This window comes from Kitasatospora sp. NPDC058492, assembly GCF_042720685.1.
Lineage (GTDB): Bacteria > Actinomycetota > Actinomycetes > Streptomycetales > Streptomycetaceae > Kitasatospora.
Genome location: NZ_JBHXMU010000002.1, coordinates 56,014 through 109,809, shown reverse-complemented (window position 1 = coordinate 109,809; position 53,796 = coordinate 56,014). Strand labels below are relative to the sequence as shown.

Sequence of the window (53,796 nt, the reverse complement as noted above, 5' to 3'; positions counted from 1 at the left end):
GCACGAGGAGCCCGACCTCTCCCACCTGCCGCCCGGACTGCACGAACTGGTCCGGCACTGCCTGGCCAAGCGCCCCGAGGACCGGCCGGGCACCGCCCAGCTGATCGAGGCCGCCCGCCGGCACCCCGCCACCGGCGGCGAACTCCGCTTCTCCGACGACTGGCTGCCCCAGCAGGTCAGCAGCGCGATCCGCCGCCACAGCGACCTGCCGACCACGCCCGCCACACCCGCCCCGCCCGCCCCGCCCGCCACCGTCCTCTCCCCGGCCCGGGCCTCGGCCGACGCCCCGACCAGGCTCGGCCTCCCCGCCCCGTCGCCCACCCGGCTGCAACCGGCCCCCGACAGACCCGAGCCCGCCGCCCCCGCCCGCCGGCACACCCGCACCCGCACTGTGCTCCTGACCACCGCCGCCCTCCTCGTCGGCGCCGCGGCCGCGTTCGTCCTGCTCGATCCCGAGTACCTCGACGACCTCGACGACCAGAACGTCGCCGCCGGCCTCGCCCCGTCCGCCGGCGCCGCCACCGCCCCGTCCGCCACCGCCCCGGCCACCACCGCCGCCACGACGGCCCCCGGGTACACCGCCGTCCACACCAACCTCGAACTCACCTCCCCCGACCCCAGCTACGAGTTCGACCTCAAGGCCGGGAAGGTCACCGCCCAGGACGCCTCCACCTGGTACCTGGGCCGCCACGCCGGCGAGTTCTACATCCCCGAGGACAGCGACGCCTACGTCGCGCCGACCGGCCGGCTCACCCTCCCCGACTGCGTCAAGGGCGTCGAGACCCAGCCGGTCTCCACCCTGCCCTTCAACGCCCTGCGCACCGACCGCAGCTTCTGCGTCCGCGCCCAGGGCGGCCAGGACATCGCCATCGTCCGCATCCTCGCCACGGCCGCCGACGACGGCCCGGTCCGGATCTCGCTCACCTCCTACCACCGCTCCGCCTGACGCGGCGCCACCCCGGCCGGACGGCCCCGTTCCGCGCGCAGGCGTGACCGGACGGGGCCCGGCCACCGGCCCGGCGGCACTGTCGGTGACGGCTGGTACGGTCCGCCCATGATGAAGCGCGTACCGTTCACCGGTGCTGAGAAGGACAGTCTGCACGTCGCCCTCGACCGGCACCGCGACGCGGTGCTGTGGAAGCTCGACGGCCTGGACGACGAGCAGCTGCGGCGGCCGATGACCCCGTCGGGGACGAACCTGCTGGGCCTGGTCAAGCACCTGGGGGGTGCCGAGCTGGGCTGGTTCTGCGAGGCGTTCGGCCGCGAGACGGGGCCCCTGCCCTTCGACCTGGAGGCCGACGAGACCTCCGACATGAGGGTGGAGCCGCACGAGTCCACCGAGGACGTCCTGGCGTTCTACGCCCGCGCCCGCGCCGCCGCCGACCAGGTGATCGGCGAACTCGACCTCGACGACCTGGGCAAGGCCTGGTTCGGCGACGCCGTCTCGCTGCGCTGGGTGCTCATCCACATGGTGACGGAGACCACGCGGCACGCGGGCCACGTGGACATCCTGCGCGAACTCCTCGACGGCGCGGCCGGCGACCACAACCGGGGCTGAGCCGGGCAGGGGCCGCACCTGCGCCATCCCTCGTCGTCCCGCGCCATCTCCGGTGAACGCCTGACGTGCCCGCCCGGCGCCTTCACACTGGTGGTGAAAGACGCAGGCCGACCTGCGACCGCGAAACCCCGAAGGTGCACATGAGTGAGCGATTCGCCGCATTGGACGACCTGGCCGAGCGGTGGGGCCTGAGCGGCCTGGAACTCGTCGGCAAGGGCCTGGAGTTCTCCGTGTTCCGGGCGCAGGCGCGGGACGGCCAGCCCGTCGCGGTGCGGCTCGCACGCCAGCGGTTCGAGTCGAACGCCAACGACCCCCACGTGGACACCCGGACCCTGCTCCGGCAGGAGTACGTCATCGCGAAGCACCTGGCCGCCCACGGCCTGCCGGTCGCGCAGCCGAGGGAGCTCGTCCTGGCGGACGACCCGGCCGCCCCCGACGTGCTGCTGTCCGCCTACGTCCCCGACGACGGCTCGGACCTCGACTCCTTCGAGCTGGGTCACCTCCTCGCGCGGCTCCACCGGGTGCCGCCGCCGCAGCTGAGGCCCGTCGCGGCGGAGGGAACCAGCACGGCGGCGGCGATCGCCGCACGCATCGGGCGCCGCTGGGCCGAGATCGGCCGCCGCGTCGACGACTGGCCCGAGCCGCCGGCCGCTTCCCTGGTCGCCGGCCACCTCACCGGCTTCACCGAGGACAGCCTGCTGCACCTCGACGTGCGCAGCGCCAACATCCGCCGCCACCAGGGGCGGGCGGTCGCCCTGCTGGACTGGTCGAACGCCCTGCTCGGGCCCCCGGCCCTGGAGTTCGGCCGGCTCGTCGAGTACGCCCGGTACCCGGAGAACGACCTCGACCCGGCGGCGGTGCGCAGCGGGTACGCGAGGACGGCGACCGCCCCGGCCGACGACGATCCGTGCCTGGTCGTGGGCCGGCTGGACGCCGCGCTGATGCTGGCGCTCGTCTTCCTCTCCGAGGCGCCCGACGCCGGCCGGGGCCCGGCGGCGGCCGACCACGCCCGCGAGCTCGCGCTCAGGATGGGCGCCGGCCACGCGTGAGGAAGCCCGGGAGCAGGGCTCTCAGGGCCGGCCGAGGACGCGGTCGACGGCGATCTCGATGACCACCCGGTCCGGGTTCGCCCGGGGTTCGCGGTAGCGCTCGGTGTAGCGCCGTTCGGCGTCGGCGACCTGCTCCGGCTCGTCCCGGACGACGGCCACGCCCTCCAGGGTCGACCAGCGGGCCCGGTCCACCTGGCAGACCGCGACCCGCAGGCCCTGCGGGCCGGCCGCCGCCACGTTGCGCGCCTTGCGGCTGGTGCGGCTGGTGATCACCCGGGCCGTCCCGGTCTCCGGCTGGTACGTCACGCCGACCGGCACCACGTGCGGCGAGCCGTCCGGGCGAGCGGTGGTCAGGGTGGCGATGTGACGCTCGCGCCAGAAGGCGAGGAAGGCGTCGTCGAGGTCGCGGGGATCATGGGCCATGATCGCGATGCTACGGCCCCCGGAGCACGCGGCGTGCTCCGGGGGCCGTTCGCGGTCAGTGCCCGCGGGCGATCCAGTCCGGCAGGGCCGGGGCCTCGGCGCCGATGGTGGTCGGGTCGCCGTGGCCGGTGCGGACCACTGTCTCGGCCGGGAGCGACAGCAGCCGCTCGCGGATCGAGTCGATGATCGTCGGGAAGTGCGAGAACGACCGGCCGGTCGCGCCCGGGCCCCCGTGGAACAGGGTGTCGCCGGTGAAGACGGTGCCGAGCTCCGGCGCGTACAGGCAGACCGCGCCCGGGGCGTGGCCCGGGGTGTGCAGGACGGTCAGCTCGGTGCCGGCGACCTCGATCCGCTGCCCGTCGGCGAGTTCGCCGTCCGGGAGGCGCTCGGGGTGGGTGAGCTTCCACAGCGGCAGGTCGTCCGGGTGCAGCAGGATCGGCGCGCCGGTGCGGCCCGCGAGGGCCGGGGCGGCGTCGATGTGGTCGTTGTGCGCGTGGGTGGAGACGATCGCCAGCAGCCGGCGCCCGCCGAGCGCGGCCTCGATCGCGTCGGCGTCGTGCGCGGCGTCGATCACCACCGCCTGCTCGTCGTCGCCGACGATCCAGACGTTGTTCTCCACCTCCCAGCTGCCGCCGTCGAGTTCGAAGGTCCCGGCCGTCACCAGCCGGTCGATCCGCGCGGTCACAGGACCACGACCGAACGGAGCACGTCGCCCTGGTGCATGCGCTCGAACGCCTGCTCCACCGCGTCGAGTTCGATGGTCTCGGTGACGAACGCGCCGAGGTCCAGGCGGCCCTGGAGGTGGAGGTCGATCAGCATCGGGAAGTCCCGCGAGGGCAGGCAGTCGCCGTACCAGGAGGACTTCAGCGCGCCGCCGCGGCCGAACACGTCGAGCAGCGGGAGCTCCAGCGTCATCTCCGGCGTGGGCACGCCGACCAGGACGACGGTGCCGGCCAGGTCGCGGGCGTAGAAGGCCTGCTTGTACGTCTCCGGGCGGCCGACCGCCTCGACCACCACGTCCGCGCCGTTGCCGCCGGTCAGCTCCCGGATCGCCTCGACCGGGTCGGTGCTGCGGGAGTTGACGGTGTGGGTGGCGCCGAGCCTGCGGGCCGTCTCCAGCTTGCGGTCGTCGATGTCGACGGCGATGATCTTCGACGCGCCCGCCAGCCGCGAGCCCATCACGGCCGCGCCGCCGACGCCGCCGCAGCCGATCACCGCGACCGAGTCGCCGCGGCCGACGCCCCCGGTGTTGATGGCGGCGCCGATGCCCGCCATCACACCGCAGCCCAGCAGGCCGGCGACGGCCGGCGAGACCGCCGGGTCGACCTTGGTGCACTGGCCGGCCGCGACGAGGGTCTTCTCGGCGAACGCGCCGATCCCCAGCGCCGGGGACAGCTCGGTGCCGTCCAGCAGCGTCATCTTCTGCTCGGCGTTGTGGGTGTTGAAGCAGTACTGCGCGCGGCCGCGCCGGCAGGCGCGACACTGGCCGCACACCGCACGCCAGTTGAGGACGACGAAGTCGCCCGGCTCGACCTCGGTGACGCCCTCGCCGACCGACTCGACGACGCCCGCCGCCTCGTGCCCGAGCAGGAACGGGAACTCGTCGTTGATGCCGCCCTCGCGGTAGTGGAGGTCGGTGTGGCAGACCCCGCAGGCCTGGATTTTGACCACCGCCTCGCCCGGCCCCGGGTCCGGCACCACGATCGTGGTCACCTCCACGGGCGCGCCCTTGGCGCGCGCGATGACTGCCTTGACCTGCTGGGCCATCCGATTCCACCTCCGTCGGCCGATGCGGCTCTGCACCGGCGTGACCTGCGACAAACGACTGCCCACGAAGCGTAGCGCCCGTAGCGACGGGCGCCGACGGGGCGGGCCCGGTGATCCGGCTCACCGCACCGGCCGCAAAGGCGTCATATGCCGTCGAGATATCCGCCGGACCCCCCGGCGCGGCCCGCAGGGCAGGGCGCGCGGGCGGCGCCGAGCGCCCGTCAGCGTGCCTCGAAGTGCCCGGAAAGGAGCGCCGTTGGCTGGAAGTGCCGCTGACGCGCGCACCACCGCCCACGTACGGTCGTAGCAGAAGCGGTCCACGCGACCACGCTCAGCACATCCGCCCCACCCGACGGTGCGCCACCGCGCGCCGTCCGCGCCGAGGCGTACCGACCGTACGCCGTCGCACGATTCGCGCCATCCCCCGTTCCGGTCCGCGTTCGCCTTCGCTTCCGCCTTCGATCCGCCGTTCGTCCCACCTGATCCGCCGTTCGTCCCGATCTGCCGTCCCACCCGATCCGCCGTTCGTCCCGGTCCGCCGAACCCGGCCCGGGCCGAGCCGCCCGCCGGCCCGCCCCACCCGTCCCCGCACCATCCCGGTTCCACCCCCCGTCGGGCCGTCACGTACGGCCCCCCGCCCTGGAGTCTGGAGTACGGATGTCCGCCGAGAACAGTGCGACCGGTGCCGGAACCGGCACCGTCCCGCTCATCCCGATGCACTGCCTGCGCCGCCTGGAGCCCGGCCCGCCCCGGCTCGCCGCGCTGCCCACCGGCACGCCCGTCTGGCTGGTCAGCCGCCACGCGGACGTGCGGCAGGTGCTGACCGACCCGCGCCTGGGCCGCGCCCCGCTGTACGCGCCGGACGCGCCGCCGATCGCCGTCATCCCGAACATCCTCGACAGCCCGCAGGGCCTGCTGAACATCGACGGCACCGAGCACCAGCGGCTGCGCCGCACCGTGCAGCGGGCCTTCACGCCGCGCGCCATCGCCCGCTGGCGGCCCTGGGTCGCCTCGGTGGTCGAGGCCCTGATCGACGAGATGATCGACCACGGCTCCCCCGCCGACATCGTGGCCGGCTACAGCCGCAAGCTGCCGGTCCAGGTGATCACCCGGCTGATGGGGCTCGACAACCTGGATGGCAAGAAGCTCTCGCACTGGAGCGACCACGCGCTCTCGGCCACCGCCTACACGGCCGAGGAGATCGCCACCGCCATGGCCGAGTTCGCCGGCTTCGGCGCCGCGGTGATCGCCGAACGCCGCGCCGACCCCGGCGAGGACCTGGTCAGCAGCCTGCTGGCGGCCGCGGCCGAGGACGGTTCGATCGCCGAGGAGCAGTTGGTCACGCTGGTCATCGGCCTCGTCGTGGCCGGCCACGAGACCACCATGACCAGCCTCGGCAACGCGCTGGTCTACCTGCTCACCGAGGACCGCGAGGCCTGGCAGCGGCTCGCCTCCGACGAGGCCAGCGCGACCGCCGCGACCGAGCAGATCCTGCGCGCCGTCCCGCTCGGCGACGGCCAGCACCTGCCCGGCCTGCTGCGCCGCACCATCGAGGACGTCGAGATCGGCGGGGTGGTCATCCCGGCGGGCAGCGTCGTCGCCGCCGACACCGTCGCCGCCAACCAGGACCCGACGGTCTTCACCGGGGACCTGCTCACCGAGCTGTTCTCCCCGCTGGCCGCGCCGATGCTGACCTTCGGCGCCGGGCCGCACCACTGCCTGGGCGCCTGGCTGGCCCGGATGGAGCTCGAACTCGCCCTGCACCGCCTGGCCCGCCGGCTGCCCTCGCTGCGCCTGACCGGGCCGGTCGAGGAGATCGACTGGCGGCGGGGCCTGCTCACCCGCAGTCCCGAGACCCTCCAGGTCGCCTGGTGACGGCCACGCCGGGGACGGGTGCCGACGCGGTGGTGGTCCGGGTCGACCGGGACCGCTGCATCGGCTCCGGGATGTGCGCCCTGAGCGCCCCCGGCTCGCTGGCGCTCGGCGCCGACGGGCTGGCCGAGCCGGTGGCCGACTACGCGGCCGACGGCGCCGAGCTGACGGAGGCACTGGCCGACGCGGTCGACTTCTGCCCGGTCGAGGCGCTGACCCTCTACTCGGCCGCGGGCGGCTACCGGATCGCCCCGGCGGAGTGACCGCGCCCCGGCGCCGCCTGCCGCACCACGGCGGGCGGCGCCGGGGGCGTTCCCGGATCGATGAGCCGGGCTAATCGACGGATGAGCTCATCGATCTTGTTCCGTCCTCGGCGCGGCTGATGGGCTGGCCCCATGACCGACGCCGACACCCTCGCGCCCCCGGCCGCCCCCGGCAGCCCGCCCCGCTGGGCACCGATCACCGCCGTGGCCCTCGCCACCTTCACCGTGGTCTCCGCCGAGATGATGCCCGTGGGGCTGCTGACCCCCGTCTCGAAGACCCTCGGCGTCTCCGACGGCGTCACCGGGCTCTCCCTGACCATCACCGGGCTCCTCGCCGCCGTCCTGTCCCCGTTCGTTCCCACGCTCATCGGGCTCCGGGACCGCAAGCACGTGCTGGTCGCCTTCATGCTGCTGCTGTCGCTGGCCAACGCGCTCACCGCACTCGCCCCCAGCTACCCCGTGCTGGCCGCCGCCCGCGTCCTGCTCGGCCTCGCGATGGGCGTCGTGTGGGGCATCACCGCGGGGCTCGGCCCACGCCTCGCCGACGGGCCGCGGATCGCCCTCGCCACCACGCTGATCTTCTCCGGCGTCTCCATCGCCTCGGTGCTCGGCGTCCCCCTCGGCACCTACCTCGCGGCGCTGCTCGGCTGGCGCTCCGCGTTCTGGGCCCTCGCCCTGCTCGGCGCGGTGTCCGCCGCCGTCCTCGCCCGCACGCTCCCCGCCCTCCCCGTCCACGAGCGCGGCCGGCTCGACCGGATCACGGACGCGCTGCGCAGCCGGGGCGTCGCCGCCGGACTCGCCGTCACGGCGCTGGTCGTGCTCGGCCACTTCACCGGCTACACGTACGTACGGCCGGTGCTCGAAATCGACGCAGGCCTGAGCAGCGGCGTCGTCGCCGCCTGCCTGCTGGTCTACGGACTGGCCGGCGTCGCCGGGAACTTCACCCTCGGCCCGGCGGCCGGCCGGCACCCCAAGGCGACCGTGGCCACCGCCCTCGCGGGCGTCGCGCTCGCCACCGCCCTCCTGCCGTTCCTCACCGGGAGCGTGGTGGCGGTGCTGATCGCGCTCGTCGTCTGGGGCGCCTCGTACGGCGGGGTCTCGATCTCCACCCAGACCTGGGTCCGGATCGCCGACCCCGCCCGGATCGAGGCCTCGGCGGCGCTGTGGGCGGGCGTGTTCAACGCGAGCATCGCGCTGGGCTCGCTCGCCGGCGGGCTGGTCATCGACCGGGCCGGCACCCACGCCGTGCTCCTCACAGCGGCGCTGATCACGGCGGCCGGACTGCTGCTCGTCGCCGTCACGCGCCCACGGCGGTGAGCGCCCGCACGAAGGCCCCGGCCAGCGGGTGCGGCCGCCGCTCGCCCTGCACCACCAGCAGCGTGGACGGTTCCAGGCCCGGCACCGGCAGATAGCGGATGTCCGGCCGCTGGACGTACGCCGTGCTCGCCTCGCACAGGAGCAGCCCCAGGCGGGTGCTGGCCACCGTCGACAGCCCCTCCTGGAGCGTGACCGCGCCCGCCGGGTAGGCCAGCTCCCGCCCGTCCGGCGCCTGCCGCGGGGCGTTCGCCCGGCGCCAGTAGTCCGGGGCGGGCCCCCGCGGTTCGATCAGCGCCAGCCCGGCCAGCTCGTCCGCGGACACGCTCGCCGCCCCGGCCAGGCGGTGCCCGGCGGAGAGGGCGACGTACATCGGCTGCCGCGAGAACTCCAGCAGCACCCGCAGGCCGTCCTCCCGGCACGGGGACAACACGATGGCCAGGTCGATCTCGCCCCGGCCCAGGTGGGAGAACGGATCCCCCCAGGACAGTTCGACGAGCTGGGCCGCGCCCTCCGGAAGGCCCGCGATCGCCCTGGCCACCGGCTCGTACACGGCGCACTGGAACCCCAGGCGCAGCGGCCGGTCCGTCGAGGCGGCCCGGGCGCGGGCCGCCTCGAAGCCCTCCCGGAGCCGGTCGACGGCGGGCACCACCTGCTCGGCCAGCTCGCGCCCCAGCTCGGTCAACTCGACCCGTCGGCTGGTCCGTTCGAACACCGGGGCGCCGACCCGGCCCTCCAGCCGCTTGATCAGCTGGGAGACCCGGCCCTGCGAGACGCCCAGGAGCTGCGCCGTCCGCCCGAAGTGCAACTGGCGCACCAGGACGGAGAAGCACTCCAGTTCCTGGAGCGGCAGCTCCGGGAGCACGGGGCCTGGCGTCGTCCGATCCACCCCGGCAGTCTAGGGCGCGCCCTCGAACCCCCGCCTGCGCGCCCTAGGTGTTCTGACCCGTGAGGTCGGGAACGCCGCAGGCCAGCGCCGCGCGCAGCTCGGCGGCCGGGTCGCCCGCGTGGTACGGGCGTTCGCTCTCCTCGATGTGGTCCAGGAACTCCTGGTAGCGCAGCGCGTAGGACAGGTGGTAGAGCGGCTCCACCAGCTCCAGCGCGCGCCACGGCCGGGATCCGGGCGCGTGCTCGCTCCAGGCCTTCAGCCAGACCTCGACGAGGTGCTGCCAGCGCTCCGGCGCGAGGTAGGCGCGCGGGCGCAGCCCGTCCAGGGCGGGGTGGCCGAGGCAGGAGTCGGCGTAGTCGACGACCACCGGACGCTTGCCGTCGGAGCGCCAGTTGCCGGGGTGGAAGTCGCCGTGCACCAGGGTCTCGGGGAGGCCGCAGGCCGCCAACTCCTCCAGCAGCGCTGGCAGTTCGGCGACCAGTCGGCGGACGTCGGCCAGTTCCCCGGGCGTCAGGTCGGTCTCGCCGGGGAGCCGGTCCAGCAGCGCCTGCGCCTGGGCGAGCAGGGTGCGGGGCGTCCGGTCGCGCAGCCCGGCCGTCGCCGCGCGCCCGTCGGCGGCCAGCGCCGCCTGGGCGGCGACCAGCCGGGGCACCACCTCCTCGACGGTGTCGAGCGACGGCACCCAGCAGTCCTCGCCGGGCACGTGGTCCAGCAGCAGCCGCCCGCCCGCCGGGTCGGCGGCCAGCACCGGCGGCACGAGCCCCGGGTCGACGCTGCCGAGCAGCGCGATCACCTCGCCCTCCCGGGCGTTGAAGGCGGGCGTCGTGGTCTTCAGCCAGGCGTCGCGGCCGGTGGCCGTCGGGAGGCGGACGAGGCCCGACAGGTTCCACGTCCGGATCTGCCGCACCGGGCCGGCGACCGGCCGGCCGGCCCCGGCCAGCTCCGCCTCCGCCCAGGCCAGCGCCTCCCCCAGCCCGGCCGGCGTGGCCCAGGCCGCGCGGCGCTCGGCGGGGCCGAGCAGCGCGGCCGTCCCGGCGTCCAGCAGCCGGGCCTCGACGGCCGTCGGCCGCTCCAGCGCCTCGGCGTGGTAGCACACCTGCCCGCCGTGCCCGCCGCGCCCGCCCTGCTCGCTCCGCCCCTCCACCAGCCGCAGCACCAGCACCGGCACCCCGGCGAGTTCGGCCGCCCGCGCTCCCACCCCGTCCACCGACGACCACCACCCGCCCGCCGCCTCGAACGGGCCAACGGGGCCGAAGTACTCGCCCCCGTGGGTGAGATGGACCGTGACGGTGCGTTCGCTCGCTCGCTGCATCCGGGCAGCTTCGCCCACCCGGGCCCCGTATGCGAGCGAATTTCCGGACGCCTCGGGCCGGGACCGGGCCGGGACCGGGCCGATCGCGTTCGCGTTCGCGCTACGGGATCGCCACCGCCGCGCCGGACACCCGGATCCGGCTGTCCGCCGTCCGCAGTTCGACGTGGAGCACGCCCGGGCGGCCCAGGTCCTCACCCTGGTGGAGGGTCAGCACCGTCGGGGCCGCCGCCGCGCCCTGCTCCCGCAGGTAGGCGCCGAAGGCGGCCGCGGCGGCGCCGGTGGCCGGGTCCTCGACGACGCCGCCGACCGGGAAGGGGTTGCGGACGTGGAAGACGTCCCGGGCCTCGCGCCAGACGAGTTGGAGGGTCACCAGGTCGCGGGCCCGGGTGTAGGCGGCGAGGCCGTCGAAGTCGTAGTCGAGGCGGGCCAGGCGGTCGCGGGTGGCGGCGGCGAGGACGAGGTGGCGGGCGCCGGCGTAGGCGATCCGGGGCGGCAGGGCCGGGTCGAGGTCGGTGCGGGCCCAGCCGAGCAGGGCGAGGACCTCGTCGACGTCGGCGTCGGTCACGTCCTCCACCTGCGGCTCGACACTGGTCAGGGTGGCGCGCAGGACGCCCTCCGCGTCCTGGTCGACCTGGACGGGGACTTCGCCCGCGGCCGTCGTGAAGACGTAGTGCCCGGGGCCGGTGCGGGCGGCGAGCGCGACGGCGGAGGCGACCGTGGCGTGGCCGCAGAACGGCACCTCGGTGAGCGGGCTGAAGTACCGGACTCCGTAGGCGCCTTCGGTCGCTCCCGCGGTCAGGAAGGCCGTCTCGGAGTAGCCGAGCTCGGCGGCGATGGCGAGCATCCGCTCGTCGGTCAGGCCTGCGGCGTCGAGAACGACGCCCGCCGGGTTGCCGCCCTCGGGGCGGGTGGTGAAGGCGGCATAACGCAGGATGCGGGGTGAGGCGTCGTCGGTCATGCCCGGACGAACGCGTTCCGCTCCCCCACTGTTCCCGCTCACCTGTTGCCGGTTCGCCGACCCGCCGGTCACCACGACACCGGTCACCGCAGCAACGCCTCCAGGAAGTCCGAACCGAGCCGGGCGCTCCCGGACAGGTCGAGCTGGTAGAGCATGTACCGCCCGCGCCGCTGGGTGATGAGCAGCCCCGCCTTGCGCAGGACGGCCAGGTGCCGGGACACCTCGGGCGCGCTGAGCTGCCAGGTGGTGGCGAGTTCGCCGGTGGTGTGCGCGCCGCGGGCCATGGTGCGGGCCAGGCGCAGCCGGACGGGGTGGGCGAGGGCTTCCAGCCGCTGCTGGACGAGGGCCAGCGAGACGGGTTCGGGGATGCCCGCCTCGGCGACGGGGTACTGGAGGACCGGACGCCAGCCGGGGGTGTACACCACCACGAGGTGGGGCCGGCCGAAGGCGGTGGGGATGAGGGTGACGCCGCCGCCGTCGGTGCCGCTGGTGGCGTTGTCCTGGAGCTTGTCGACGACGATCCGCCGCCGCCCGTCGGCGCTCTGGTCGAGGGTGACGGACGGTGAGACCGCGGCCAGTGCCTCGGCGGGGCCGCGCCGGGCCAGCAGGTCGGCCTTGCGCCGGGCGTCGGCGGCCAGGGCGGGCAGGACGCGCTGCCAGGCGTCGGCGAAGAACGCCGACTCGCAGTCCTCCAGCATCCGCCGGACGAGGGCCCGGACGGCGGGCGGGTCGGCGAGCAGCCGGTCCGCGAAGGCGGCCTGTCGGGGGCCCCGGGCGAGCGCGAGTTCGCGGGCCCGCTCGTTGGCCACCGGGTCGGTGAGCGGGGAGAGCATCCGGCGGGCCGGCCGGGAGGAGCCGCAGGTGGTGACGAGGGCGGCGGCGACGTACAGCTCGTCGTCCATCCGGTCGACGGCGTCGAGTTCGGCGGCCAGGGTGGCGCCGGGCAGGCCGGGGACGAGGAAGTCGGCGCGGGAGGAGCGCCAGAGGAAGTCGGCCTCCAGCAGCCGCTCGGACAGCTCCGGCGGGATCGTCGCGGCGGTGCTGGACGCCCAGCCGTGCAGCGCGGGGTGGTGCGCGGGCTCGGCGAGGACGTCCAGCATCGCGGTCAGCTCGCCCAGCGGGGACGGCGTGAAGAGCAGGCGCTCGTCGGGCAGGCCGGTGATGTCGATGGTCACGCTCATGCGCCCGCCGTGCTCCTCCCGGCAGGGGCGTCCGCCCACCCGCGCCCCTTGATGATCGGTTCACTCACGACGGCGATCCTGCCACCCGCCCGGATCCGCTCCCGCGCCGATTGACGGTTAGCATCAATCGACGTGCCCGTCGGGCCGGGCAGGGCGGACGGTACCGGCCATGAGCCTGATCCAGGAGAAGTCCGTCCATGACCACGCCGCCGCCCGTGATCACACCACCGTCCATGACCACGCCGCCGCCCGCGATCACACCACCGTCCATGACCACGCCGCCGCCCGCGACGGCCGGCCGCAGGCCCCGCCGATCGGTGCGAGCCGCCGGGGCCCGTTCACGCTGCTGCGGCTGCTGACCGCCGCGGGCGGGCCCCGGTACGCGGCCGCGCTGGTGGTGGACGCGGTGGGCTCCGGCCTGCTGCGGCCGTTCCTGCTGCTGTACGGGATCGGGGTGCTGCACCTGGGCGCGGCGGCGGCGGGGCTGGCGATGTCGGCGGGGATGGTGGCGGGCCTGCTGGTGATGCCGCTGACCGGCCGGTGGATCGACCGCGGCGCCCGGACCCTCCCGGCGGCGGCCACCTTGGCGGTGCGGGCGGCGGGCGCGCTGGCGCTGCTGGTCGCGGACGGCCTGCCGGGGTTCGTGGCGGCGTCGGTGCTGATCGGGGTGGGCAGCCAGTCCTGGCCGACCACGCACGCGGCGGTGGTCAGCACGCTGACCGAGGGCCGGCTGCGGGACGCCGCGCTGGCGGCCGGGCGGTCGCTGCGCAACGCGGGGCTGGGCGCGGGGGCGCTGCTGGCCACGCTGGTGGTGACCGGCGGGGCGGGCGCGATCCGGGTGCTGGCCGGGGCGACGGGTGCGGCCTGCCTGGCCGCCGCCGCGCTGGTGCTGTCGCTGCGGGTGCGCGCGCCACACCGGGCCGCCGACCGGGCGGTGGACGTGCGGGAGCAGGGCGAGTCGCTGCGGCGGATCAGCATGCTGAGCCTCGCCAACCTGCCGTACGCGTTCTGCTTCGACGTGCTGGAGGTGGCGCTGCCGGCGCTGCTGGTGCTGCACCTGCACGCCTCCCCGGCGTGGTCGTCGGGAGTGTTCGTGGGCAACACCGTGCTGGTGGTCGCGCTGCAGCTGGTGCTGGTGCTGCGGCTCGCGGACCGTTCGCGGCGGGCCGTGCTGGCCGCCTCGGGGGTGACGCTGGCCCTGGCCTACCTGGGGTACTGGGCGGTCGGGTCGCTGGGCGGCACGGCGGGCGCGGCGGGCGCCGCGGCGGTCTCGGTGGTGTTCACGCTGGGCGAGATCCTCTACACCGGTGCGGGGACGGCCCTGGTGACGGCCGCCACCCCGCCGCACCTGCTGGGGCGGGCGCTGGCACGCTGGGAGCTGTCCTCGGGCGTGGGCCGGGCGGCGGCGCCGGCGACGCTGATGGCGCTGCTGGCGGCCGGTCCGGGGGTGCTGTGGCCGGTGCTGGCCGGGGCGACGCTGCTGGGGGCGCTGGCGGTGCTGCGACTGGCCCCGAGGGCGTGACGCCCACGGCGCGGGTCGGATCGGGCCCGGTCCCACCCCCGCCCCTCCTCCGGATGCGGAGCGCACCCGCAAGGCCGATGCTGGCGGCGAGGCGTGCCCGGCAGGAGGAAGGACAACAGACCCATGAGTGCTCTCGACTTCGAGATCATCGACAGCCCCGACAGCTCGCTCAACAAGACCTCCGTCCTGGTCACCGGCCCGCAGGACGCCCTGCTGGTGGACGCCGGGTTCACCCGCTCCGACGGCCGCCGGCTGGTGGAGCGGATCCGCGCCGCCGGCAAGCGGCTGGCCGCGGTCTTCGTCAGCCACGGGGACCCGGACTTCTACTTCGGCGCCCAGGAGGTCCAGGACGCCTTCCCGGAGGCACGGTTCCTGGCCACCGCCTCCACCGTCGAGCACATCCAGGAGACGTTCGAGGGCAAGCTCAAGGCCTGGGCCCACCTCGGCCCCGAGCTGCCCACCCGGCTGGTCCGCCCCGAGGTGCTGCACGGGGACGAACTCGTCTTCGAGGGGCACCGGTTCGAGCTGCGCGGCGCCGACTTCCACCTGCCCGACCGGCACTACCTCTGGCAGCACCACCACCACGCCGTACTCGGCGGCGTGCTGCTCTTCGAGGGCCTGCACGTGTGGACGGCCGACACCCCCGAACAGGCCCAACGCGCCGCCTGGATCGACCTGTTGGACGGGATCGAGGCGCTCGAACCGCAGTTCGTCGCGGCCGGCCACCGCACCGCCGGCGCGGCCACCGACCTCACCTCCGTCCGCCACACCCGGGACTACCTGCGCGCCTTCGAGACCGAGATCGGCCGGGCCCCGGACGCGACCGCCGCGAAGGAGGCGCTGGAACGGCGCTTCCCCGACCTGGGGCTGAAGATCGCCGTCGACCTCGGCACCAAGGTCGCCATGGGCGAGATGGCCTGGGGCTGAGCGACGATGATCGAGATCCCGAGGGACACCGCCTCGTTCGCCGAGTCCTCCGCCCCGGCCGACGTGGTCCGCCGCCAGTACCTGGCCTCCGCCCACGGCGACCTGGCCGCCCTGCGCGCCACGCTCGCCGACGACGTGGAGTGGACCGAGATGGCCGGCTTCCCACTGGCCGGCACCTACCGCACCCCGAAGGGCGTCACCGCCAACGTCATGGAGCGCCTGTCCGCCGCCTGGGAGAACTGGACGGCACACGACGACACCTACGTGGTCGACGGCGAGAACGTGGTGGTGCTGGCCCGCTACACGGCCGTCCACAAGATCACCGGAAAGCCGCTCGCGGTGCGGGTCGCCCACCACTTCACGGTGCGCGGCGGCCGGATCGTCCGCTTCGAGCAGTTCGCCGACACCGCGCTGGTCCGGGAGGCGATGACCCCGTAGCGAGCCCCGTAGCGGATTCCTTGACCGCCCCCGTAGCGGTTCGCGCGCCGGTTCGCGCACCGGTTCGCGTTCACCCGTACGGGGGAGCGCGGCGCGGCGCGCCCGGCACGGCCTCGACACGCCACCCGGACGGCGGCAGGCTGGCCCCTGATTCCGGCCGGAGAGCGAGGAGTTCAGCATGGGCACGGGCACGGCGGGAACAGCGGGAACGGCGGAGGGCGGCGGGCGCGAGCGGCCGATCGTGATCGTCGGGGCGTCCCTGGGCGGCGCGAAGGCCGCCCAGGCACTGCGCGAGGCCGGGTACCGGGGCGGCATCGTCCTGATCGGCGACGAACACGAACGCCCGTACGAGCGGCCGCCGCTGTCGAAGGGGTACCTGCTCGGCAAGACGCCCCGGGAGAAGATCTACGTCCACCCGCCGCAGTGGTACGGGGAGCAGGACGTCACGCTGCGACTGGGCACGGCGGTGGCCGCGATCGACCCGGCCGGACACACCGTGACACTCACCGACGACGGCCAGATCGAGTACGCCAAACTGCTGCTCACCACCGGCTCGACCCCACGCCGGCTGCCGGTGCCGGGCGCCGACCAGGACGGCGTGCTCTACCTGCGCCGGGTCGAGGACAGCGACCGGATCAAGGCCGTGCTGCGCCCGGGCGCCCGGGTCGCGGTGATCGGCGCGGGCTGGATCGGCTTGGAGGTGGCGGCCGCGGCCCGGGAGGCCGGCGCCGAGGTGACGGTGCTGGAGGCCGCCGAACTGCCGCTGCTGCGGGTGCTGGGCCGGGAGGTGGCGCAGGTCTTCGCCGATCTGCACCGCGACCACGGCGTCCAGCTGCGGTTCGGCGTCGAGGTCACCGAACTGACCGGCTCCGGCGGCACGGTGAGCGGGGTGCGGCTGGGCGACGGCACCACGGTGCCGGCCGACGCGGTGGTGGTCGGCATCGGCATCACCCCCACGACCGGCCTGGCCGAGGCCGCCGGACTGGAGATCGACAACGGCATCAAGACCGACCAGCAGCTGCGCACTTCGGACCCGGACGTCTACGCGGCCGGCGACGTCGCCAACGCCTACCACCCGCTGTTCGACATGCACCTGCGGGTCGAACACTGGGCCAACGCCGTCAACCAGCCGCAGACCGCCGCCCGCGCGATGCTCGGGCACCCGGACGCGGTGTACGACCGAATCCCGTACTTCTTCAGCGACCAGTACGACGTTGGTATGGAATACGTCGGCTACGTCGAACCGGACGGCTACGACCAGGTGGTGTTCCGCGGCGACCCGGCCACCCGGGAGTTCATCGCCTTCTGGCTGGCCGCCGGCCGGGTCCTGGCGGGCATGAACGTCAACGTCTGGGACGTCACCGACCCGATCCGCGAACTCGTGCGCTCCGGCCGGACGGTGGACCCGAAGGCCCTGGCCGACCCGGACACCCCGCTCGGCAAGATCTGACACAGGGACGAACACCCGTCGTCCGCACGACCACGCGGATCGTCCGCCTCTGACCCCCCCCCAACGCAACGATGCCCCTCCCCGTTTCGGGGAGGGGCATCTGAAGTCAGTCCCTCAGCACTGGGGGAGGCCGTTGCTGCCTCGCGCGTGCCACAGATCATAGTTGTCGACATATGCGCCATACACATAGTCGTTGAAGTATTGCCGACCGATAGACCCGTAGTAGTACTCGGTGTTGATGTAATACCAAACGTCGCCTTGCTGGGCGATGTCCTCACCAACCGTCCAGCAGCGGACATTCACAAAATCCCCGGGGGCAAGGTCCCGGTGGATGTCCTTGTTGGCCGTCCAGGGTGACCAGTACAGCCCCACATGGTGGGTCGTCTTCAGGGTGACCGGGTAGTCCCCGGTGCCCGCGTGGGCGGGTCCGGTCGTCAGCGCGAGCCCGCCGACGGCCAGGGCGCCGGCCACAACAGTCCGCACCACACGTTGCCTCAGGTTCCGTTTCATTCTGGTCCCCCCGTGAAGATCGGTGCCGACGCCGCTGATGCCACCAGCCTCGACGCTGAGCTTGGCAGCTTGCCCGCCATCCGACAACGGCCAGTTCCCGCCAGCCCAGACCCATTACGGCAAACGCACCTTGCTCACGTCACTCCAGGCCAGGTAAACCACCTGACCCTGAACGCAAAGAAGCCCCTCCCCCAGATCGGGGAGGGCGCCTTTCGTGTTTCAGGCCGGCTACCAGCCCACCACGGAGAATGGTTCGCCTTTCAGATACCGGCTGATCCCGGCCTCGTTGTAGGGCTGGGTGTTCTCCGGAAGATCGTTGAGTGGGTACCACCCGACACCGGCGCACTTGTGGGGTTCGGCGTTGTACGGTTCGCCGTTCCACTCGGAGGCGGCGAGGAACCAGCCGACGCGCGCCTCTCCCTCTGGGTTGCGGTAGTGCATGACATGGACAACCCGAACGGCCTCTCGGTGAACTTCCACGCCCACCTCCTCTCGGGCTTCGCGGATCGCTGCCGAGATCACGTCCTCGTCCACGTCGACCTTCCCGCTGGGGAGATTGAGCAGGCCGTCGCTGTAGCCGGTGTTGGCTCGTTCGGCCAGCAGGACGAGGCCGTTCCGTTCGAGGATGATCATGGCGTCGTTGATCGGACGTTGGGGCTGCACCAGGTCCTCCGAAGGTGTGTCGTAGGAGGACGATAGGCCACCTCAGTGGACGTTGATGCCCAGGAGGTGGAGGTGCTTGGCGATCCACTCGACGCGGGCCTGGGTGGTGAGGCCCTGCGGGAGGTCGAAGATCGGCACGTTGGTGGCCCGGATCGCCTCGTAGACGGCCGTCTCGGTGGCACTCTGAAGATCAAGCACCTTGCCACGGAACTGGTCGCCGCCGACCTCCTGGTCGTAGTGGTCGCGGCAATGGACCACGGCGGAGTACGTGATGGGCATCCAGGCCTTACAGAGAGACTCCATCGAGCGAAGGACTGCACGCACCTGCGGGTCATCCTGGTCAAGGACGATCCGGGCGTAGGCCAGGACATTGGCCGGGGTCTTGTCGGTGATCAGGAGACTGTGGTTTCGCGCCGTACGCATGGTGGTGGTGAGCTGGGCAGCGAAGGTGTCGAGTTCGACAGTGAGGTCGAATTCGCCTTTTCCGTGAAGAACGATCTCCTCCATGAAGGGGCTCACTCGCGCGGGTTCCCCCGTGGCTGCGACGTTGACGCCCTGCTCGCGGTAGTACGCCGCGAGGGCGTGGACCAGAGTGGTTTTTCCAGCCGCAGCGGTTCCCTCGACGGCTACGACCTTGCACTCGCGGATTGGCATGGTTCCCCCAACAGGTCTTGGAAGGTTCGGGATTGGAGCCAGCCCCAACCGTCGGCGTGGGCGGCGATCATGCGGTTCACGTTGAGCCCGACCTCGCCCCAACCGCCGAGGCCAGCCGCAGACACGGCAACGAGGGCGGTGGAGAGGGAGTGCCTGAGGTTAAGGACGCTGACCCGCTCACGAGCCTCGATGTCGTTCTTCTCCAGCCACCGACGGTGCAAGCTGGTCATCGAGGTACTGCGTAGTTCCGGCTGAGTGACGTCAAGGCCAAGTTCGGTGCAGACGTCGACCAGCCGCCGGGAGGTCCCGTCGAGCAGATGGCCGGCGTCGTACCGGGTGTCGATGATCCGAGGGCCTTCATCCTTGGGGGTGCGACGGGTTGACCAAGCGGCTCGGGCACTGTCGAGAGCCGGTTCAGCGTTTTCTCGGTTGGCGACCAACACGGCTAGGTCGGAACATAGTTGGTGCCCAGTGATGAGGTCGGCGTCCGCGAATGTTCGGGCGATGGTGTCGGCCGCGGAGACTACGAGTTCCCCAGTCTCACCAGCGTCCTCGACGTACATGCTGACGTACCCGAAGGAGAGTTGAGCAAGGTCAGCCACAGGGTCCGTGGTCGGGACATCAAGCACGGCAAGCGAGAAACAGAACGCCCTATTCCCGTTCTTGATCCGGTAGTTCTTGGTCCACTCGACGTCGAGCGAGGCCACCCGACACGTTCGAGAGTTCTTGCGCGGCAAGTGTCGCGGATCGAAGAGGTTGTTGACCGTGATCACGTTGCTCCTAGCGGTGCGGGCCCGGCCCTTCGCGGGCCGAGCCCACGGTATGCCCTGGATCAGTCCTGTCGTTCATCCGGAGCGAGTACCAGGGGGAACGCGTCCCAGGCAACCAGGCCAAGCGGTTTGGTCGCGTCGAACACCCCGGTCCACTCCAGCCGTTGGGCTTGGTGGCCGGCCAGGAGTGCAACGGCGAGGGCAGACATGACCCCTGCCGCACCGATGTGTTGGGTGTGCCAGTCCCGGCCCGTCGCCCGCCCGGCCGAGGACCAGAGCTCTTCGTATGCCTGCTGGAGGGCCACCGGTGACCGGTACCGCCAGAGTTCCCGGCCGAAGTCGAGGCGGTTAGCCGTGAGCGCGTTGTCGAGTTGCATGCCGGAGTCGGCAGTGTCGACCAACAAAGCCGTACCGCGTTCGCGGCGGGGCCGGTCAGCCCACGCTTCACCCACAGCGTCGATACCGGCGCGCGGAGCCGTCAGCGGGGGACGAAGGGCGTGGAGGTCATCCGGAAAGGAGTGCCACCCGATGATCTCGGCCTCGCGGCGCGCCTGGACGAGCACGCTGTCCACGAAGGCCGGTATGTCGGACCGGTCACCGTTCGGTTCCACGGCGACACTGCGATACCCGAAGTGCAGGGTATCGGAGGCGATCTCGCGGCTTGCGGTCCGGTGTACGGGGATGAACACGGCAGCGGCACCGATCGGAACGACCTCACTGCCGTCGTCGGCCCACTGAATGCTCATCCCGGTGAGGAGCCGCACCTTTCGGGCGACGGGACGCATGTCGGCCGCGTAGGGCGTCTTGGGCCATGCCAGGTTGGAGAACTCACGCAGCACTTCCGCCTCCCCCGTGGCCGATCGCGCGGATCGAGGCCCCGAGGTACTTCCGGTAGTGGTTCTCCTTGAAGCGGTATCGCTTCCAGATCTCCTGAATCGGCTCCTCCAGTACGTTGCCGATGGGCTCGAACAGGTCTTTCGAGTCGTACACCGGCCAGGCGTTGGCCTTGCCGGTGGGCTCCACCACGATCATGTGGCCTTCGTTCTCCGGCGTCCACGTGGTGAGCCGAAGCGCGGGACTCCACTGGTAGGTGGAGCGAAGTTCGCCGAGCCGGCCAAACGCCTCGCTGGCCTCGCCATCGGTGATGAACTCATTCGCGTCCAGGTTGAGGGCATTGCCCTTCCTGAGCGGCATGATCAGCTTGACCTTGCCCGCGTTGAGAACGTCGGCGATCTGCACCGTGAACGGCAGCGCCGCCAGGGTCGAGCGGTAGACGACTGCGGACAGGGAGATCGGAATACCCTCGTCCTGGAGTGCGCGAACGCCGGGCATGACCTTGTCGTAGTCCCCGCGTACCCGGTTGGTGATCCCTCGCGGACCTTCCAGGCCGATGTTCGCGAACGCGACCTTCCCCGCAATCCGCTTCGCGTGCTGGAGGCCGTGGGTGGCGTTCGTCGGTACGGCCAGGACGAAGTTATCGTCCGCAAACATGTCCACGATCTCACCGAAGTCGCGGCGCATGAGCGGTTCACCGCCGGACAGAAAGATCCGCTTGGTCCCCTTGAGGTGGTCCCTCATGGTCTCCAGCTGCGTCAGCTTCGGGTCCGGCAGCTGGAGGACTTCCGAGCAGAACGAGCAGTCGAAGTCACAGCGCTTCGTGACCTGGAGGATTGCGGACAGGGGTTCGGTGGACCGTTGGGCGAGTTCCTGGATGTCGGTTCCCGGTGCGGCCGTGAAGTGGTGGCCGCGGGCGGCGAAGGCGAGTCCGTCGCCCATCGACAGGTCGCTGCGGGGCGGTACGGCCGGCAGGCCGAGGTCAGTCATGGTCTTCCTCCCTGAACTGATCTATGAATTAAGCCGATTTGTTTCATTCACGATGGATGTCACACGTCGCCGACCGGACGAAGGCACCCGTGAGCCAGCGACGTGCTGCCCGGCCCCCACAGAGCCGGCTCCCGCCCCCGGGGTCACCGGGGGCGGGAGTTTCAGGCCCGCCCTGGTTGTCCGTCCGTGACGTGTAACGGCTCCAGGGCGGGGGTTCCGGCCGGAGGATCAGGACTCCACCGGCCGGTGATCAAGGGGGACGGCCGCTCCCCGCCAGAAGGGGGGTGACTGGCGGGGAGCGGTGTGGCTCGACGAGGGCCCGGCACCAACACGCCCTCGGAGCCGACCGGCAGGGAAGTAGGCCCGCCGGTACTCACCCGTCCGCGGCCGTCTTTCGCGGACGGGCGTTGAACCCCGTCGTCGCAGAGGATGAGCGCTCACGCTGCGACGACGGGAGCCTGTCAGTCCGGCGGGTCCGGTTCCCACCCGCACCACACGCCGGCCGGGGTGACCACCATCCACTCGCGCCCGCCGCCCGGCTCGCGCTGCGGCCGGGCGACCAGTTCGGCCTTGAGCCCCATACGAACTCGGATCGCGGCCAGCCCCTCAGGGGTACATCGAAGAGGGCGTTGCGCGGCGGCGATGCCCGCCAAGACGCCCGTTGCGGCGACCAGTTCGACGGTCACGAGAGCGGCCGGCGGTGAGGGTTGCACCCGGATCCGGGCGCGATCTCCCGGGGGTCGCACCGTCGCAGCTGGTCGGGCTTGGTCGTCCACTCCTGTCCCCCGCCGATCGGCCTCAGGAAGGCCGCCCCGCAGAGGATCTCCATGAAGACCCCCTCCTTCGGCTTGCCGTCGGCGTCACGGTGCTTCAGGTCCTGCACCACCTCGTTGCGAACGAAGTCGGGCAGCGCGGATTTCGGATCTTCGGACATGAGGGTCTCCGTAGCGCTTCGCACTTGGCGTCTCACTTGCTGTAGCCATGGTGGCGCGCCTGCACCTACGATCGGAAGCGGATCTGAAACTTGAAGCGACCACTCGGCAGGTTGGTGAAGCATGGTGAACCGCAAGGAGCTTGATCCAACGTCAGGCCCGTGGGCACCTTTCGGAGTACAACTCCGCAGGTCGCGCGAGGCAGCTGGGATGACCCAGGCCAAACTGGCAAAGCTTGTTGGGGTTGACCCCTCCTACGTCTCCTACGCTGAACTTGCCCCGCCGGATCGGACACCGCCAAGTGAAGCTTTTGCCCGCGACGTTGATCGGGTGCTTGATACGGGTGGCACCCTGCTCCTCATGTGGCTTCAAGCCAAGCACTCGGCACTGTTGGATGGCTTCCCCGAGTTCGCGACCCAGGAGCAGAACGCCGCTGAGATAAGGATCTACGAAGCGGGTATCGTGCCGGGCCTGTTCCAAATCGAGGCGTACGCGAGGGCGTTGGCGGTCGGTGATGTTCGAAGAGGCGCGATCACGCAGGAACAGGCGGACGAGCGGGTCACGTTCCTGCTCGCGAGGCAGGAGCTGGTGAGGCGAAAGCGACCCCCACTCGTACACGCAGTACTCGACGAGAGCTGCCTGCGGCGCATCATCGGAGGGCGAGATGTGATGCAGGCGCAACTTACCCACCTGGAGACGCTGTACGCCGTGAACAACGTCATCCTTCAAGTTGCGCCGTTTGCGCTGGGGGAAGACCGGCCGTTCGCCTTACCGATGGTGCTCCTTACCCTCCCGGATCAGTCCTTCCTGGGCTATTCGGAGTCTGAGGGTCGCAGCCACCTGGAACGAGATACTGAGAGGCTGTCCACCTGGAGGAAACAGTACGATCGCCTTCAGGTGGGAGCGCTGGCCGAGACAGCGACTCTCGAATGGATGCGCGCTGCTCGGAAGGGGATCGAATGTCCGACATCAACTTGCTCGCTGCCCAGTGGGTGAAGTCGAGTTTCAGCCAGCAAGGCGGCAACTGCATCGAGGTGGCTCCCGGCTTCCCCGGTGTGATGCCCGTCCGCGACTCCAAGGACCCTGAGGGACCTACCCTCATGTTCCCGGCCGATGCCTGGTCGCCCTTCGTCGCCGCCGTCCGTACCGGCGAGTTCGGAAACGTCTGACGTCGGTGTGTTGCCCTGAGACCCCGCCACCCCTTGCCGGAGTGGCGGGGTCTCTTGGCTGACCGCTACCTGACGAAGATGTTGAAAGCGCGCCCGGCTTGGGCAGCCAGAGCAAGATCTTCAACAGGCTTCCAGGGATCCGGCCAATGACTTCAGGTCAGGTCCGCTTGCGGCTCGCGATCTCGTCAGCGAGCTGCTGCACGTGGTCGGGGTCCGCGTCCCGGGCGAGGGCGACGTAGTGGTCCATGACGGCCGGCCGGTAGCGCACGGGGAACGTCTCTCCCGGAGCGAGTCGGGTGAGCTCGGTGATCGTGAGGTCTTCGTCCGCGATACCGCGGAACGAGATGCCGCCGGCGGTCTCCACGTCGAGCATCAGGACCACGCGTGGATTGCTGTTGACCTCCCGCCAGTCGACGAGAACGCCGAGCGCAAGCGCCCCCGTACGCAGTTCCGCATTGCGCTTCCGTGCCTCACTGCTCAGGAACGGGTTCGGGGCGACGCCCGGGAAGTCGGGCCCGACACCGAGCGATTCCCGACTCAGGTCGGGCCTGAGCTGCGCCATCAGATCGTTGAGCTTCTTCCGCGAACCGAACATCCTGGCCCCTCCCTCACACCGGTGCCGGACTCTCGGCCTGGCGCTTCGCCTTCACCGCGATCGTACGTCGCGGCCATTCCCGACCTCCGGCGCATCGCGCCGTCCCGATGGGATCGCCGTCTGCGGTCGCGGACGGACTCGGTCGGTGCACCTGTCGGTCGGACGAGCCACGTCCGCACGCCGACAGGAGGACCAAGCCGTGATCGATACTGACCCCAACAGTGCGTCCCGGGCAAGACCGTACGGTGCCGCGATCCTGTGCGGAGAGAGGAGGCCCCGTCACGCCTTTTCCGGAGTGGCGGGGCTCCGCCGTGAACTGGGCGGGTTCCGGGCGTCAGGAGTGCCTGCTGTCGGCAATACTGGGGTGTCCGGGGGCGATTCGGACAGGGAGGCGCGGTGGGCGGGACGGCCGGATTCGCCGTGGTGGTGTTCGGCGGGCTGGGCGGCGTGGTCGCCTACCTCGCCGGGGTGGTCGGGCTGCGCGACCTGCGGCGGCTGCGCCGGGTCGGCGTCCCGGCCCAGGCCCTGGTGCGCGCCCGCGTCCCCGCCCCGGAGGACCGCGCGCTGCCACCGCGCCCGCTGCTGCAGTTCGAGACCGAGGACGGCCGGGTGGTGGAGGTCTTCTCGCCCGTCCCGTCCACCCCACGCCACCCGCTGCCGGACGGCGGCCACGTGCAGGTCCGCTACGACCCGGCCGACCCCCGGCAGGTCCTGGTGGACGGCCGCGAACGCAGGCCCTTGGAGTACGGCTTCGTGGCGCTCGGGCTGCTGATGGTGCTGGCCGCGATCACGCTGGCGGTCGCCGTTCTGTGAGGCTGCCCGACGGTTGCGACGTTCATCAGAACCGAGTCGTGGGGCGGGCCCGGCGCCGTTGCCGGCTCAGGTGATGACGGTGGTGGCGGCCGTGGTGGCGATGGTGACGGCCGCGATGGCGGCCACGGCGGCCTGCATGTTCCGGATCGCCTGGCCGACGGACTCGCCCGCCCAGTCGCCCTCGGCGATCTCCGCGAAGCGCGGCTCGACCTGCTTGCGGGGCTGCTCCGGGAAGGCCACCTTGTACAGGCGGGCGGTATGCAGGAGGGCGATCAACGTGGCGGTGCGGACGTCCGGTTCGGCGCCGTCCAGGACCACGGCGGCCAGGCGTGCGCGCAGGGCGCGCTCGACGGAGCCGTCCGCCTCCGGGTAGCGGCGGACCGGGAAGAGGCCGAGGGCGCGGTGGCGCTCCTCGACGACCAGGCCGCGCTCGCACAGCCGCTGGACGGTGTCCCGGATCGCCGTCGGCTGGTCCTTGGCCAGCCACTCGGCCGGCTTGGCCTTTCCGGCGCCCTTGCGCTCCGCCCACTCGGCGAGCCGGTCGAGACGCCCGTCGAGCAGGGGCTCGCCGGTCGGCGTGCGGTCGGTGACGGTCAGCCGGCCGTCGTCCACCACGACCCGCCCGGCCAGCGCGAGGTCCGCGAGGAACCCGCCCGCCACCGCCCAGCCGGCGGTCGTACCCGCCTTCGCAGCACCGGACTTGTCGTCCAGCGACAACAGCATCAGCTCCTCGGCGAGGGTGACGTGCATGCTCCATTCCTTTCGCGGATCAGAGGCGATCACCGGCAACCGGCAACTACCAGCAGCAACCGGCGGCGACCGGCGGCGACCGGCGGCGACCGGGAAATGATCAAGAAGCGATCAGTCTACTGAGGTTTTCGTGGCGGCCCGATGGCGAACACCGCCTTCACCGACGCCGACCACCTCACCCGCACCCTCCGCCGGGGCCTGCGACACATCCAGCTCCAGCCACCCCTCATCGAGGGATGTCCGGCCGGCACCGGCCCGTCACTCGCTCCACCGACTCGGCCCTGAGAACCTCAGTAACTGAACGGCGTTGGCGCTGGACGTCGGCGGTACCCATCGGGCTCCCCCGCTTCCCCTGCCGTCCGGCGCGGCGGCTCGGCGGCGCGCCTTCGTGCCGCGCGCGGCGTGGTCGAGCCGATTCCGCGGCACCGCCGAAACACCGGCGCTCCGGCGGTTCGACCACGGTATTCCGGCGCTCCGTCGCCGGCCGGAACAGCCGGGGCGAATATGACGCCCAGTCATCGGAAAGTCACGCATTTCCATGGTCGGCGTACACCCGCGATATTCGCGGCCCGATTCCCACGGACGGATCCCCGTAGTCGGTTCGTCACGCCCCGCATTCGCTCCGCCCGGAATTCCACGCGCGAAACGCGGCCCGCGCGGGCCTTCGGGCAGTCCTTCAGGCAGGGCTTCCGGACGGGCCTTCCGGGCGGGGCGCGGACACCCGGGCCGCCGGCCCGGCCTCGGCTAGACGTCGAGAGCGGCCTCGATGCGCTTGAGACCGTGCCGGGCGAGCGCAAGGTTGCCGCGCGAGCGGTCCAGCGCCAGGTAGAGGAAGAGCGAGCCGTGACTGCGGGTCAGCGGGCGGATCAGGTGGTACTGGGTGCCGAGGGTGATCAGGATGTCCTCGATGACATCGTCGATCGACAGCGCGGCCAGGGCGCGTATCTTCGCACGAACGACCTCGGTGTTGGCGGCGGCCGCAATCTCCAGGTCGAGCTGCTGCCCCCCGCCGAGGGACCCGAGCGACATACCGCTCTCGTAGTCGGCCACGGCCACTCCGATGGCCCCCTCGATGGCCATCGCGTCCTTGAGTGCGTCGTCAATGTTCATACGCTGTTCGTCCTTTGCGTGACTTCCGGGCAGAACTCCCGTGTGCAGGAACAAAATAGCAAGAAGTCACCGGTTGTGGTCGCCTCGTGAAAATGATGGAATAAAGTACGCTACCGGGGTTCAGAACGTGAAGGGGTACTGGTGCGCGCACTCGAAGCTTCTCTCTCCGATGTGCTCGGCTCCCCCGGAGTGGTCGGTGCCGCGCTCGTCGACGCCGTCACAGGTCTCAGCTACCAGTCCGCCGGGGACCACCGGCTGCTCGGGACCGGGGCCGAACTCGCCGAGCTGACCAACCTGATCGGCGAGCGGCTGTACGAGGCAGGGGCGGAGAGCGAGTTGGAGAGCCTGGTGGTCACCAGCACCCGCCATCACCAGGTCGTCCAGGTGGTGTCCCGGAAGGGCGACCCCCTGCTGCTGGCCACCGTGCTGGACCGGGAACGGACCAACCTGGCGCTGGCCGTCCGCCAGACCGCCGACCGCGCGCAGGACTTGCTGGCATGACCGACCCGTCCCACGACACGGCTCCGCCCGCCATGCCCGCAGCTCCCACGGCGCCGGCTCCGCCCACCGCGCGCAACGTGCCCGCGCTGCTGCTCGCGCTGCGCCGGACGGAGTTCACCGGCTCGGTCACCGTCTCCAGCGCACCGGGCGGCACGATCCACCTGGAGCAGGGTCTGGTCGCGGCGATCGAGACCCCCGGGGCCCCGACCGCCGCGACCCTGCTGCTGAAGTCCCGGCGCGTCGGCGAGGAGGAGTGGGCGTCCGCCGAGACGGCCGCGTCCGTCGGCCGGCCGGCCGACACTCCCCCGACCTGGGGCGGCGACCTCGGCGCGGCCCTGGTGGCTCAGGGGTCGATCGGCGCCGCCGAGCTCGAAGCCGTCTGCACCGCCGCCGCCTTCGACGGGGCCTTCGCCCTGGTGCTGAGCCCGCCCGGCAGTTGGGAGACGGCCGAGGCGGCGCCGCCTGCCAGGATCGCGCTGCGCCCGGGCATCGAGCCGGAGCAGCTCTTCGAGGAGACCGCCCGGCGGACGGCCCTGCTGACCCGCCTCTGGGGACCGCCCGGCGAACTGGCCCGCATCCGGATCCGTCCTGCCGCCCGGGCCGAATCCGGCGCGCTGCGGATCCCGGTCCGCTACCGGGAGATCCTGGCCGCCGCCACCGGCCGCCGCACCGCGCGCGACCTCGGCTTCGCCCTGGGACGCGGTGTGTTCGCGGTGCTCCTCGACGTCGTACGGATGGACGCCCGGCACCTGCTCCACCGGGAACCGGCGCACCCCACTCCCCTGGCACCGAGCGTGGCCCCGCGCATACCGACGGGCGAACCGCCGCCGGCCGACACCGGGCCGCTGCCGCGCCGCGTCCGCAGCGGACGCGGCGCGGGTGGTCCGGGCGGCCCCGGCGGCCTGCCCGCCCGATCCGAGGGAGCGGCGGCCGCTTCCGAGGGTCCACCGAACGCACACCGCGCCGAACACACCGCGCGTACCGAGACGACCGAGCAGAGTGAGAAGAGCGCACCATGAGCAGCCAGACACCGACCGCCGTGCTGGTCGACGAGTTGAAGTCCCTCCGCGACCGGGTCATGGGCATCTCGGAGAGTGTCATCTCCACCACTGACGGCCTGTTGGTGGCCGCCGACACGGCCGCCGTCCACCCCGAGTCGGCCGCCGCCCTGTCGGCCGCCATGCTCGGCCTCGGCCGGCGCACCGCGGCCGAGGTCGGCGTGGGCGGCCTGCGCGACGTGGTCACCCGCTGCAACAGCGGCTACGTCGTGGTGCTGGCGATCGGGGAGCAGGCACTGCTGATGATCCTGGGAGACGAGGGCCTCGACGTCGCCGGCCTGCACCGCGAGTCGCCCGCCACGGTCCGCCGCCTGAGCGAGCTGCTCGGGATGGTCCCCGCGGTCTAGGGGCTCTCTTTCGGATCACGCCGGGCGCGCGACGCCGGAGCACGCACCTCGCCGCGTTGTCGTCGGTCGCCGATACTCCGCATGGACTCCCTCCTCCGCCTTGCGATGCACGCACTCCGACGCCGCGCGCTGATCCGACGTGATCCGAAAGAGAGCCCCTAGTCCCAACGCCGTTCAGTAGTAATCAGGGGCGATCGAGCCGATCTCCGCACAGGGCCTCGACCAGCCGCCGGGCCCGGGTCTCCTCCGAGAGGAGCGTCTCCACCAACGGCCCGGTTCCCTGCCTGTCCGTGGCGCCGGACAGGTAGGCCTCGACCGCTCGCGGGTCGGCCGCGAGCGGCACCCGCCCGGCGGTGAGCGCCGCGTGGGCCCGGGCGTAGTCCAGGCCGAGCCGGGCCAGCCGCACCCCGCCCGCGTGCCGCTCGGCCGGGTCCGCGCCGCCCTCGCCGGCCAACTGCGGGTGCCGGCAAGCCACTTCGTGCACGGCGAGAACGGCCAGCAGCACGTGCTCGGTGCCGGGCGCACGGCGGCCGAGGCGCTGCGCCTGCCCGTCGACCTCCAGCCGGACCCAGGCCATCGGCGCGACCGCGATGTTCATCTTGGCGAAGCCGGGCACCAGCAGCCGCTTCCAGCGCGGCAGCCGGTACGGCGTGCGGCCGAGCAGCGCGTCCCGGGTGGGGCGCAGCAGCGGGTCGAGGTCGTCCAGGTCGTCGGGGGCGCCCGGGGCACCGGGACCGTCCGGCACGTCGGGGCCGGCGGGCACCGCCAGCCGCTCCAGCACCGCTCCCGGCGCGACGCCCGCCGCGTGCAGCAGTTCGGCGGCCCGGGCGTGCGGATCGGCGAGCAGGGCGCGCAACAGGTGTTCTGCGCTGAACTTCCGCTCGCCGTCCTGCCGGGCCCGCTCCATGGCGCCGGCCAGGGCGCGGGCGGCGGCGCCGCTGAGCAGCAGGCCGCGCTCCCCGGTCGGGCCGAGCACGTCGCGGGCCGGCACGCTCGCACCGGCCCCGTCGTCCGAGCCCCAGCGTGCCGTGTCGACCCCGCCCTGGCGGTCTCGCAGGACGGCGAGCAGGGCGGTCGCGGTCGCCCCGGCGGCCGACAGGGCCTCACCGGCCGGGCCCTTCGCCCCGGCGACGGCGGCCAGCAGGTGTTCCGTCCCGAGGCGGCCGTCACCCCCGCCGCGCGCGCCCCGGGCCGCGCCCAGGACGCCGAGCGTGCGCCAGTCCGGTTCCAGCGTCGTCTCCATCCGAGCCCTCCCACCATGATGTTTTGCCCGAACTATATGCCTGCTTTGCTCGCCCTTTACACGTGACTGCGCGTCAAGGAAACGTCAGAACCGGCCGGTTCTGGACTCAGGGCGCGGAGGCCGGGTCGGCGGCGCTCACCGGGACGTCCGGGTGGCGGAACCAGGACCCCTGCACCAGCCGCTGCACCAGCATCAGCACCGCGCCGAGCAGCAGCGCGCCCAGCCCGATCACCGTCACCCCGCCGACCCGGCCGATGCCCGGCAGGTCGATCGAGGTGGCACCGTAGTCCGGGTCGGCGTAGACGTCGAAGGCGCCGTAGGCGAAGAAGTACAGCAGCATCAGGCCGCCGGCCAGCGGCAGCACGCCCTTGAAGACGAAGTCCCGGACGCTGCGGGTGAGGACCCGGCGGTAGTACCAGACGCAGGCGAAGCCGGTCAGGCCGTAGTAGAAGGCGATGCCGAGGCCGACCGAGGCGATCGAGTCGGCCAGCACGTTGCCGCTGATCGCGGTGAGCAGGACGTAGAAGGCGATCGACGCCAGGCCCATGGCGACCGTCGACCAGGTCGGGGTCCGGTGGCGCGGGTGCACCCGGGCGAAGCCGGTCGGGATGGCCCGGTGGGTGGCCATCGAGAAGGTGGTGCGGGCGGTGGGCAGGATCGTCGTCTGGGTGGAGGCGGCGGCCGAGGTCAGCACCATCAGGATCAGCAGCCGGCTGAGCACCGCGCCGATCCCGGTGGTGCCGAACACCGCGTCACCGAGGCCGGACAGCACGTCCCCCGAGTGGGCCGGGTTGCCGAGCCCGATGCCGTCCGCGCCGACCCCGGCGAAGGACTGCGCCGAGGTCGCGACCAGGACGTAGATGAGGAGCAGCAGCACGGTGGAGATGACGGCCGCGCGGCCGGGGGTACGGGCGGAGTCGGCGGTCTCCTCGTTGACGGACACGGCGGTGTCCCAGCCCCAGTAGATGAAGACCGCGGCCAGCATGCCGGCGGTGAACGCCGAGGTCGAGGGCACGTTGAACGGGTTGAACCAGGACGCGTCGACGGGGATGGCCGTCGGGGGCGCGGCGGAGCCGTACGCCTTGACGAGCGCGGTGGCCGAGAAGGCGACCAGCATCACCACCTCGACGGCCAGCAGCCGGCGCTGGAGGGTGGCGGACAGCTCGATGCCGACGTAGCAGATCGCCGTCATCAGGACGATCCACACCACCCCGGCGCTGGTCGTCCACACCCGGCTGTCCGCGAGCGAGTCCAGGCCGACCAGCCGGAAGCCGTACACCCCGGCGATCTGCGCCAGGTTGGCCATCACGATGACGTCGGCGACGACGATGCCCCAACCGCCCATCCAGCCGGTGCGCGGGCCGAACGCCCGGGCGGCCCAGGTGAAGGTGGTGCCGCAGTCCGGGTCGGCGGCGTTGAGCTCCTTGTAGGCGTAGGCGATCAGCAGCATCGGGATGAACGCCAGGACGGTGACGACGGGCGCCTGGAGGCCGACCCCGACCACGACGATGCCGAGGGTCGCGGCCAGGCTGTAGGCGGGGGCGGTGGAGGCGAGACCGATGCACACCGAGGACAGCAGGCCCAGGGCGCCGCTCTTCAGGCCCTTCTCGCCCGCACCGGAACCCGTCGGACGGTCGCTCGGACCGCCGGTCGGGGGGCTGGTCGGGGACGCCGGCACTGGCCCCACCCCCTTGAGTGCGCAGCGGGGGCCGCGAGGACCGATCTGGTCGTCTCAGCGTAACGCCGCCCTCGGCGGGCGGCCCGGGGACGGCGAGCAGGCGGCCTGGGCGCAGGGCTTCCGGGCTTCCGGGCTTCCGGGCTTCCGGACTGGACGGACGACGCGCGGCGCGGGCCGTGGTGCGGTCGCGGCGGTGCCCGCCTGGCTCGGCGGGCCCGCTGTCCGAACGGCGACCGCTCCGCCGCCACGGCGCCGCGCGCCTCCTACCTGTTTTCCACCGGTTGCCGAGGGCTCCGGAGTACCGGCCGGAGCCCTGGTCTCGGCGTGGTCCGCCCGCCGGCCCGAAGGCCGGTGAGGGACCGTCTGTGGGGTTTCACCCGAGTTGGTCGAGGCGCAGCCGCGCCACCCGGACCGTCCGGCGCGGCAGGGTGGTGGGCAGGGCCACCAGCAGGGCGGTGGCGGTGAACATCGCGAAGTGCGAGCCCTCCGGCCAAGGCCCGGCCCAGCCCAGTTCGCCGTGCCGGTGCTCGGCGAAGGCGTTGCAGCACAGCCAGGCCGCCAGTCCGATCAGCGGCGCCGCCCGGGGCCGGGAGAAGCCGCCGAGGATCGCGCACAGGCCGAGGTAGGCGACGTAGGCGAGCCCACCGGAGTGCAGTTCGCCGAGCCCGCCGAGGCCCATCGCCAGGACGCCGCCGGCGAGCAGGGCCACCGTGCCCGAGGTCGGGGCGGAGAGCCGCTCCAGGACCGGGTGGTAGCGCCGCCCGCCCGGCCGGGCCGCGTACATCCGCACGGCCTACCTCTTCGCGGCGACGAGTTCGGGCGCCGGGCCGACCGGCAGGTGCCACCGGGTGCGCCGGTGCAGCGCCTCCAGCTCGTGCAGCAGCTCGGGCACCGGGACGGTCAGCACCGGGCAGCCCGCCTCGCGCGCGCAGTGCGCCGTGACCGAGCGCCGCAACCGACGCCGCAGCAGACCGCCGCTCTGGCCGAGGACCAGCAGGTCGTCCGGCCGGTCGGCGGCCTGGACGAGGGCGGGCCCGGTCTCGCCCCTGATCACCAGCGGGCGCAGCGGCACGCCGGGGTCGGCGCCGCCGAACGCCGCGTCGAGGGCGTCCCGCAGCCGCTGTTCGGCCGCCTCCCGCACCGCCGCGAGCAGCGGCGGGCACGGCGAGCGGCGGTAGCCGAGTTCGCCGCCGGGCGGCTCCCAGGCGAGTACCGGGACGAGTTCGGCGCCACGGCTGCGGGCTTCCGCCACGCCGCGGTGCAGGGCGGCGAGGCTGCCGAGCGATCCGCTGACCCCGACCACCACCCTGCCGGTGCCGCTGCCCTGGTGCCGCCCGTTGCCGTGCATGGTCCGTCCTCGCGTCGTCGTTCCGGTACCCGGCGTGTCGCCCGGTGTGTCACCTGGCGCGTCACCTGGTGTGTCGTCCTCCACCCAACCGCCGCGCCGGCCGCCCGCCGCCCGTCCTTGACGCCTTCCTGACGCCCCGGGCCGCCTTCCCAACGCGCTCCATACGCCGACCGCCCGCCTGCCTCCCGCCGGCACCTGGTTTCACCCGTTCGGCGGAGCCAGGAAGCCGGGAGCCGGAACGCGGCGGAAGCCGGGAGCCGCGCGGCGGCACAGTGCCCCGGATGCCGGATCGCGGGCGATCAGCCGTGGCGTCAGGCCGGGGCACGGGCGAGGTCGAGGATGTAGGCGGTGCCGCCGGCGGGGGACGGTTCGACGGTGAGCTCGCCGTTCATCGCCTCGACGAAGCCCCGCGCCACGGTGAGGCCGGCACCGTCGACGGCCGGGCCGGGGGCCCTCACCCGGAGGTGGATCCGCCCGGCCACCGCGCCCGCGTCCACCAGGGCGGGCCTGGCGGCCCCCGCCAGGACGTCGGCGAGGGCGCGTTCCAGCAGCCCGGCGTCGGCGAGCACGGGCGGCAGGCCGTCCGGGAGGGCGAGGCGCACGTCGCGCTGCTCGCCGCCCTGCTCGGCGGGCAGGGTGGCCAGCGCGGCGGCGAGCACCGGGGCCAGGGCAGTCGGGCGCAGCAGCACCGGTTGCTCGCCGGCCCGCAGCCGGTCGAGGTCCAGCAGGTCGGCGACCAGGCGTTCCATCCGCCGTACCTCGGCGGCGATCCGCCGCCCCGGCGGCCCCGGCAGGTCGGCGGCCTCGCGGCGCAGCGCGGCGAGCGGGGCGCGCAGGTCCTGTCCGACGGCCTCCAGCAGTGCGGTGTGCAGGGCGTCGGTGTGGGCGAGGGTCTCGGCGGCGGCGGCCTGGGCGGCCAGCCGTTCGCGTTCCCGGGCCAGTCGCAGCTGGGTGACGTAGGGGCCGAGCAGTCGGGTGTCCTGCTCGGTGAGCGCCGGTCCGCGCAGGGCCAGGACGGCGTCCGGGCCGAGGTCGACGGCGAGCGAGGCCTCTTCGGGGCGCTGCGGGAGGGCGGTGCCGGAGGCGGCGGTGGGGCGCCAGAGCCGGCCGGTGCGGACCAGGACGACGGCGCCCTCCAGGCCGAGCACCTGGCGCAGGTCGGCGACCAGGTCGGGCACTGCGCGGGCGCCGGATTCGACCGCCGCGCCGGCCAGCCGGGCCAGCACCGCCGCTTCGGCGCGGGCCCGGTCGGCCTGCTGGGAGCGGCGGGTGAGGCCGTCGATGAGGTGGGCGATGATCCCGGCGACGGCGAGGAAGAGCAGCAGCGCGGCGAGGTCGGCGCCGCGGGTGACGGCGAGGCTGTGCCAGGGCGCGGTGAAGAAGTAGTCGGCGGCGAGCGCCCCGGCGGCGGTGCTGGCGGCGGCGGGCAGCAGGCCGCCGAGCCGGGCGGTGGCGGCGACGACCAGCAGCAGGCAGAGCAGGGCGCCGGGGAGGGCCAGCGAGTCGCGCAGCGGGGAGAGCGCCCAGGCCAGGGCGGCCGTTGCGGCCGGGCCGGCCAGCCAGGCCAGGCGCCGGCGGCGCGGCGGGACGGCGGCCGGGCGGCGGCGCCGGGGTGCGGGCGGGACGGCCAGCAGGCCGGGTTGGGGCGGGGGGACGACCCGGACGTCGATCGGGCCGGCCAGCCGGATGACGCGGTTGATCACCGAGCCGGAGACCAGTTCGCGCAGGCGGCTGCGGCTGGTCGGGCCGAGCAGGATCTGGGTGGCGCTCTCGGCGTGGGCGAAGTCCACCAGGGCGCGGGCGGCGTCGTTGCCGTCGACCTCGATGTAGCCGCCGTGGAGTTCGTGCAGCAGTGCGCGCTGGCCGGCGAGGGCGGGCGGCTCGTGGACGGTGGCGCCGTCGTCGGGCCGGACGTGCACGCCGATCAGGTCGCCGTGCACCCGGGTGGCGGTGCGGGCGCCGCGGCGGATCAGGTGCTCGCCCTGCGGGGCCCCGTTGAGGGCGACGACGATGCGTTCCTTGGTCTCCCAGGGCGCCCGGATGCCGTGCCGGGCGCGGTAGTCGGCGAGTTCCTCCTCGACCCGGTCGGCCAGCCAGAGCAGGGCGAGTTCGCGCAGGGCGCCGAGGTTGCCGGCCCGGAAGTAGTGGTCGAGGGCGACGTCGATCCGGTCGGGCGGGTAGATCGCGCCCTGGGCCATCCGGGTGCGCAGGGCCTGCGGGCTGAGGTCGACGAGTTCGATCCGGTCGGCGGCGCGGACCACCTCGTCGGGGATCCGTTCGCGCTGGGCGACGCCGGTGATCTGTTCGACGACGTCGTTGAGGCTCTCCAGGTGCTGGATGTTGACGGTGGTGGCCACGTCGACGCCGGCGTCGAGGAGTTCCCGGACGTCCTGCCAGCGTTTGGGGTGGCGGCCGCCGGGGGCGTTGGTGTGGGCGAGTTCGTCGACGAGCGCGAGCTGCGGGCGGCGGGCGAGCAGGGCGTCGACGTCGAGTTCGGTGAGGGTGGTGCCGCGGTGGCCGACGGTGCGGCGGGGCAGTACGGGCAGGTCCCCGAGCTGGTGCTCGGTGCCCCGGCGGCCGTAGGTCTCGACGAGTCCGACGACGACGTCGAGGTCTTCGTCGTCGCGCAGCCGGCGGCCCTCGGCGAGCATGGCGTACGTCTTGCCGACCCCCGGCGCAGCCCCCAGGAACACCCGCAGTCGTCCGCTCACCGCCGTGCCGCCACCTCCTCGGTGTCCATGCTCCGCCGGGGCGCCGGGGTGCGCGAGGGGGCGGGCGCTCCACCGGAGTGGCGGGGCGCGCAAGGCGGCCGACGAGAGATCTGGATGGTGCTATCGCCATTAGCACCATGTTGCTGAAGCTGGACACCGGCGACGCCCGCCCCCTGCACGAGCAGGTGGCGGGCGCGATCAGGCGGGCCGTCGCCGAGGGCGAGTGCGCCCCCGGGGACAGGTTGCCACCGGCCCGGGAGCTCTCCCGGGCGCTGGGGGTGAACACCAACACCGTCCTGCGCGGGCTGCGCACGCTGCGCGACGAGGGCGTGCTGGAGTTCCGCCGGGGCCGTGGCGTCACGGTCGCCGAGGACGCCGACACGCGCTCCGAACTGGCCGAGCGGGTACGGCAGTTGGTTGCCGATGCGGCCCAGGCCGGCTACAGCAGGAACGATCTCGTGGACATGATCAGGGGGATGTCGTGACGGACGGGAAGCTCATAGCGAAGGAGCGCCGGGAGCCCGGGGCGGGGCGCGGCGCGTTCTGGGGCGCGGTGGCCTGGTCGGCGGGCGTCCTGGCCCTGCTGATCGCGCTGCCGTGGGCCGCGCGCCACCGGCTGCCGGACCCGCTCGCCACCCACTGGGGCGGGCAGGACCCGGACGGCTCCATGTCACTGACGGCGGCCGCGCTGTTCCCGGCGGCGGTCTGGCTGGTGCTGGTGCTGGCCGCCGCGGCCACCCTCCGGTTCCGGGCCGGGACGGCGCGCGGTGCCATCGGGGCGGCGCTGGCGGCCGGCGGAGTGCTCCTGACGGGGGCACAGACCTCCATCGTGCACGCCAACCTGGACCGCGCGCGCTGGCAGGAGGCCGCGCCGATGGGCTTCGAGGTGGTCGTCCTGGTCGTGGCGGCGGGCCTGGCCGGCCTGCTGACCTGGCTGGCCGTCCGCCCGCACGTCGACCACCCCGCCGGGGCGCGCCCGACGGCCGGGGCGCCGACGCTGACGGCCGCGCCGGGCGAGCACCTGGTCTGGCTCTCCCGAGCCGCCAACGCGTGGCTGCAACTGGCCTCGGCCGTCCTCGCCCTGGGCGCCCTGGGCGCCGTGCTGGCGCCGGCCAGCGGGCTGATCGCGCTCAACTGGTCGCTGATCGTGCCGTTCGCCTCCACCTCCGTCATCACGCTCGGCTGCTCCTCGGTCACGACCCGGGTGACCGCCGACGGCCTGTCCGTCGACTTCGGCCCGTTCGGCTGGCCCAGCCGGCGCTGGTCCCCCGCCGACCTCGACTCGGCCCGCGCCGAGCTGCGCACCCCCGCCCAGGCCGGCGGCTGGGGCTACCGCGTCAACGGCCTCGGCACCACCGTGATGCTGCGCCGCGGCGTCTGCCTGGTGGTCCGCACCCGGCGCGGGCGCGAGTTCGCCGTGAGCGTCGACGACGCCGAGCGCGGCGCGGCCCTGCTCAACTCCCTCATCGCCAGGTCCGCCAGCCCCACCGGCTGACCCCCGTCACGCCGCTGGGGTCCGTCTTCAAACCGCCCGTTCAGGTGGTGTGGACAGGGGCCGCACCGTGGGTACACCAGCTGACAGCTGCTCACAGTGCAGAGGGCAAGGAGGCGTCCGTGACCCACGAACGGCGGACGGCGAAAGCCCCGGAGCGCGACGCGGTCGTCGCCCGGGGAGGCACCAACCAGGACGAACGGACCATCACCTTCCTACGACTCGGCGTCGGACTGATCGGCATCCTGCTGCCGCTCGCACTCCCCCTGGGGAACTGGCTGTTCGCCGAGCTCAGGGGCCAGAGCACGGCGGGATTCTGGCCGGCCTCGATGAGCGGCTCGTACTACACCAGCACCCGGAACCTCTTCGTGGGCGGCCTGTGCGCGCTCGGGGTGTTCCTGATCTGCTACCGCTTCGACCGCCGGGACGACCGCTGGAGCACCGCCGCCGGCGTGTTCGCGCTCGGGGTCGCCCTGTGCCCGACCGCGCCGCAGGGCGCCACCGCGTTCCAGGGCGCGGTCGGCCTGCTGCACTACGCCTTCGCCGGACTGCTGCTCTTCGTGCTGGCGATGTTCTGCGTGTACTCCTTCCGCAACCCGCGCTCCACCCAGCCGTCCTGGGTCAGCCGGGCCTACCTGGCGGCCGGGGTGCTGATCCTGGTGCTCCTGCTGCTCGCCGTCGTCGCCGGGGTGGCCGGCGTCGGCACGGACTGGGCCGTCCGGCCGCTGTACCTGTGCGAGTGGTTCTCGACCTGGGCGTTCGGTGCCGCCTGGACCGGCGCCGCGCTCGAACTGGCCGCCGCCGGTCGATCGTACGGACACCACCCGCTCCTCCCGGGGCAGAGCGGCTCCCCCGCCACCGGCAGCCCGGCGGCCCAGCCCTAGGATGCGCCCTTAAGGGGGCCTTAACCCCAAGAGATGGTCATCTTGTCGTCCCGGAACACCGTTACCATGCGCACCAAGGCCCGCCACCAGGGCGGCCGGTGACGGAACCCCAGCAACGGGAGGACGAGCATGTCGAACGAGGTCCGGGCAGGGCGCGGTCCGCAGGAGGAGTACCCGTCGGTGGATCTGCGGATGGACGTACCGCACTCGGCGCGGGTCTACGACTACCTCATCGGCGGCAAGACCAACTTCGAGGCGGACCGCGTCGCCGCGCACGCCTCGGTGCAGGCCTGGCCGTCGCTGCCGATCTCCATGCGCACCACCCGCGACTTCATGCAGCGCGCCGTCCGCCACCTCACCGAGGAGTACGGCGTCCGGCAGTTCCTGGACATCGGCACCGGCATCCCCACCTCGCCCAACGTCCACGAGATCGCCCAGTCGATCGCCCCGGACGCGCGGGTCGCCTACGTCGACAACGACCCGATCGTGCTCACCCACGCGCGGGCCCTGATGTCCAGCACGTCGCAGGGCCGCACCTGTTACGTGGACGCCGACTTCCGCGACCCGGAGTCGATCATCCAGAACCCCCGGCTGCGCGAGGTCCTCGACTTCTCCCAGCCGGTGGCGCTGTCGCTGATCGCCATCGTCCACTTCGTGCTCGACGAGGACGACCCGCAGGGCATCGTGCGCCGCTTCATGGACGCCCTGGCGCCCGGCAGCTTCCTCGCCCTGACCGTGTTCACCGGGGACACCGACCCGGTGGGCGTGGGCGGCGTCGGCCGGGAGTACAACGCGCGCGGCATCCCGCTGCAGATCCGCGACCAGAAGGAGACCGCGGCCTTCTTCGACGGCTACGACCTCCTCGACCCCGGCGTCACCCTGGTCCACCACTGGCGCCCGGACGCCGGGGCCGCGCCGATCCGCGACCAGGACATCGCGATGTACGCGGGCGTGGCGATCAAGCGCTGAGCCCGCCGACGTCAGCCGGGGACGGCGACCAGGCCCGCCTCGTAGGCCAGGATGACGAGGTGGACCCGGTCGCGGGCGTCGAGCTTGGCCAGCAGCCGGGTCATGTAGGTCTTCACGGTGGCGATGCTGAGGACCAGTTCGGCGGCGATCTCGGTGTTGGACAGGCCCCGGCCGACCAGGGTGAGGATCTCCCGCTCCCGGTCGGTGATCGCGCCCAGCCGCCGGGCGGCCGCTGTCGGCCCGGCGACCGGCGCCGGTGCAACGGCCGGTGACGCGGCGGCCGCCGGGCCCGGGGCCGGCCGCTGGTCCGCGAAGGAGGAGATCAGCCGGCGGGTGACGCTCGGTGCGATCAGGGCGTCCCCGGCGGCCACCACCCGGACGGCGGCGAGGATGTCGTCCAGCGCCATGTCCTTGACCAGGAAGCCGGACGCCCCGGCGCGCAACGCCGCGTACACGTGGTCGTCGTCGTCGAAGGTGGTGAGCACGACGACCCTGGTCGGCCCACCACCACCGGTGATCAGGCGGGTCGCCTCGATGCCGTCCATGCCGGGCATCCGCAGGTCCATCACGACGACGTCGGGCCGCAGTTCACCGGCCAGCCGGACGGCCTCGGCGCCGGTGCCGGCCTCGCCGACCACCTCGACGTCGGCGGTCTCGGTGATGACCATCTCCAGCGCGGCCCGGACCAGCGGCTGGTCGTCGACCAGCAGGACGCGGGTCATGCATTCACCTCCACGGGGATCGGCAGTCGGACGGCGACCCGGAAGCCGCCCTCGGGGCGCGGACCGGCCTCGAACTCGCCGTCCAGCAGGCCGACCCGCTCGCGCAGCCCGGCCAGGCCGAAGCCGGTGCCCCGGCCCGGGTCGGTGCCGGTGCCCGTGCCCCGGTCGGTGATCTCCACGGCCACCTCGCCCGCCGTGCGGCGGTCGACCAGGACCTCGCAGGAGCGGGTGTCCGCGTGCCGCACCACGTTGGTGACGGACTCCTGGATGACGCGGAACGCCGAGAGGTCGATCTCCGGTGGCAGCGGGCCCTGTTCACCCCGCCGCCGGACCTCGACCCGGACGCCGGCGGCCGTGGTCGCGGCGGCCAGCCGGTCGAGGTCGGCCAGGCCCTGGGGGGTGGTCGCCGACGTCTCGCCGTCGGCCTGGCGCAGCGCGACGAGCATCCGGCGCAGCCCGGCCAGGGTGTCCCGGCCGGCGTTCTCGATCTCGCCGAGCGCCTGCTTGGCCCGTTCGGGGCGGGTGTCGATGACCCGGCGGGCGGCGCCGGCCTGGAGGGCGACGATGCCGATGGTGTGGGCGACGGTGTCGTGCATCTCGCGGGCGATCCGCAGCCGTTCGGCGGTGACGGCCTCGGTGGCCGCCCGGGTGCTCAACGCCCGGGCGTGCTCGCGGTTCTGCCGCATCGAGCGGCCGATCAGCCAGGCGACCAGGGCGAGCAGCGCGGCGCCGTCGGCGGAGCCGATGTGGGTGCCGGTGAAGATGCCGACGGTGTTGCCGTGCACCAGGCCGATGTGCAGCACGAGCAGGCTCATCACCAGCGCGAACGCGGCCCGCGAGCTGCGGCGCGGCCGGGTGGCGGTGATCAGGCAGAGCGCGACGTCCACGGCCAGCAGGGAGGCCGGCGGCACCTGGGTGTCGGCGGCCCAGCCGTCGGTCTCCGTGAAGGCGGCGACGAACAGCAGGGCGACCGCGAGCACCGGAAGGCGGCGCACCAACGCGGCACCGGCGAAGGCCACCACCGTGGTGGCCAGGGTGAAGGACAGGCCGCCGTGGGCGGCGGCCCCGCCGTGGTACCGGGCGTTGCCGCCGAGCAGGACGGCGGGGTACGCAGCGGCCACGCACCAGGCGAGTCCGACCCAGACCTCGGGCGGAACGCGCCGGAACAGGGGCGGAGAGGGCGTCGCAAGCATACGAAGATCGTATCGGCGGCCCGAGGCGCCGTCATCGGACCGTGGTTGTACGACCGGGGGTGACAGCCGGGGCGCGCGGTGTCAGCGCCGGTCCGATGCGGCGGCCCGGCCCCGCCCGGCACCGTTGAGCCCATGATCGAAGTCACCGAGCTGACCAAGCGCTACGGCCGCACCACCGCCGTCGAACGCCTCACCTTCACCGTCCGGCCCGGCCATGTGACCGGCTTCCTGGGCCCCAACGGCGCGGGCAAGTCCACCACCCTGCGGCTGATCCTCGGCCTCAACGACCCGACCGGCGGCACCGCCACCATCGACGGCCGCCCGTTCCGGTCTCGGCCGCGCGGCCTGCGCGACGTCGGCGCCCTGCTCGACGCGGGCGACGTCCACGGCGGGCGCAGCGGCGCGGCCCAGCTGCGGGCGCTGGCCCGCGCCAACGCGATCCCGGCCGCGCGGGTCGAGGAGGTGCTGCACGAGGTCGGGCTCACCAAGGCCGCCGGGCGCCGGATCCGCGGTTACTCGCTGGGGATGAAGCAGCGCCTGGGCATCGCCGGCGCGCTGCTCGGCGACCCGCCCGTCCTCCTCTTCGACGAGCCGCTCAACGGCCTCGACCCGGAGGGCGTGCTGTGGGTGCGCGGCCTGTTCCGCCGCCTCGCAGCCGAAGGGCGGACGGTCTTCGTCTCCAGCCACCTGATGGCCGAGATGGAGCACACCGCCGACCGCCTGGTGGTGATCGGCCGGGGCCGGCTGATCGCCGACGAGAGCCTGGCGGAGTTCTCCGCCCGGGCCGGCCGCACCGGCGTCACCGTCCGGGCGGCCGAACCCGACCGGCTGGCGGCCGTGTTGACCGCGGCGGGCGCCACCGTCCGCCCGGGCCCGGACGGCGCGCTCGCCGTGACCGGCCTGGACGCCACCCGGATCGGCGAACTCGCCCTGGAGCAGCGCCTGTTGCTGCACGCCCTGACCACCCGCACCGCCTCCCTGGAGGAGGCGTTCATGGAACTGACCGCCGACAGCGTCGACTACCTGGCCGGAGAGCCCCGATGAGCACCGCGACCACCACCCCCCGCCCCCTTCCCCGGCCCCTTCCCCGGCCACGCGCCCGCTTCGGCGACCTGCTCGCCGCCGAGTGGATCAAGTTCTGGTCCCTGCGTTCGACCGTCTGGGTGCTGGGCCTGAGCGCCCTGTTCATCATCGCCGCCAACCTCAAGGCGGCCCGGTACACCTACGACCACTACACCGTCGGCGACGGCGATCCGGCGACCATGCTGCAGGTCGCGCTCGGCAACTCCTTCACCATGATCGCCGCCGACGTCGTGATGATCGTCGCGGGCAGCGTCGGCGCGCTCGTCCTGGTCGGCGAGTACGCGAGCGGGCTGATCCGCACCACGCTGGTGGCCGTCCCGGACCGCCGGGCCGTGATCGCCGCCAAGGCCTGCGTACTGACCGCGGTCATGCTCGGCTACGGCGCCGTCACCGCGGGCGTCTCCTTCGGCGCCTGCCAGGCGGTCCTCGCCGACACCCACATCGGCGTGTCCGCCACCGACCCGACCGCGCTGCGCTTCGTCGCGGCCGCCGCCCTGTTCGCCCCGGTCTGCGCCCTCGCCGGATTCGCCCTCGGCGCGCTGATCCGGCACACCGCCGGAGCCGTGGTGGGCACCGTCCTGGTGCTGTTCTTCCTGCCGGCGTTCTTCAACGAGCGCTACCGCTGGTCGGCCGACCTCCTGCACGCCATGCCGCTCCAGGCCTGGCGCCGGCTGGCCCAGGTCGACCTGACCCACTCGCTGCCCTCCGCGCACCCGGCCACCGTCGCCGGCTCCTGGGCCACGTTCGCGCTCTGGGCGCTCGCCTCGGTGGTGGTCGCCGCGGTCGCCGTCCAGCGCCGCGACCACTGACCCGCCGTCCGGCGGCGGCGCCGGAAACGCTGCTCACCCGTCGCGGCGGCCTGCCGCCACATCCGCCAGAGCCACCAGCAGCGCCGCCAGGACCAGGCCCGCCGCGACCGTCACGCCCAGTTGGAAGGCCAGCGCCCAGTCCGGGCGCGGGCCCTGGGCGTGGGCGAAGAAGACCGAGCCGACGATGGCGATGCCGACCGCCGAGCCGACCCGCTGGGCGGTCTGCATGACGCCGCCGGCGCTGCCCGCCCGGGCGATCGGCACCTGCTGGAGGGTCAGGGTCTGGTTCGGCGCGATCACCAGCCCGCTGCCCACCCCGGCGACCAGCAGCGGCAGCACCGTCGCCCAGCCGATCGCCGACCCCGTCCACAGCTGCACCGCCAGGGCCGAGGCCAGCAGGCCGGCCAGGACCAGCACCAGGCCGAGCAGCACCAACCGGCGGCCCAGCCGGTGCACCAGCCGTCCACCGATCGCCGCGGACACGCCCGAGCCCAGCGCGAACGGCGTGATCGCCAGGCCCGCCGTCAGCGCCGAGTAGTGCAGGCCCGCTTGGAGGTAGAGCGTGAAGATGAAGAAGATCGCGGTGAACCCGGCGAAGTACACCAGCGACAGCGCCACCCCCGCCGCGTACGGGCGCACCGCGAACAGCGCCATGCTCACCAGCGGCTCCCGGCCCCGCGCGTAGTACCGCTCCCAGCCCACGAAGGCCCCCAGCAGCACCGCCGCCAGCGGCAGCAGCAACCAGCGCGTCGAGCCGTGCCACTGCTGCGCCTGGACGAACGGCAGCAGCAGCGCGACCGTCCCGGCACCGAGCAGCAGCACCCCGACCGGGTCGAAGTCCCGGTGCCCGGCCCGCGAGGCCGCCGGCGGGGGCGGCGGGAGCAGCCGGTAGGCGATGGGCAGGGCGGCCACGCCGATCGGCAGGTTGACCAGGAACACCCAGCGCCAGCCGTTCTGCGGGCCGAACAGGTGGATCAGCAGGCCGCCCAGCAGCGGGCCGACGGCGGTGGACAGACCGATGGTGGCGCCGAGCGCGCCGAAGGCCCGGCCGCGCTCGGCGCCCTGGAACAGGACCTGGATGAAGCCGGAGACCTGCGGCACCAGCACCCCGCCGGCCGCGCCCTGGAACAGCCGGGCCAGCACCAGCCACTCCTGGTTCTGCGCCGCCCCGGCCAGCGCGCTGGCCGCGGTGAACAGGGCGAGCCCGGTGAGGAAGACGGCCCGGCGGCTGCGGGCGTCGCCGAGCCTCCCGGACGGGACCAGCACCAGGCCGAAGGCGAGCGCGTAGCCGCTGAGCACCCACTGCAGGCCGCTGTCGGACATGTGCAGCCCGGCCCGCACGGTCGGCAGGGCGACGTTGACGATGCTGACGTCCAGCAGCGTCATGAACCCCGCGACCAGGCAGACCGTCAGCGCCCGCCAGCGCCGCGCCTCGGCCCGCCGGCTCGCGGCGGAAGCGCCGGGCCGCTGTTCCGGTGTGCTGCACGGGGGTTGGGCCGTCATGGGAGCACCTTCCGGGCGTCCGGCGGTCGTCTGGCTTCGCGTCCGGCGACCGGCCGTCGACCGGTCTTCCCGGTCCGGCTGCCCGCCCGCCACGCGTGCCCCCCTCCGAACGGCCATCGTGGACGGCGCGGCCCCGGAGCCGCCAGCCGGGCTGCGCCGCCCGCGCCGCCGCTCACCCGGACGGCCGAACCCGATCGCGGCCTCTCCCGGCGCCCCGGAGGCTGAGGACATGAACGCCGCCACCGAAACCCCGCCGACCGCCCCGCCGGTGCTGGACGTCCGGCAGCGCAACGTCGTCTTCGGCACCATCGTGCTCGGCATGCTGCTGGCCGCGCTCGACCAGACCATCGTCGGCACCGCGCTGCCCACCATCGTCGCGGACCTCGGCGGGGCCGCGCACATGTCGTGGGTGGTGACGGCCTACCTGCTGGCCGAGACGGTGGCCACCGTGCTGGCCGGCAAGTTCGGCGACCTGTACGGACGCAAGCTGCTCTTCCAGGTCTCGGCGGTCGTCTTCATCACCGGCTCGTTCCTCTGCGGCCTGGCGACCAACATGACGCTGCTGATCGCCTGGCGGGCGCTCCAGGGCATCGGCGCGGGCGGCCTGATGGTGACGGCCATGGCACTGATCGCGGACGTCATCCCGCTGCGCGAGCGCGGCAAGTACCAGGGCGCGATCGGCGCGGTGTTCGGCGTGGCGACGGTGATCGGGCCGCTGCTGGGCGGGCTGTTCACCGACCACCTGTCCTGGCGCTGGGCGTTCTACGTCAACGTGCCGATCGCGATCCTGGTGGTGATCGCGGCCGCCCGGACCATCCCCTCGGTGCGCTCGGCGGTGCGCCCGGTGATCGACTACCTGGGGATCGCACTCGTCGCGATCGGCGCCAGCGCCCTGATCCTGGCGACCAGTTGGGGCGGCAACGAGTACGCCTGGGGCTCCGGGGTGATCATCGCCCTGTTCGCCGGCGGCGCCGTCGCCCTCGGGCTGTTCTGCTGGGTGGAGAGCAGGGCCGTCGAACCGATGCTGCCGATGCGGCTGTTCCGGAACCCGGTGTTCGCGGTCTGCTCGGTACTCAGCTTCATCGTCGGCTTCGCGATGCTCGGCGCGCTGACCTTCCTGCCGACCTTCCTGCAGTACGTCGACGGCGACTCGGCGACCGTCTCCGGCGTGCGGACGCTGCCGATGGTGATCGGGCTGCTGCTCGCCTCGATCGCCAGCGGCAACGCCGTCAGCAAGACCGGCCGGTACCGGGTGTTCCCGATCGTCGGCACCCTGGTGATGGCCGTCGGCCTCTACCTGCTCTCCCGGCTCGAACCCGGCACGGGCACCGCGCTCGCCTCCCTCTACATGTTCGTGCTCGGCGTCGGCATCGGGCTGAGCATGCAGGTGCTCACCATCGCCGTGCAGAACACCGTCGACTACGCGGACCTCGGCACCGCCACCTCCGGGGTGACCTTCTTCCGCACCATCGGCAGCTCCTTCGGCACCGCCGTGTTCGGCACCATCTACGCCAACAGCCTCAAGAGCGAACTCGCCCGGGGCGTGGCCTCCTCGGCCCACCTCACCGGCGCGGACCCGGCACTGCTCACCCGGGCCGCCGAGAGCCCGCAGGGCCTGCACCGGCTGCCCGCCGCGCAGGCGGCCCCGATCATCCAGGCCTACTCCGACGCCCTGCACACCGTGTTCCTGTGGACGGTGCCGGTCGCCCTGGTCGGGTTCGTGGTCGCGCTCTTCCTCAAGCAGGTGCAGCTGCGGGACACCGCCCGGGCCGGCTCCACCGACATGGGCGAGGGCTTCGCCCAGCCGACCACCAGCGACTCCGACCCGCACCTGGAGTACGCCGTCGGCAAGCTCGTGCGCGGCGTGGACCTCGACACCGTCCGCTCGATCGTCGACGACGCCGACACCCGGGTCGACCTGGCCGGGGCCTGGGCGCTGATGGAGGTCGCCGGCCACACCAAGGCCGTCGGCCAGGCCTCCCTGGACCTCATCGCCGCCCGCAAGCGGGTGCCGCCCGAGGTCCTGGAGCCGGTCTTCGACCGGATGGCCGCCGAGGGCTACCTCACCCGCGACGGCGACCGGCTCTCCCCCACCGAGGCCGGCTCCCAGGAGGTCCGCGTCCTCGCCCAGGCCTGGTCGGACTGGCTCAACGCCCGGCTGGACGCCGACGCCGGCCGCCCGCGCAGCCCCCAGCTGCGCACCGCGGCGACCGCCATCGCCTGGCGCCTGATGGTCGAAGACCTCGCCAACGGCCTTCCGGCCCACGCCCGTTCGAAGGCCGCGGCGCGAACCTAGGGCTTCCTCGCCAGGATCAGTTCGCGCCGCACGCCGTCGGCCATCAGGTCGCCGAGCTCGTCGGTCTCGGCGAAGCCGTTGCGGAGGTAGAGGGCGATGGCCGCGTCGTTGTCGGGGTTCACCGCCAGCTTGAGGGTGGTGAACCCCTGCTCGGCGGCCCAGCGGGCGATCGCGCCGATCAGCCGGTCCCCCACGCCCCGGCCGCGCGCCGCCGGGCCGACCCACAGGGAGATCAGCTCGGCGGCCGCCCCGCCCTCGTCGGCCGGGACGCCACTGGCCATCGCGACCGGGCGGCCGTCCAGCACCGCGACCAGGTCGAGGGCGCCGGGGATCTCCAGGCGGGAGCGCCAGCGGGCCTCGTGGTCGCCGGCGCCCTGCCAGTCCGCCAGGGTGGAGCCGAAGGCGTACGGTGCCTCGGTCAGCGCGGCCAGGCGCAGCTCGCGCCAGAGCGCCCAGTCGTCGGAGCCGAGCCGGCGCAGGTCGGGTTCGCGCGGTTCCGGTTCGTGCAGTTCGGGTTCGTGCAGTTCGGACATGGTGCGGACCTTGCCGCAGGCCGGGCGGCACGGCAAGCGGATTACCCGGTTCAGCCCACGAGCGGCGGGTTGAGGCGGGCGAAGGCCTCCTGCCGACGGTAGGGGAAGTACGGGTACGGCGCGGTGCGGGCGCTGGCCGCGTCCAGCCGGGCGACCTGCTCGTCGGTCAGCGACCAGCCGACCGCGCCGAGGTTCTGCCGCAGCTGCTCCTCGTTGCGGGCGCCGATGATGACCGAGGAGACGGTCGGGCGGCGCAGCAGCCAGTTGATGGCGATCTGCGGGACGGTGCGGCCGGTCTCGGCGGCGATCCCGTCGAGCGCGTCGACCACCCGGTACAGCAGTTCGTCCTCGACCGGCGGGCCGTAGTCGGCGGTGTCGTGCAGCCGGCTGTCGGCCGGGAGCGGCCGGCCGCGCCGGATCCGGCCGGTGAGGCGGCCCCAGCCGAGCGGGCTCCACACCAGGGCGCCGACGCCCTCCTCCTGGGCGAGCGGCATCAGCTCCCACTCGTAGTCGCGGCCGACCAGCGAGTAGTAGACCTGGTGGGCGGCGTAGCGGGGGCGGCCGTAGCGCTCGGCGACGGCGAGGGACTTCATCAGCTGCCAGCCGGAGAAGTTGGAGACGCCGGTGTAGCGGATCTTGCCGGCCCGGACGAGGTCGTCGAGGGTGGCCAGCACCTCCTCGATCGGGGTGCCGGCGTCGTAGGCGTGCAGCTGGAAGAGGTCGAGGTAGTCGGTGTCGAGGCGGCGCAGCGCGTCGTCCACGGCCCTGGTGAGGCGGGCCCGGGAGGTGCCGGCGTCCTGCGGGCCGTCGCCGGTCGGCAGGCCGGCCTTGGTGGAGACGAGCACCTGGTCGCGGCGGCCGCGGATGGCCTGGCCGAGGACCTCTTCGGAGGCGCCGTCGGAGTAGACGTCGGCGGTGTCGAAGAGGGTGACTCCGGCGTCGATGGCGATGTCGAGCAGGCGGCGGGCCTCCTGGACGTCGGTGGTGCCCCAGGCGCCGAACAGCGGTCCACGGCCACCGAAGGTGCCGGTGCCGAGGCTGAGCGCGGGGACCTTGAGGCCGGACGAGCCGAGTCGGCGGTATTCCATGGCGGTTGTCGTGCTGGTTGTCGTGCTGGTTGTCGTGCTGGCTTCCATGGCAGTTCTCCCCTCGAAGCCCTTAACGGGACTCCCATTCCGTTAGGATGGTTCGACCTTAGCAGGGCGCATCGACCTAATGGAACAGGAATCCCGTTAATGACTGCCGAGCCCTCCGCGCCGGACGCCCCGGACGCTCCAGAGACCCCGGACGCCCCGGACGCCCCGGAGAACCCCACGCCCGGGACGCGGCGCCCCGGCGGCCGCACCGCCCGGGTCCGCGCCGCCGTCCTGCGGGCCGCCGAGGACGCCCTGGTCGAGCACGGCTTCAGCGGGCTCGACCTCGGCGACGTCGCCCAGCGGGCCGAGGTAGGCCGGACCACCGTCTACCGGCGCTGGGGCACCACCAGCGCGCTGGTCGCCGACCTGCTCGCGGACATGGCCGAGCAGTCACTGCCGCGCACCCGCAGCGGCTCCCTCGCCGAGGACCTGCGGGCCAACGCCCGGCTGGTCCAGCACACGCTGGCCGACCCCCGGCAGGGGGCTCTGTTCCGCGCGGTGATCGTGGCCGCCACCTGCGACCCGGGCACCGCCGAGGCGCTCCGGCACTTCTACCTGCGCCGGGTCGAGGAGTGGGCGCCGTGCGTCACCGAGGCCGTCGAACGCGGCGAACTCCCGCCGGACACCGACGCGTTCGAGGTGGTCCGGGCCGTCTCCGCGCCGCTCTACTACCGGATGCTCACCACCGCCGAGCCGCTCGACGAGGCCGCCGCCGACCGCGCCGCGGCCGCCGCCGAGGCGGCCGCCCGGGCGGGGGCGCACCGGCAGGAGGGCGTCTGAGAACGTCCGGGAACACCGCCGGGCGCCCCCGGCGGGGAACAGCGCGGCCGCCGCGGGGGGGGCGGGGGGGGGGGGGGGGCCGGGGCGGTTGGGCTGCTTCTCCGGGCGGCCACCCCCGCGGCCGGGGCGTTTCGCCCACGGGGCGGGCCGGCGGGAAGGCTGGCGGTCCAGGGGCACCCTGGGGAACGGCCTAGAAGAAGCTGTCGTCGTCGCCCTCGTAGTAGTTGTTCACGACCACCTCGGGCGTGTCGTCGCTGAACGCCTCGTTGAGCAGCGCGCCGCCGACCAGGCCGGCCGCGCCCGCGCCGATCAGCGCGCCGGTGCCGAAGCGGCGACCGCCCTGGCCCGGCTGGCCCTGAGCGGGCTGGCCCTGGACCGGCTGCGGATAGCCCTGCTGGACCGGCTGCGGGTAGCCCTGTTGCGGGGTGTAGAACGGCGGCACGGTGGTCTGCACCCGCTGGGCGCAGGCGGCGCAGGTCTCGATCTGGCGCGGCACGCCCCACTGCGGCGACCACAGCACCGCCGTCGAGCCGAGGCCGTGCGAGGGGTCGAAGAAACACGTCACGGGGGAACTCCCTGGTCCTGGCTGGGTCATCGGGGCAGCGGGCGCCACGGCGGGCACGGCGGGCGCCATGGCCGGCGCGGCGGGCACGACCGGAGCCGGCACGGGCGCGGCGGGCGCCGGTTGCAGGACGTCCACCCCGAAGTCGGCGGCGATACCCGCGAGCCCCGACGCGTACCCCTGCCCGACGGCCCGGAACTTCCAGTCCGCGCCGTGCCGGTAGAGCTCGCCGAACACCATCGCCGTCTCGCTGCCGGCCTCGGCCGCCACGTCGTAGCGGGCCGCCTCGGCGCCGCCGTCCGGGTCGGTGAGCCGGATGTACGCGCCGCGGACCTGGCCGAAGCTCTGGCGCCGCTGCACCGCGTCGTAGACCGCGACCGCGAAGACGATCTTCTCCACCCCGGCCGGGACGTCCGCGAGCCGGACGTCGATCTGCTCCTGGTCGTCGCCGCCACCGGCGCCGCCCTGGTGGCGGACCGAACCGTCCGGGCTCTGCAGGTTGTTGAAGAAGACGAAGTGCTGGTCCGAGACGACCTTCCCGGAGGCGTCGCAGAGCAGGGCGCTGGCGTCCAGGTCGTACCCGGCGCCGGCCGTCCAGCCGAGGCCGACCCGTACGACCCGCAGCCCGGGGGCCTGCTTGCCCAGGGAGACGTTGCCGCCCTTCGTCAGGGCCACACTCATGACACTTCCTCCGCCACCGTTCGAATGACCGCTGTTTCCACTGTTCGACCACGACAACGCTGTAGAGCTCGCGCCGGTTCCCGACTTCCCGTCAGTGCTGGACGGGACGTTCCAGCAGGCCACGGGCCCGCGGCGCGGTCTTGCCGGCCGGGGCGCTCGGGCGGGGCGCCCTGGCGGGGTGTCGGCTCCCGACCTATTGTCAGGTAACATGACACGCCTTCGTCGCGCCGCCACCCTGGCCGCCGCCCTCAGCGGCACGCTCGCCGCCCTGCTCACCCCGGCCGCCGCCCAGGCCGGCCCGGCGGCCTGCCCGGTCGTCGCCACCGCCCCGGTGGACACCGAACAGGCCCGGCTCCAGGACCAGCGGACGACCGCCTTCACCGAGCGCTCCGGCCTGCGCGACCTGCTCCGGGGCTTCCCCGCCGCCCTGTGCGCCGCCCGGAACGCCCGGCAGGCGGAGCGGGTGGCGGGCGCCTGGGGCCGGGCACTCTGGCAGGCCGGGGTGGACCGGGCCCAGGGCCGGCGGCCCAGCGGCGAACTCCCCGCCCGCGACGACCGTCCGCTGTACTGGACCAGGCTCGCCATGACCGTCCAACTGGCCCGCTGGCAACCCGGGTTCGACGTCGACCCGGCCGACCTGCGGGGCCGCTTCGAGGACGCCTCCCGAGGCCTCGACGACGGCTTCACCGCCGCCCCCGGTGTCCGGCGGATCTTCGTCAGCGGCTTCGACCCGTACGGCCTCGACACCGAGCCGCGCCGCGCCAACCCCTCCGGCGCCGCCGTCCTGCAACTGCACGGGCGGCGGATCACCCTCGCCGACGGCAGCCCGGCCGAAGTCCGGGCCGTCCTGCTGCCGGTCCGCTACGGCGACTTCGACGACGGCGTCGTCGAGCGCGCCTTCGGCCCGCACCTCTCCCCCGGCCCGCAGGCCGCCGACCTGATCACCAGCATCAGCCAGGGCTACCCGGGCCTGTTCACCCTGGAGGCCTGGGCCGGGCGGGCCCGCTCCGCCGATCCCGCCACCGACAACACCGGCACCCTCTCCGGCGGCACCCGGCAGCACCCGGTCACCGCCCCGGGCCTGGACGACGGCCCGGAGTTCATCCGCACCACCCTGCCCACCGACGCCATGACGGCCGTCCAGCAGCCCTACCCCGTCCGCCTCAACACCACCGTCACCGAGATCCCCGAGGGCGGCGTCGACCCCGTCGACCGCGCGGACGGCCCCACCCCCGGCTCCCGCGCTGTCGCCGGTGGCGGCGGCGGATACCTCTCCAACGAGGTCGCCTACCGCTCCAACCGCCTGCGCCTCGACCTAGCCCCCGACCTCCCCGGCGGCCACCTGCACACCCCCGTCCTCACCGGCCTGCCCGCCCAACAGGACCGCCTCACCGCCCCGGAGTTCGAGCAGAACGAGGCCGCCATCGCCGACCAGGTCCGCGAGATCCTGCGCCACGCCCGGTTCTGAGCCCCGGCGCCACGCCCGGTTCCGAGCCCCGGGCCCGCGCGGCGGGCCGGCTACACCGGCCGGGCGAAGCGCGTCCCCGCCGCGCGCGCCCGGGACTCGGCGATCTGCGCGTACGCGGCCTCCCGGTCCGCCCAGTGCGAGCCCTCGACCGACTTGCCGCGCTCCAGGTCCTTGTAGACCTGGAAGAAATGGGTGATCTCCAGCAGGTCGAACTCGCGCAGGTCGCCGATGTCCCGCAGGTCGCCGTAGCGCGGGTCGTGGGCGGGGACGCACAGCACCTTCTGGTCCGGCCCGCGTTCGTCCCGCATCACCCACATGCCGACCGCCCGGCAGGTGATCACGCACCCCGGCACGGCCGGTTCGCCGCCGAGCACCAGCGCGTCCAGCGGCTCCGCGTCGCCGCCGAGGGTGCCCTCGACGTAGCCGTAGTCCACGGGGTAGCGGGTGGCGGTGAACAGGGTGCGGTCGAGGCGGATCCGGCCCGCCGCGAAGTCCATCACGTACTTGTTCCGCGACCCCTGCGGGGTCTCGATCAACACCTCGAACTCCACCGCGGCCTCCTCCTCTGCGTCTGGGGAGATTGTCCGCCGTCCCGGCCGTCCGGGCACCCTCCGCAAACGCCCTCCGCGGCCCGGCGGGGTCCGTTAGCATCCGGATCATGGGGAGTTGGCGTGTCACCGTCCAGGACCACCACCGGCGCAGCGGCGGGCGGCCCCAGGGGCGCCCGGAGGGGCCGCTGGCCCGCCGCGGCGACCTGGCGCTGTACGGCCGGAACGGCGAGATCAGCTGTGTCGACGCCGAAGGCCTGGTCCGCTGGCGCCGCCCCTGCGCGGGGCGCCCGAACGCGGCCCACCTCTCCGGCGGCCGGGCGCTGGTCACCACCGACTCCTTCGAGTACACCGCCTGGGGCCACCTCGGCCCGGCCCTGCTGCTGGACCTCGACGACGGCGCCCTGGTCGCCGAACTGCGCGGCGAGCGCGGCACGGCCCTGGGCGGCGGCCGCTTCGTGCTCGGCCTGGAGGGCTACGGCACCTTCGACACCTGGGCCTACGACCGGGACGCCACCCTGGTCGACTCCTGGCGCAGCTACGGCCACTACGTGGTCGGCGACGGCCTGCGCGTCGTCGAGACCGACCGCCGCCGGCCGACCGGGAGCCGGGTGGTGCGGCTGCTGCCCGGCGGGGGCATCGAGAGCGGCCCGCTGCTCGCCGACCCGCAGGCCCCCGCGCCGGTGGTGCTGGCCGACGGCACCGTCCTGGTGCTGGACGCGGGGGTGCTGCGCGCCGTCGGGCGCGACCTCGACGCCACCGTGCTCGCCGAGCTGCTCCCGCTGTCCGGCGACGACCTGCACCGGTTCACCGGCACGCTGCGCCGTACGGCCGACGGCCTGGCCGTGACGCTCGTGGAGCGCCACCCGACCCGGATGGGCGGCTACACCACCCACCGCTGGACCCTCGGGCTGGAGTCGCCGAACTAGCGCGCCGGGCTGGTCCCGGGGCCCCCGGCGTTCCTCGACGGCCACTCTCCGCGACCGCTCCCACGGAGCAGCACCGGGCGCGCGGCCGCTCCGGCGGCGGTAGGACGGACACAGACGTGCCCGGGAGGAGAGACCGTGAAGATCGTCGTCGACCTCAACCGCTGCCAGGGCTACGCGCAGTGCGCGTTCCTCGCTCCCCGAGTGTTCGAGCTGCACGGGGAGGAGGCCCTGCTCTACACCCCGCAGGCCCCCGAGGACCAGCGTGACCGCGTCCGGCGGGCCGTCGCGGCCTGCCCGGTGCAGGCCATCCTGGTCGAGGAGGAGGACCGGTCCGATGTCCGATGACCTCAAGAACGGCCGGATCGTCATCGTCGGCGCCTCGCTGGCCGGTCTGCGCGCCGCCGAGACGCTACGGGACGAGGGCTTCACCGGAGAGCTGACCGTGGTCGGCGAGGAACGCCTCCCCCCGTACGACCGGCCGCCCCTGTCCAAGCAGGTGCTGCTCGGACGGGTGCGCGCCGAGGAGACCGCGCTGCCGCGGCGCCGCGAGGTGGACGCGCAGTGGAAGCTCGGCGTCCGCGCCACCGGTGTGGACGGGGACGGCAAGCA

General features: G+C 73.5%; 57 protein-coding genes and 1 pseudogene (2 of these 58 cut by a window edge). 28 read left to right on the top strand and 30 right to left on the bottom strand.

What is annotated here, in order from left to right; genetic code table 11:
* The 3 genes from ACFWPI_RS02115 to ACFWPI_RS02105 form a co-directional block, all read left to right on the top strand.
* On the top strand, positions 1 to 946 hold the 3' portion of the coding sequence (locus tag ACFWPI_RS02115; protein WP_380370022.1) for a serine/threonine-protein kinase. Its footprint begins 713 nt before the window's first position; the window shows 946 of its 1,659 coding nt (coding positions 714-1,659); the start codon falls outside the window, past its left edge; the stop codon is at positions 944 to 946.
* Positions 947 to 1,054: 108 nt separating this feature from the next.
* Positions 1,055 to 1,558, top strand: a complete 504-nt coding sequence (locus tag ACFWPI_RS02110) for a DinB family protein (protein WP_380370024.1) — start codon at positions 1,055 to 1,057, stop codon at positions 1,556 to 1,558.
* 140 nt (positions 1,559 to 1,698) lie between these two features.
* The gene (locus ACFWPI_RS02105; protein WP_380370026.1) at positions 1,699 to 2,607 is read left to right on the top strand and encodes a phosphotransferase family protein; all 909 of its coding nucleotides are present in this window, start codon (positions 1,699 to 1,701) and stop codon (positions 2,605 to 2,607) included.
* 21 nt (positions 2,608 to 2,628) lie between these two features.
* Here the strand turns inward: ACFWPI_RS02105 and ACFWPI_RS02100 are convergent, their stop codons facing one another.
* The 3 genes from ACFWPI_RS02100 to ACFWPI_RS02090 are packed head-to-tail and all read right to left on the bottom strand — an operon-like array spanning position 2,629 to position 4,797.
* The gene (locus ACFWPI_RS02100; protein ID WP_063350534.1) at positions 2,629 to 3,030 is read right to left on the bottom strand and encodes a pyridoxamine 5'-phosphate oxidase family protein; all 402 of its coding nucleotides are present in this window, start codon (positions 3,028 to 3,030) and stop codon (positions 2,629 to 2,631) included.
* A gap of 55 nt (positions 3,031 to 3,085) precedes the next feature.
* Complete coding sequence (locus ACFWPI_RS02095; RefSeq protein ID WP_380370028.1) at positions 3,086 to 3,715, bottom strand: MBL fold metallo-hydrolase; 630 nt, start codon at positions 3,713 to 3,715, stop codon at positions 3,086 to 3,088.
* On the bottom strand, positions 3,712 to 4,797 hold the full coding sequence (locus ACFWPI_RS02090; protein WP_380370031.1) for an S-(hydroxymethyl)mycothiol dehydrogenase: 1,086 nt from the start codon (positions 4,795 to 4,797) through the stop codon (positions 3,712 to 3,714). The genes ACFWPI_RS02095 and ACFWPI_RS02090 overlap by 4 nt, the downstream gene beginning before the upstream one ends.
* A gap of 657 nt (positions 4,798 to 5,454) precedes the next feature.
* Between ACFWPI_RS02090 and ACFWPI_RS02085 the strand changes: the two genes are divergently transcribed.
* The 3 genes from ACFWPI_RS02085 (at position 5,455) to ACFWPI_RS02075 (ending at position 8,249) form a co-directional block, all read left to right on the top strand.
* Entirely contained in the window at positions 5,455 to 6,672 is a 1,218-nt protein-coding gene (locus ACFWPI_RS02085) for a cytochrome P450 (RefSeq protein ID WP_063350531.1), read from the top strand.
* Entirely contained in the window at positions 6,669 to 6,932 is a 264-nt protein-coding gene (locus ACFWPI_RS02080; RefSeq protein WP_079136117.1) for a ferredoxin, read from the top strand. The genes ACFWPI_RS02085 and ACFWPI_RS02080 overlap by 4 nt, the downstream gene beginning before the upstream one ends.
* Before the next feature lie 132 nt (positions 6,933 to 7,064).
* Entirely contained in the window at positions 7,065 to 8,249 is a 1,185-nt protein-coding gene (locus tag ACFWPI_RS02075) for an MFS transporter (protein WP_380370034.1), read from the top strand.
* On the opposite strand, the gene ACFWPI_RS02070 is transcribed toward ACFWPI_RS02075, so the two are convergent.
* The 4 genes from ACFWPI_RS02070 to ACFWPI_RS02055 form a co-directional block, all read right to left on the bottom strand.
* Entirely contained in the window at positions 8,230 to 9,135 is a 906-nt protein-coding gene (locus ACFWPI_RS02070; RefSeq protein ID WP_380370036.1) for a LysR family transcriptional regulator, read from the bottom strand. The two genes, ACFWPI_RS02075 and ACFWPI_RS02070, sit on opposite strands and share 20 nt — an antisense overlap.
* A 43-nt stretch (positions 9,136 to 9,178) precedes the next feature.
* The gene (locus ACFWPI_RS02065) at positions 9,179 to 10,447 is read right to left on the bottom strand and encodes a phosphotransferase family protein (RefSeq protein WP_380370039.1); all 1,269 of its coding nucleotides are present in this window, start codon (positions 10,445 to 10,447) and stop codon (positions 9,179 to 9,181) included.
* A 100-nt stretch (positions 10,448 to 10,547) separates the two neighbouring features.
* Entirely contained in the window at positions 10,548 to 11,405 is an 858-nt protein-coding gene (locus tag ACFWPI_RS02060) for a PhzF family phenazine biosynthesis protein (RefSeq protein ID WP_380370041.1), read from the bottom strand.
* Positions 11,406 to 11,488: 83 nt separating this feature from the next.
* On the bottom strand, positions 11,489 to 12,586 hold the full coding sequence (locus tag ACFWPI_RS02055; protein ID WP_380370044.1) for a DUF5937 family protein: 1,098 nt from the start codon (positions 12,584 to 12,586) through the stop codon (positions 11,489 to 11,491).
* Positions 12,587 to 12,755: 169 nt separating this feature from the next.
* Here ACFWPI_RS02055 and ACFWPI_RS02050 point away from each other — a divergent pair, with 169 nt between their 5' ends.
* The 4 genes from ACFWPI_RS02050 to ACFWPI_RS02035 all read left to right on the top strand — a co-directional run bounded on the left by ACFWPI_RS02050 (position 12,756) and on the right by ACFWPI_RS02035 (position 16,923).
* Positions 12,756 to 14,108, top strand: coding sequence for an MFS transporter (locus tag ACFWPI_RS02050; protein WP_380370047.1), 1,353 nt, complete (start codon positions 12,756 to 12,758; stop codon positions 14,106 to 14,108).
* 123 nt (positions 14,109 to 14,231) lie between these two features.
* Positions 14,232 to 15,035, top strand: coding sequence for an MBL fold metallo-hydrolase (locus tag ACFWPI_RS02045; RefSeq protein WP_063350526.1), 804 nt, complete (start codon positions 14,232 to 14,234; stop codon positions 15,033 to 15,035).
* A 6-nt stretch (positions 15,036 to 15,041) separates the two neighbouring features.
* Positions 15,042 to 15,473, top strand: coding sequence for a nuclear transport factor 2 family protein (locus ACFWPI_RS02040; RefSeq protein ID WP_350879555.1), 432 nt, complete (start codon positions 15,042 to 15,044; stop codon positions 15,471 to 15,473).
* A gap of 178 nt (positions 15,474 to 15,651) precedes the next feature.
* The gene (locus ACFWPI_RS02035) at positions 15,652 to 16,923 is read left to right on the top strand and encodes an NAD(P)/FAD-dependent oxidoreductase (RefSeq protein WP_380370051.1); all 1,272 of its coding nucleotides are present in this window, start codon (positions 15,652 to 15,654) and stop codon (positions 16,921 to 16,923) included.
* 114 nt (positions 16,924 to 17,037) lie between these two features.
* On the opposite strand, the gene ACFWPI_RS02030 is transcribed toward ACFWPI_RS02035, so the two are convergent.
* From ACFWPI_RS02030 to ACFWPI_RS01995, 8 genes are all read right to left on the bottom strand, one after another.
* Complete coding sequence (locus ACFWPI_RS02030) at positions 17,038 to 17,433, bottom strand: hypothetical protein (RefSeq protein ID WP_380370053.1); 396 nt, start codon at positions 17,431 to 17,433, stop codon at positions 17,038 to 17,040.
* Between the two features lie 228 nt (positions 17,434 to 17,661).
* Positions 17,662 to 18,066 (bottom strand): NUDIX domain-containing protein, encoded by a 405-nt coding sequence (locus ACFWPI_RS02025; RefSeq protein WP_363373676.1) that lies wholly within the window; start codon positions 18,064 to 18,066, stop codon positions 17,662 to 17,664.
* 72 nt (positions 18,067 to 18,138) lie between these two features.
* Positions 18,139 to 18,750 carry an AAA family ATPase gene (locus tag ACFWPI_RS02020; RefSeq protein WP_380370056.1) on the bottom strand — a complete coding sequence of 204 codons (612 nt, stop codon included), beginning with the start codon at positions 18,748 to 18,750 and terminating at the stop codon, positions 18,139 to 18,141.
* Positions 18,723 to 19,523 carry a hypothetical protein gene (locus ACFWPI_RS02015; RefSeq protein ID WP_380370059.1) on the bottom strand — a complete coding sequence of 267 codons (801 nt, stop codon included), beginning with the start codon at positions 19,521 to 19,523 and terminating at the stop codon, positions 18,723 to 18,725. The genes ACFWPI_RS02020 and ACFWPI_RS02015 overlap by 28 nt, the downstream gene beginning before the upstream one ends.
* Before the next feature lie 59 nt (positions 19,524 to 19,582).
* Positions 19,583 to 20,359: a hypothetical protein gene (locus ACFWPI_RS02010; protein WP_380370061.1), complete on the bottom strand. Its 777-nt coding sequence runs from the start codon at positions 20,357 to 20,359 to the stop codon at positions 19,583 to 19,585.
* Positions 20,349 to 21,344 (bottom strand): radical SAM protein, encoded by a 996-nt coding sequence (locus ACFWPI_RS02005; protein WP_380370064.1) that lies wholly within the window; start codon positions 21,342 to 21,344, stop codon positions 20,349 to 20,351. Before ACFWPI_RS02005 ends, ACFWPI_RS02010 begins: the two co-directional genes overlap by 11 nt.
* 461 nt (positions 21,345 to 21,805) lie before the next feature.
* On the bottom strand, positions 21,806 to 22,030 hold the full coding sequence (locus tag ACFWPI_RS02000) for a hypothetical protein (protein WP_380370066.1): 225 nt from the start codon (positions 22,028 to 22,030) through the stop codon (positions 21,806 to 21,808).
* Entirely contained in the window at positions 22,027 to 22,278 is a 252-nt protein-coding gene (locus ACFWPI_RS01995; protein ID WP_380370068.1) for a hypothetical protein, read from the bottom strand. The genes ACFWPI_RS02000 and ACFWPI_RS01995 overlap by 4 nt, the downstream gene beginning before the upstream one ends.
* A 121-nt stretch (positions 22,279 to 22,399) precedes the next feature.
* Here ACFWPI_RS01995 and ACFWPI_RS01990 point away from each other — a divergent pair, with 121 nt between their 5' ends.
* Positions 22,400 to 23,272, top strand: coding sequence for a Scr1 family TA system antitoxin-like transcriptional regulator (locus tag ACFWPI_RS01990; protein WP_380370070.1), 873 nt, complete (start codon positions 22,400 to 22,402; stop codon positions 23,270 to 23,272).
* Entirely contained in the window at positions 23,236 to 23,445 is a 210-nt protein-coding gene (locus tag ACFWPI_RS01985) for a DUF397 domain-containing protein (protein ID WP_380370073.1), read from the top strand. The genes ACFWPI_RS01990 and ACFWPI_RS01985 overlap by 37 nt, the downstream gene beginning before the upstream one ends.
* Positions 23,446 to 23,602: 157 nt before the next feature.
* Here the strand turns inward: ACFWPI_RS01985 and ACFWPI_RS01980 are convergent, their stop codons facing one another.
* Positions 23,603 to 24,040 (bottom strand): hypothetical protein, encoded by a 438-nt coding sequence (locus ACFWPI_RS01980; protein ID WP_380370076.1) that lies wholly within the window; start codon positions 24,038 to 24,040, stop codon positions 23,603 to 23,605.
* Between the two features lie 396 nt (positions 24,041 to 24,436).
* Here ACFWPI_RS01980 and ACFWPI_RS01975 point away from each other — a divergent pair, with 396 nt between their 5' ends.
* Entirely contained in the window at positions 24,437 to 24,853 is a 417-nt protein-coding gene (locus ACFWPI_RS01975) for a DUF3592 domain-containing protein (protein ID WP_380370079.1), read from the top strand.
* Positions 24,854 to 24,919: 66 nt separating this feature from the next.
* Here the strand turns inward: ACFWPI_RS01975 and ACFWPI_RS01970 are convergent, their stop codons facing one another.
* Together ACFWPI_RS01970 and ACFWPI_RS01965 are read right to left on the bottom strand one after the other, a co-directional pair.
* Positions 24,920 to 25,603 (bottom strand): GPP34 family phosphoprotein, encoded by a 684-nt coding sequence (locus tag ACFWPI_RS01970; RefSeq protein WP_063350520.1) that lies wholly within the window; start codon positions 25,601 to 25,603, stop codon positions 24,920 to 24,922.
* A gap of 744 nt (positions 25,604 to 26,347) precedes the next feature.
* Positions 26,348 to 26,713, bottom strand: a complete 366-nt coding sequence (locus ACFWPI_RS01965; protein WP_063350519.1) for a hypothetical protein — start codon at positions 26,711 to 26,713, stop codon at positions 26,348 to 26,350.
* 141 nt (positions 26,714 to 26,854) lie between these two features.
* Here ACFWPI_RS01965 and ACFWPI_RS01960 point away from each other — a divergent pair, with 141 nt between their 5' ends.
* The 3 genes from ACFWPI_RS01960 to ACFWPI_RS01950 are packed head-to-tail and all read left to right on the top strand — an operon-like array spanning position 26,855 to position 28,619.
* Positions 26,855 to 27,214, top strand: a complete 360-nt coding sequence (locus tag ACFWPI_RS01960; RefSeq protein WP_363587515.1) for a hypothetical protein — start codon at positions 26,855 to 26,857, stop codon at positions 27,212 to 27,214.
* Positions 27,211 to 28,233: a hypothetical protein gene (locus tag ACFWPI_RS01955; RefSeq protein ID WP_380370084.1), complete on the top strand. Its 1,023-nt coding sequence runs from the start codon at positions 27,211 to 27,213 to the stop codon at positions 28,231 to 28,233. The genes ACFWPI_RS01960 and ACFWPI_RS01955 overlap by 4 nt, the downstream gene beginning before the upstream one ends.
* Positions 28,230 to 28,619: a roadblock/LC7 domain-containing protein gene (locus ACFWPI_RS01950; protein WP_063350516.1), complete on the top strand. Its 390-nt coding sequence runs from the start codon at positions 28,230 to 28,232 to the stop codon at positions 28,617 to 28,619. Before ACFWPI_RS01955 ends, ACFWPI_RS01950 begins: the two co-directional genes overlap by 4 nt.
* A gap of 184 nt (positions 28,620 to 28,803) precedes the next feature.
* Here the strand turns inward: ACFWPI_RS01950 and ACFWPI_RS01945 are convergent, their stop codons facing one another.
* From ACFWPI_RS01945 to ACFWPI_RS01925, 5 genes are all read right to left on the bottom strand, one after another.
* Positions 28,804 to 29,862: a Clp protease N-terminal domain-containing protein gene (locus ACFWPI_RS01945; protein ID WP_380370087.1), complete on the bottom strand. Its 1,059-nt coding sequence runs from the start codon at positions 29,860 to 29,862 to the stop codon at positions 28,804 to 28,806.
* 106 nt (positions 29,863 to 29,968) lie between these two features.
* Positions 29,969 to 31,540, bottom strand: a complete 1,572-nt coding sequence (locus ACFWPI_RS01940) for an APC family permease (RefSeq protein WP_380370089.1) — start codon at positions 31,538 to 31,540, stop codon at positions 29,969 to 29,971.
* A 373-nt stretch (positions 31,541 to 31,913) separates the two neighbouring features.
* Positions 31,914 to 32,330, bottom strand: a complete 417-nt coding sequence (locus ACFWPI_RS01935; RefSeq protein ID WP_380370092.1) for a hypothetical protein — start codon at positions 32,328 to 32,330, stop codon at positions 31,914 to 31,916.
* Between the two features lie 3 nt (positions 32,331 to 32,333).
* Positions 32,334 to 32,888 (bottom strand): universal stress protein, encoded by a 555-nt coding sequence (locus tag ACFWPI_RS01930; protein WP_380370094.1) that lies wholly within the window; start codon positions 32,886 to 32,888, stop codon positions 32,334 to 32,336.
* Positions 32,889 to 33,199: 311 nt separating this feature from the next.
* A complete protein-coding gene (locus tag ACFWPI_RS01925) occupies positions 33,200 to 35,599 on the bottom strand; it encodes a DUF4118 domain-containing protein (RefSeq protein WP_380370096.1) in 2,400 nt (799 codons plus the stop codon).
* A 137-nt stretch (positions 35,600 to 35,736) separates the two neighbouring features.
* On the opposite strand from ACFWPI_RS01925, the gene ACFWPI_RS01920 reads away from it, so the two are divergent.
* The 4 genes from ACFWPI_RS01920 to ACFWPI_RS01905 all read left to right on the top strand — a co-directional run bounded on the left by ACFWPI_RS01920 (position 35,737) and on the right by ACFWPI_RS01905 (position 38,944).
* On the top strand, positions 35,737 to 36,084 hold the full coding sequence (locus ACFWPI_RS01920; RefSeq protein WP_380370098.1) for a GntR family transcriptional regulator: 348 nt from the start codon (positions 35,737 to 35,739) through the stop codon (positions 36,082 to 36,084).
* Positions 36,081 to 37,094, top strand: coding sequence for a DUF1648 domain-containing protein (locus ACFWPI_RS01915; protein WP_380370100.1), 1,014 nt, complete (start codon positions 36,081 to 36,083; stop codon positions 37,092 to 37,094). Before ACFWPI_RS01920 ends, ACFWPI_RS01915 begins: the two co-directional genes overlap by 4 nt.
* Before the next feature lie 119 nt (positions 37,095 to 37,213).
* Complete coding sequence (locus ACFWPI_RS01910; protein WP_380370103.1) at positions 37,214 to 37,975, top strand: hypothetical protein; 762 nt, start codon at positions 37,214 to 37,216, stop codon at positions 37,973 to 37,975.
* A gap of 129 nt (positions 37,976 to 38,104) precedes the next feature.
* Complete coding sequence (locus ACFWPI_RS01905) at positions 38,105 to 38,944, top strand: SAM-dependent methyltransferase (RefSeq protein ID WP_363589115.1); 840 nt, start codon at positions 38,105 to 38,107, stop codon at positions 38,942 to 38,944.
* A gap of 11 nt (positions 38,945 to 38,955) precedes the next feature.
* On the opposite strand, the gene ACFWPI_RS01900 is transcribed toward ACFWPI_RS01905, so the two are convergent.
* Both ACFWPI_RS01900 and ACFWPI_RS01895 read right to left on the bottom strand, forming a co-directional pair.
* Positions 38,956 to 39,666 (bottom strand): response regulator, encoded by a 711-nt coding sequence (locus ACFWPI_RS01900; RefSeq protein WP_380370105.1) that lies wholly within the window; start codon positions 39,664 to 39,666, stop codon positions 38,956 to 38,958.
* Positions 39,663 to 40,859 (bottom strand): sensor histidine kinase, encoded by a 1,197-nt coding sequence (locus ACFWPI_RS01895; RefSeq protein ID WP_380370108.1) that lies wholly within the window; start codon positions 40,857 to 40,859, stop codon positions 39,663 to 39,665. Before ACFWPI_RS01895 ends, ACFWPI_RS01900 begins: the two co-directional genes overlap by 4 nt.
* Before the next feature lie 132 nt (positions 40,860 to 40,991).
* Between ACFWPI_RS01895 and ACFWPI_RS01890 the strand changes: the two genes are divergently transcribed.
* Both ACFWPI_RS01890 and ACFWPI_RS01885 read left to right on the top strand, forming a co-directional pair.
* Positions 40,992 to 41,903 (top strand): ABC transporter ATP-binding protein, encoded by a 912-nt coding sequence (locus tag ACFWPI_RS01890; RefSeq protein ID WP_380370110.1) that lies wholly within the window; start codon positions 40,992 to 40,994, stop codon positions 41,901 to 41,903.
* Positions 41,900 to 42,751 (top strand): ABC transporter permease, encoded by an 852-nt coding sequence (locus tag ACFWPI_RS01885; RefSeq protein ID WP_380370112.1) that lies wholly within the window; start codon positions 41,900 to 41,902, stop codon positions 42,749 to 42,751. Before ACFWPI_RS01890 ends, ACFWPI_RS01885 begins: the two co-directional genes overlap by 4 nt.
* A gap of 33 nt (positions 42,752 to 42,784) precedes the next feature.
* Here ACFWPI_RS01885 and ACFWPI_RS01880 read toward each other — a convergent pair whose 3' ends face one another.
* Positions 42,785 to 44,254, bottom strand: a complete 1,470-nt coding sequence (locus ACFWPI_RS01880; protein WP_380370115.1) for an MFS transporter — start codon at positions 44,252 to 44,254, stop codon at positions 42,785 to 42,787.
* 229 nt (positions 44,255 to 44,483) lie between these two features.
* Here ACFWPI_RS01880 and ACFWPI_RS01875 point away from each other — a divergent pair, with 229 nt between their 5' ends.
* Complete coding sequence (locus ACFWPI_RS01875) at positions 44,484 to 46,550, top strand: MDR family MFS transporter (RefSeq protein ID WP_380370117.1); 2,067 nt, start codon at positions 44,484 to 44,486, stop codon at positions 46,548 to 46,550.
* Here ACFWPI_RS01875 and ACFWPI_RS01870 read toward each other — a convergent pair.
* Both ACFWPI_RS01870 and ACFWPI_RS01865 read right to left on the bottom strand, forming a co-directional pair.
* Positions 46,547 to 47,083, bottom strand: a complete 537-nt coding sequence (locus tag ACFWPI_RS01870) for a GNAT family N-acetyltransferase (RefSeq protein ID WP_380370120.1) — start codon at positions 47,081 to 47,083, stop codon at positions 46,547 to 46,549. The genes ACFWPI_RS01875 and ACFWPI_RS01870 overlap by 4 nt on opposite strands.
* 50 nt (positions 47,084 to 47,133) lie before the next feature.
* Positions 47,134 to 48,171: an aldo/keto reductase gene (locus tag ACFWPI_RS01865; RefSeq protein ID WP_380370123.1), complete on the bottom strand. Its 1,038-nt coding sequence runs from the start codon at positions 48,169 to 48,171 to the stop codon at positions 47,134 to 47,136.
* A gap of 147 nt (positions 48,172 to 48,318) precedes the next feature.
* On the opposite strand from ACFWPI_RS01865, the gene ACFWPI_RS01860 reads away from it, so the two are divergent.
* The gene (locus tag ACFWPI_RS01860) at positions 48,319 to 48,999 is read left to right on the top strand and encodes a TetR/AcrR family transcriptional regulator (protein ID WP_380370125.1); all 681 of its coding nucleotides are present in this window, start codon (positions 48,319 to 48,321) and stop codon (positions 48,997 to 48,999) included.
* A 691-nt stretch (positions 49,000 to 49,690) separates the two neighbouring features.
* Here ACFWPI_RS01860 and ACFWPI_RS01855 read toward each other — a convergent pair.
* Positions 49,691 to 50,242, bottom strand: a pseudogene (locus ACFWPI_RS01855) (TerD family protein); the annotation flags it as partial.
* A 208-nt stretch (positions 50,243 to 50,450) separates the two neighbouring features.
* On the opposite strand from ACFWPI_RS01855, the gene ACFWPI_RS01850 reads away from it, so the two are divergent.
* Positions 50,451 to 51,710 carry a pyroglutamyl peptidase gene (locus ACFWPI_RS01850; RefSeq protein WP_380375352.1) on the top strand — a complete coding sequence of 420 codons (1,260 nt, stop codon included), beginning with the start codon at positions 50,451 to 50,453 and terminating at the stop codon, positions 51,708 to 51,710.
* A gap of 50 nt (positions 51,711 to 51,760) precedes the next feature.
* Here the strand turns inward: ACFWPI_RS01850 and ACFWPI_RS01845 are convergent, their stop codons facing one another.
* Positions 51,761 to 52,261 carry an inorganic diphosphatase gene (locus ACFWPI_RS01845; RefSeq protein ID WP_363374548.1) on the bottom strand — a complete coding sequence of 167 codons (501 nt, stop codon included), beginning with the start codon at positions 52,259 to 52,261 and terminating at the stop codon, positions 51,761 to 51,763.
* Positions 52,262 to 52,368: 107 nt separating this feature from the next.
* Here ACFWPI_RS01845 and ACFWPI_RS01840 point away from each other — a divergent pair, with 107 nt between their 5' ends.
* The 3 genes from ACFWPI_RS01840 to ACFWPI_RS01830 all read left to right on the top strand — a co-directional run.
* Positions 52,369 to 53,187 carry a hypothetical protein gene (locus ACFWPI_RS01840; protein WP_380375351.1) on the top strand — a complete coding sequence of 273 codons (819 nt, stop codon included), beginning with the start codon at positions 52,369 to 52,371 and terminating at the stop codon, positions 53,185 to 53,187.
* A 135-nt stretch (positions 53,188 to 53,322) separates the two neighbouring features.
* Complete coding sequence (locus tag ACFWPI_RS01835) at positions 53,323 to 53,532, top strand: ferredoxin (RefSeq protein ID WP_063350495.1); 210 nt, start codon at positions 53,323 to 53,325, stop codon at positions 53,530 to 53,532.
* A protein-coding gene (locus tag ACFWPI_RS01830; protein WP_063350494.1) for an NAD(P)/FAD-dependent oxidoreductase crosses the window boundary here: on the top strand, positions 53,522 to 53,796 show its 5' end (the start). It continues 1,093 nt past the right edge of the window; only the first 275 of its 1,368 coding nucleotides appear in the window; its start codon is at positions 53,522 to 53,524; its stop codon lies beyond the right edge, outside the window. The genes ACFWPI_RS01835 and ACFWPI_RS01830 overlap by 11 nt, the downstream gene beginning before the upstream one ends.

Bases quoted from the DNA above. Each gene is read 5' to 3' on its own strand.
- ACFWPI_RS02110 (WP_380370024.1), top strand. From the start codon at position 1,055: ATGATGAAGCGCGTACCGTTCACCGGTGCTGAGAAGGACAGTCTGCAC.
- ACFWPI_RS02105 (WP_380370026.1), top strand. From the start codon at position 1,699: ATGAGTGAGCGATTCGCCGCATTGGACGACCTGGCCGAGCGGTGGGGC.
- ACFWPI_RS02100 (WP_063350534.1), bottom strand. From the start codon at position 3,030: ATGGCCCATGATCCCCGCGACCTCGACGACGCCTTCCTCGCCTTCTGG.
- ACFWPI_RS02090 (WP_380370031.1), bottom strand. From the start codon at position 4,797: ATGGCCCAGCAGGTCAAGGCAGTCATCGCGCGCGCCAAGGGCGCGCCC.
- ACFWPI_RS02085 (WP_063350531.1), top strand. From the start codon at position 5,455: ATGTCCGCCGAGAACAGTGCGACCGGTGCCGGAACCGGCACCGTCCCG.
- ACFWPI_RS02075 (WP_380370034.1), top strand. From the start codon at position 7,065: ATGACCGACGCCGACACCCTCGCGCCCCCGGCCGCCCCCGGCAGCCCG.
- ACFWPI_RS02065 (WP_380370039.1), bottom strand. From the start codon at position 10,447: ATGCAGCGAGCGAGCGAACGCACCGTCACGGTCCATCTCACCCACGGG.
- ACFWPI_RS02060 (WP_380370041.1), bottom strand. From the start codon at position 11,405: ATGACCGACGACGCCTCACCCCGCATCCTGCGTTATGCCGCCTTCACC.
- ACFWPI_RS02055 (WP_380370044.1), bottom strand. From the start codon at position 12,586: ATGAGCGTGACCATCGACATCACCGGCCTGCCCGACGAGCGCCTGCTC.
- ACFWPI_RS02050 (WP_380370047.1), top strand. From the start codon at position 12,756: ATGAGCCTGATCCAGGAGAAGTCCGTCCATGACCACGCCGCCGCCCGT.
- ACFWPI_RS02045 (WP_063350526.1), top strand. From the start codon at position 14,232: ATGAGTGCTCTCGACTTCGAGATCATCGACAGCCCCGACAGCTCGCTC.
- ACFWPI_RS02040 (WP_350879555.1), top strand. From the start codon at position 15,042: ATGATCGAGATCCCGAGGGACACCGCCTCGTTCGCCGAGTCCTCCGCC.
- ACFWPI_RS02035 (WP_380370051.1), top strand. From the start codon at position 15,652: ATGGGCACGGGCACGGCGGGAACAGCGGGAACGGCGGAGGGCGGCGGG.
- ACFWPI_RS02030 (WP_380370053.1), bottom strand. From the start codon at position 17,433: ATGAAACGGAACCTGAGGCAACGTGTGGTGCGGACTGTTGTGGCCGGC.
- ACFWPI_RS02025 (WP_363373676.1), bottom strand. From the start codon at position 18,066: ATGATCATCCTCGAACGGAACGGCCTCGTCCTGCTGGCCGAACGAGCC.
- ACFWPI_RS02020 (WP_380370056.1), bottom strand. From the start codon at position 18,750: ATGCCAATCCGCGAGTGCAAGGTCGTAGCCGTCGAGGGAACCGCTGCG.
- ACFWPI_RS02005 (WP_380370064.1), bottom strand. From the start codon at position 21,344: ATGACTGACCTCGGCCTGCCGGCCGTACCGCCCCGCAGCGACCTGTCG.
- ACFWPI_RS01995 (WP_380370068.1), bottom strand. From the start codon at position 22,278: ATGTCCGAAGATCCGAAATCCGCGCTGCCCGACTTCGTTCGCAACGAG.
- ACFWPI_RS01990 (WP_380370070.1), top strand. From the start codon at position 22,400: ATGGTGAACCGCAAGGAGCTTGATCCAACGTCAGGCCCGTGGGCACCT.
- ACFWPI_RS01985 (WP_380370073.1), top strand. From the start codon at position 23,236: ATGTCCGACATCAACTTGCTCGCTGCCCAGTGGGTGAAGTCGAGTTTC.
- ACFWPI_RS01980 (WP_380370076.1), bottom strand. From the start codon at position 24,040: ATGTTCGGTTCGCGGAAGAAGCTCAACGATCTGATGGCGCAGCTCAGG.
- ACFWPI_RS01970 (WP_063350520.1), bottom strand. From the start codon at position 25,603: ATGCACGTCACCCTCGCCGAGGAGCTGATGCTGTTGTCGCTGGACGAC.
- ACFWPI_RS01965 (WP_063350519.1), bottom strand. From the start codon at position 26,713: ATGAACATTGACGACGCACTCAAGGACGCGATGGCCATCGAGGGGGCC.
- ACFWPI_RS01955 (WP_380370084.1), top strand. From the start codon at position 27,211: ATGACCGACCCGTCCCACGACACGGCTCCGCCCGCCATGCCCGCAGCT.
- ACFWPI_RS01950 (WP_063350516.1), top strand. From the start codon at position 28,230: ATGAGCAGCCAGACACCGACCGCCGTGCTGGTCGACGAGTTGAAGTCC.
- ACFWPI_RS01945 (WP_380370087.1), bottom strand. From the start codon at position 29,862: ATGGAGACGACGCTGGAACCGGACTGGCGCACGCTCGGCGTCCTGGGC.
- ACFWPI_RS01930 (WP_380370094.1), bottom strand. From the start codon at position 32,888: ATGCACGGCAACGGGCGGCACCAGGGCAGCGGCACCGGCAGGGTGGTG.
- ACFWPI_RS01920 (WP_380370098.1), top strand. From the start codon at position 35,737: ATGTTGCTGAAGCTGGACACCGGCGACGCCCGCCCCCTGCACGAGCAG.
- ACFWPI_RS01905 (WP_363589115.1), top strand. From the start codon at position 38,105: ATGTCGAACGAGGTCCGGGCAGGGCGCGGTCCGCAGGAGGAGTACCCG.
- ACFWPI_RS01900 (WP_380370105.1), bottom strand. From the start codon at position 39,666: ATGACCCGCGTCCTGCTGGTCGACGACCAGCCGCTGGTCCGGGCCGCG.
- ACFWPI_RS01895 (WP_380370108.1), bottom strand. From the start codon at position 40,859: ATGCTTGCGACGCCCTCTCCGCCCCTGTTCCGGCGCGTTCCGCCCGAG.
- ACFWPI_RS01890 (WP_380370110.1), top strand. From the start codon at position 40,992: ATGATCGAAGTCACCGAGCTGACCAAGCGCTACGGCCGCACCACCGCC.
- ACFWPI_RS01885 (WP_380370112.1), top strand. From the start codon at position 41,900: ATGAGCACCGCGACCACCACCCCCCGCCCCCTTCCCCGGCCCCTTCCC.
- ACFWPI_RS01880 (WP_380370115.1), bottom strand. From the start codon at position 44,254: ATGACGGCCCAACCCCCGTGCAGCACACCGGAACAGCGGCCCGGCGCT.
- ACFWPI_RS01875 (WP_380370117.1), top strand. From the start codon at position 44,484: ATGAACGCCGCCACCGAAACCCCGCCGACCGCCCCGCCGGTGCTGGAC.
- ACFWPI_RS01870 (WP_380370120.1), bottom strand. From the start codon at position 47,083: ATGTCCGAACTGCACGAACCCGAACTGCACGAACCGGAACCGCGCGAA.
- ACFWPI_RS01865 (WP_380370123.1), bottom strand. From the start codon at position 48,171: ATGGAATACCGCCGACTCGGCTCGTCCGGCCTCAAGGTCCCCGCGCTC.
- ACFWPI_RS01860 (WP_380370125.1), top strand. From the start codon at position 48,319: ATGACTGCCGAGCCCTCCGCGCCGGACGCCCCGGACGCTCCAGAGACC.
- ACFWPI_RS01850 (WP_380375352.1), top strand. From the start codon at position 50,451: ATGACACGCCTTCGTCGCGCCGCCACCCTGGCCGCCGCCCTCAGCGGC.
- ACFWPI_RS01840 (WP_380375351.1), top strand. From the start codon at position 52,369: ATGGGGAGTTGGCGTGTCACCGTCCAGGACCACCACCGGCGCAGCGGC.